The sequence below is a fragment of the Pseudomonas sp. 9.1(2019) genome, from assembly GCF_009910445.1.
In the GTDB taxonomy this organism is placed as follows: domain Bacteria; phylum Pseudomonadota; class Gammaproteobacteria; order Pseudomonadales; family Pseudomonadaceae; genus Aquipseudomonas; species Aquipseudomonas paraversuta.
The window spans coordinates 567,128-623,594 of the sequence record NZ_VBWF01000005.1; the positions used below are offsets into that span (position 1 = coordinate 567,128).

51 protein-coding genes, 3 tRNA genes and 1 pseudogene (2 of these 55 cut by a window edge) are annotated in these 56,467 nt (G+C 57.7%); 24 read left to right on the forward strand and 31 right to left on the reverse strand.

From position 1 onward, the window contains the following. Together FEZ21_RS08635 and FEZ21_RS08640 are read right to left on the reverse strand one after the other, a co-directional pair. Positions 1 to 1,172, reverse strand: the 5' portion of a protein-coding gene (locus FEZ21_RS08635) for an efflux RND transporter permease subunit (RefSeq protein ID WP_003443058.1). 1,984 nt of this gene lie to the left of the window's left edge; the window shows 1,172 of its 3,156 coding nt (coding positions 1-1,172); it begins with the start codon at positions 1,170 to 1,172; its stop codon lies beyond the left edge, outside the window. Between the two features lie 3 nt (positions 1,173 to 1,175). Next, the gene (locus FEZ21_RS08640; RefSeq protein WP_003443055.1) at positions 1,176 to 2,327 is read right to left on the reverse strand and encodes an efflux RND transporter periplasmic adaptor subunit; all 1,152 of its coding nucleotides are present in this window, start codon (positions 2,325 to 2,327) and stop codon (positions 1,176 to 1,178) included. Between the two features lie 265 nt (positions 2,328 to 2,592). On the opposite strand from FEZ21_RS08640, the gene FEZ21_RS08645 reads away from it, so the two are divergent. The 3 genes from FEZ21_RS08645 (at position 2,593) to FEZ21_RS08655 (ending at position 4,973) form a co-directional block, all read left to right on the forward strand. Further along, positions 2,593 to 3,264: a TetR family transcriptional regulator gene (locus FEZ21_RS08645; RefSeq protein ID WP_003443052.1), complete on the forward strand. Its 672-nt coding sequence runs from the start codon at positions 2,593 to 2,595 to the stop codon at positions 3,262 to 3,264. A gap of 378 nt (positions 3,265 to 3,642) precedes the next feature. Further along, positions 3,643 to 4,341, forward strand: a complete 699-nt coding sequence (locus tag FEZ21_RS08650) for a CoA transferase subunit A (RefSeq protein WP_003443050.1) — start codon at positions 3,643 to 3,645, stop codon at positions 4,339 to 4,341. Positions 4,342 to 4,343: 2 nt separating this feature from the next. Then, the gene (locus tag FEZ21_RS08655; RefSeq protein ID WP_160626872.1) at positions 4,344 to 4,973 is read left to right on the forward strand and encodes a CoA transferase subunit B; all 630 of its coding nucleotides are present in this window, start codon (positions 4,344 to 4,346) and stop codon (positions 4,971 to 4,973) included. A gap of 196 nt (positions 4,974 to 5,169) precedes the next feature. Here the strand turns inward: FEZ21_RS08655 and fdxA are convergent, their stop codons facing one another. Continuing rightward, positions 5,170 to 5,493 (reverse strand): ferredoxin FdxA, encoded by a 324-nt coding sequence (fdxA, locus tag FEZ21_RS08660; RefSeq protein WP_003443045.1) that lies wholly within the window; start codon positions 5,491 to 5,493, stop codon positions 5,170 to 5,172. A gap of 142 nt (positions 5,494 to 5,635) precedes the next feature. Further along, a complete protein-coding gene (gene mutS, locus FEZ21_RS08665) occupies positions 5,636 to 8,215 on the reverse strand; it encodes a DNA mismatch repair protein MutS (protein WP_010655682.1) in 2,580 nt (859 codons plus the stop codon). 169 nt (positions 8,216 to 8,384) lie between these two features. On the opposite strand from mutS, the gene FEZ21_RS08670 reads away from it, so the two are divergent. The 5 genes from FEZ21_RS08670 to recX all read left to right on the forward strand — a co-directional run bounded on the left by FEZ21_RS08670 (position 8,385) and on the right by recX (position 12,004). Beyond that, positions 8,385 to 9,122: an XRE family transcriptional regulator gene (locus FEZ21_RS08670; RefSeq protein WP_198285229.1), complete on the forward strand. Its 738-nt coding sequence runs from the start codon at positions 8,385 to 8,387 to the stop codon at positions 9,120 to 9,122. Between the two features lie 264 nt (positions 9,123 to 9,386). Then, a complete protein-coding gene (locus tag FEZ21_RS08675) occupies positions 9,387 to 9,728 on the forward strand; it encodes a phage holin family protein (RefSeq protein ID WP_003443035.1) in 342 nt (113 codons plus the stop codon). Positions 9,729 to 9,837: 109 nt separating this feature from the next. Beyond that, positions 9,838 to 10,338 carry a CinA family protein gene (locus FEZ21_RS08680; protein WP_003443032.1) on the forward strand — a complete coding sequence of 167 codons (501 nt, stop codon included), beginning with the start codon at positions 9,838 to 9,840 and terminating at the stop codon, positions 10,336 to 10,338. 83 nt (positions 10,339 to 10,421) lie between these two features. Continuing rightward, entirely contained in the window at positions 10,422 to 11,528 is a 1,107-nt protein-coding gene (gene recA, locus FEZ21_RS08685; RefSeq protein WP_160626874.1) for a recombinase RecA, read from the forward strand. Between the two features lie 8 nt (positions 11,529 to 11,536). Then, positions 11,537 to 12,004, forward strand: a complete 468-nt coding sequence (gene recX, locus FEZ21_RS08690; protein WP_003443026.1) for a recombination regulator RecX — start codon at positions 11,537 to 11,539, stop codon at positions 12,002 to 12,004. Positions 12,005 to 12,197: 193 nt separating this feature from the next. Here recX and FEZ21_RS08695 read toward each other — a convergent pair whose 3' ends face one another. After that, the gene (locus tag FEZ21_RS08695) at positions 12,198 to 13,310 is read right to left on the reverse strand and encodes a TIGR00730 family Rossman fold protein (protein ID WP_003443023.1); all 1,113 of its coding nucleotides are present in this window, start codon (positions 13,308 to 13,310) and stop codon (positions 12,198 to 12,200) included. Between the two features lie 222 nt (positions 13,311 to 13,532). Beyond that, a complete protein-coding gene (locus tag FEZ21_RS08700; RefSeq protein WP_003443021.1) occupies positions 13,533 to 13,943 on the reverse strand; it encodes a PA3611 family quorum-sensing-regulated virulence factor in 411 nt (136 codons plus the stop codon). A gap of 229 nt (positions 13,944 to 14,172) precedes the next feature. Between FEZ21_RS08700 and FEZ21_RS08705 the strand changes: the two genes are divergently transcribed. From FEZ21_RS08705 to FEZ21_RS08715, 3 genes are all read left to right on the forward strand, one after another. Beyond that, positions 14,173 to 14,925, forward strand: a complete 753-nt coding sequence (locus tag FEZ21_RS08705; RefSeq protein WP_160626970.1) for a tRNA-uridine aminocarboxypropyltransferase — start codon at positions 14,173 to 14,175, stop codon at positions 14,923 to 14,925. A 296-nt stretch (positions 14,926 to 15,221) separates the two neighbouring features. Next, a complete protein-coding gene (erdR, locus tag FEZ21_RS08710) occupies positions 15,222 to 15,872 on the forward strand; it encodes a response regulator transcription factor ErdR (protein WP_160626877.1) in 651 nt (216 codons plus the stop codon). A 76-nt stretch (positions 15,873 to 15,948) separates the two neighbouring features. Then, a complete protein-coding gene (locus tag FEZ21_RS08715) occupies positions 15,949 to 16,311 on the forward strand; it encodes a diacylglycerol kinase (RefSeq protein ID WP_003443016.1) in 363 nt (120 codons plus the stop codon). On the opposite strand, the gene FEZ21_RS08720 is transcribed toward FEZ21_RS08715, so the two are convergent. Continuing rightward, positions 16,308 to 17,234, reverse strand: coding sequence for a LysR family transcriptional regulator (locus FEZ21_RS08720; RefSeq protein ID WP_003443015.1), 927 nt, complete (start codon positions 17,232 to 17,234; stop codon positions 16,308 to 16,310). The genes FEZ21_RS08715 and FEZ21_RS08720 overlap by 4 nt on opposite strands. Before the next feature lie 117 nt (positions 17,235 to 17,351). Here FEZ21_RS08720 and fpr point away from each other — a divergent pair, with 117 nt between their 5' ends. Then, the gene (gene fpr, locus FEZ21_RS08725) at positions 17,352 to 18,131 is read left to right on the forward strand and encodes a ferredoxin-NADP reductase (protein WP_003443014.1); all 780 of its coding nucleotides are present in this window, start codon (positions 17,352 to 17,354) and stop codon (positions 18,129 to 18,131) included. 59 nt (positions 18,132 to 18,190) lie between these two features. On the opposite strand, the gene tsaA is transcribed toward fpr, so the two are convergent. The 5 genes from tsaA to rimO all read right to left on the reverse strand — a co-directional run bounded on the left by tsaA (position 18,191) and on the right by rimO (position 22,233). Then, positions 18,191 to 18,886 carry a tRNA (N6-threonylcarbamoyladenosine(37)-N6)-methyltransferase TrmO gene (tsaA, locus tag FEZ21_RS08730; RefSeq protein ID WP_003443013.1) on the reverse strand — a complete coding sequence of 232 codons (696 nt, stop codon included), beginning with the start codon at positions 18,884 to 18,886 and terminating at the stop codon, positions 18,191 to 18,193. A 126-nt stretch (positions 18,887 to 19,012) separates the two neighbouring features. Then, positions 19,013 to 19,474, reverse strand: a complete 462-nt coding sequence (locus FEZ21_RS08735) for a DUF1456 family protein (protein ID WP_003443012.1) — start codon at positions 19,472 to 19,474, stop codon at positions 19,013 to 19,015. Between the two features lie 76 nt (positions 19,475 to 19,550). Continuing rightward, a complete protein-coding gene (locus tag FEZ21_RS08740) occupies positions 19,551 to 20,261 on the reverse strand; it encodes an rRNA pseudouridine synthase (protein ID WP_003443011.1) in 711 nt (236 codons plus the stop codon). A gap of 71 nt (positions 20,262 to 20,332) precedes the next feature. Next, on the reverse strand, positions 20,333 to 20,797 hold the full coding sequence (locus FEZ21_RS08745) for a GNAT family N-acetyltransferase (protein ID WP_010655688.1): 465 nt from the start codon (positions 20,795 to 20,797) through the stop codon (positions 20,333 to 20,335). A 98-nt stretch (positions 20,798 to 20,895) separates the two neighbouring features. Beyond that, complete coding sequence (gene rimO, locus FEZ21_RS08750) at positions 20,896 to 22,233, reverse strand: 30S ribosomal protein S12 methylthiotransferase RimO (protein WP_003443009.1); 1,338 nt, start codon at positions 22,231 to 22,233, stop codon at positions 20,896 to 20,898. Positions 22,234 to 22,524: 291 nt separating this feature from the next. Between rimO and FEZ21_RS08755 the strand changes: the two genes are divergently transcribed. Continuing rightward, positions 22,525 to 24,426: a potassium transporter Kup gene (locus tag FEZ21_RS08755; RefSeq protein WP_003443008.1), complete on the forward strand. Its 1,902-nt coding sequence runs from the start codon at positions 22,525 to 22,527 to the stop codon at positions 24,424 to 24,426. An 82-nt stretch (positions 24,427 to 24,508) separates the two neighbouring features. Here FEZ21_RS08755 and FEZ21_RS08760 read toward each other — a convergent pair whose 3' ends face one another. From FEZ21_RS08760 to FEZ21_RS08780, 5 genes are all read right to left on the reverse strand, one after another. Next, complete coding sequence (locus FEZ21_RS08760) at positions 24,509 to 25,789, reverse strand: virulence factor family protein (RefSeq protein ID WP_160626879.1); 1,281 nt, start codon at positions 25,787 to 25,789, stop codon at positions 24,509 to 24,511. Beyond that, complete coding sequence (gene mprF, locus FEZ21_RS08765) at positions 25,789 to 28,431, reverse strand: bifunctional lysylphosphatidylglycerol flippase/synthetase MprF (RefSeq protein ID WP_127196143.1); 2,643 nt, start codon at positions 28,429 to 28,431, stop codon at positions 25,789 to 25,791. The genes FEZ21_RS08760 and mprF overlap by 1 nt, the downstream gene beginning before the upstream one ends. Positions 28,432 to 28,691: 260 nt before the next feature. Further along, positions 28,692 to 28,768: transfer RNA gene (locus tag FEZ21_RS08770), tRNA-Met, on the reverse strand. 160 nt (positions 28,769 to 28,928) lie between these two features. Next, positions 28,929 to 29,005, reverse strand: a tRNA-Met gene (locus FEZ21_RS08775). A 246-nt stretch (positions 29,006 to 29,251) separates the two neighbouring features. Then, positions 29,252 to 29,328, reverse strand: a tRNA-Met gene (locus FEZ21_RS08780). 288 nt (positions 29,329 to 29,616) lie between these two features. Between FEZ21_RS08780 and dinB the strand changes: the two genes are divergently transcribed. Further along, complete coding sequence (gene dinB, locus FEZ21_RS08785) at positions 29,617 to 30,678, forward strand: DNA polymerase IV (RefSeq protein WP_003443002.1); 1,062 nt, start codon at positions 29,617 to 29,619, stop codon at positions 30,676 to 30,678. Here dinB and FEZ21_RS08790 read toward each other — a convergent pair. From FEZ21_RS08790 to FEZ21_RS08805, 4 genes and pseudogenes are all read right to left on the reverse strand, one after another. Next, a complete protein-coding gene (locus FEZ21_RS08790; RefSeq protein ID WP_160626881.1) occupies positions 30,675 to 31,628 on the reverse strand; it encodes a hypothetical protein in 954 nt (317 codons plus the stop codon). The genes dinB and FEZ21_RS08790 overlap by 4 nt on opposite strands. Before the next feature lie 17 nt (positions 31,629 to 31,645). After that, positions 31,646 to 33,361, reverse strand: coding sequence for a proline--tRNA ligase (locus FEZ21_RS08795; RefSeq protein ID WP_003442995.1), 1,716 nt, complete (start codon positions 33,359 to 33,361; stop codon positions 31,646 to 31,648). A 102-nt stretch (positions 33,362 to 33,463) separates the two neighbouring features. Continuing rightward, entirely contained in the window at positions 33,464 to 35,008 is a 1,545-nt protein-coding gene (locus FEZ21_RS08800) for an AmpG family muropeptide MFS transporter (protein ID WP_160626883.1), read from the reverse strand. A 42-nt stretch (positions 35,009 to 35,050) separates the two neighbouring features. Further along, positions 35,051 to 35,405, reverse strand: a pseudogene (locus tag FEZ21_RS08805) (MGMT family protein). A gap of 166 nt (positions 35,406 to 35,571) precedes the next feature. Between FEZ21_RS08805 and FEZ21_RS08810 the strand changes: the two are divergent. Next, positions 35,572 to 36,585 (forward strand): DUF481 domain-containing protein, encoded by a 1,014-nt coding sequence (locus FEZ21_RS08810; protein WP_003442992.1) that lies wholly within the window; start codon positions 35,572 to 35,574, stop codon positions 36,583 to 36,585. Between the two features lie 111 nt (positions 36,586 to 36,696). Here FEZ21_RS08810 and FEZ21_RS08815 read toward each other — a convergent pair whose 3' ends face one another. Further along, positions 36,697 to 37,455: an SDR family oxidoreductase gene (locus FEZ21_RS08815; protein WP_160626885.1), complete on the reverse strand. Its 759-nt coding sequence runs from the start codon at positions 37,453 to 37,455 to the stop codon at positions 36,697 to 36,699. A 100-nt stretch (positions 37,456 to 37,555) separates the two neighbouring features. On the opposite strand from FEZ21_RS08815, the gene FEZ21_RS08820 reads away from it, so the two are divergent. The 4 genes from FEZ21_RS08820 (at position 37,556) to groL (ending at position 41,055) form a co-directional block, all read left to right on the forward strand. Further along, positions 37,556 to 38,281 (forward strand): HugZ family protein, encoded by a 726-nt coding sequence (locus FEZ21_RS08820; RefSeq protein ID WP_160626887.1) that lies wholly within the window; start codon positions 37,556 to 37,558, stop codon positions 38,279 to 38,281. Positions 38,282 to 38,352: 71 nt separating this feature from the next. Continuing rightward, complete coding sequence (locus FEZ21_RS08825) at positions 38,353 to 38,826, forward strand: FxsA family protein (protein WP_160626889.1); 474 nt, start codon at positions 38,353 to 38,355, stop codon at positions 38,824 to 38,826. Between the two features lie 242 nt (positions 38,827 to 39,068). After that, on the forward strand, positions 39,069 to 39,362 hold the full coding sequence (locus FEZ21_RS08830; RefSeq protein WP_003442977.1) for a co-chaperone GroES: 294 nt from the start codon (positions 39,069 to 39,071) through the stop codon (positions 39,360 to 39,362). A gap of 49 nt (positions 39,363 to 39,411) precedes the next feature. Further along, positions 39,412 to 41,055, forward strand: a complete 1,644-nt coding sequence (gene groL, locus FEZ21_RS08835) for a chaperonin GroEL (RefSeq protein WP_003442974.1) — start codon at positions 39,412 to 39,414, stop codon at positions 41,053 to 41,055. A 123-nt stretch (positions 41,056 to 41,178) separates the two neighbouring features. On the opposite strand, the gene FEZ21_RS08840 is transcribed toward groL, so the two are convergent. Next, positions 41,179 to 43,128 carry an LTA synthase family protein gene (locus tag FEZ21_RS08840; protein ID WP_003442971.1) on the reverse strand — a complete coding sequence of 650 codons (1,950 nt, stop codon included), beginning with the start codon at positions 43,126 to 43,128 and terminating at the stop codon, positions 41,179 to 41,181. 203 nt (positions 43,129 to 43,331) lie between these two features. Between FEZ21_RS08840 and colR the strand changes: the two genes are divergently transcribed. The 5 genes from colR to FEZ21_RS08865 all read left to right on the forward strand — a co-directional run bounded on the left by colR (position 43,332) and on the right by FEZ21_RS08865 (position 47,113). After that, on the forward strand, positions 43,332 to 44,015 hold the full coding sequence (colR, locus tag FEZ21_RS08845) for a two-component system response regulator ColR (RefSeq protein ID WP_003442961.1): 684 nt from the start codon (positions 43,332 to 43,334) through the stop codon (positions 44,013 to 44,015). Then, positions 44,005 to 45,285 (forward strand): HAMP domain-containing sensor histidine kinase, encoded by a 1,281-nt coding sequence (locus tag FEZ21_RS08850; protein ID WP_003442958.1) that lies wholly within the window; start codon positions 44,005 to 44,007, stop codon positions 45,283 to 45,285. The genes colR and FEZ21_RS08850 overlap by 11 nt, the downstream gene beginning before the upstream one ends. Positions 45,286 to 45,485: 200 nt before the next feature. Continuing rightward, on the forward strand, positions 45,486 to 46,166 hold the full coding sequence (locus tag FEZ21_RS08855; RefSeq protein ID WP_003442955.1) for a class I SAM-dependent methyltransferase: 681 nt from the start codon (positions 45,486 to 45,488) through the stop codon (positions 46,164 to 46,166). A gap of 3 nt (positions 46,167 to 46,169) precedes the next feature. Then, on the forward strand, positions 46,170 to 46,886 hold the full coding sequence (locus tag FEZ21_RS08860; RefSeq protein WP_003442953.1) for a lipopolysaccharide kinase InaA family protein: 717 nt from the start codon (positions 46,170 to 46,172) through the stop codon (positions 46,884 to 46,886). After that, a complete protein-coding gene (locus tag FEZ21_RS08865; RefSeq protein WP_003442952.1) occupies positions 46,886 to 47,113 on the forward strand; it encodes a hypothetical protein in 228 nt (75 codons plus the stop codon). Before FEZ21_RS08860 ends, FEZ21_RS08865 begins: the two co-directional genes overlap by 1 nt. Positions 47,114 to 47,165: 52 nt before the next feature. Here FEZ21_RS08865 and FEZ21_RS08870 read toward each other — a convergent pair whose 3' ends face one another. From FEZ21_RS08870 to FEZ21_RS08905, 8 genes are all read right to left on the reverse strand, one after another. Further along, a complete protein-coding gene (locus tag FEZ21_RS08870; RefSeq protein WP_003442951.1) occupies positions 47,166 to 48,263 on the reverse strand; it encodes a DUF1513 domain-containing protein in 1,098 nt (365 codons plus the stop codon). 14 nt (positions 48,264 to 48,277) lie between these two features. Then, complete coding sequence (locus tag FEZ21_RS08875; RefSeq protein ID WP_003442948.1) at positions 48,278 to 49,342, reverse strand: imelysin family protein; 1,065 nt, start codon at positions 49,340 to 49,342, stop codon at positions 48,278 to 48,280. A 26-nt stretch (positions 49,343 to 49,368) separates the two neighbouring features. Next, entirely contained in the window at positions 49,369 to 50,784 is a 1,416-nt protein-coding gene (locus tag FEZ21_RS08880; RefSeq protein ID WP_160626891.1) for a di-heme oxidoredictase family protein, read from the reverse strand. Positions 50,785 to 51,086: 302 nt separating this feature from the next. Continuing rightward, a complete protein-coding gene (locus tag FEZ21_RS08885; RefSeq protein ID WP_160626893.1) occupies positions 51,087 to 52,430 on the reverse strand; it encodes an imelysin family protein in 1,344 nt (447 codons plus the stop codon). A gap of 145 nt (positions 52,431 to 52,575) precedes the next feature. After that, complete coding sequence (locus tag FEZ21_RS08890) at positions 52,576 to 54,642, reverse strand: bifunctional diguanylate cyclase/phosphodiesterase (RefSeq protein ID WP_003442936.1); 2,067 nt, start codon at positions 54,640 to 54,642, stop codon at positions 52,576 to 52,578. A 232-nt stretch (positions 54,643 to 54,874) separates the two neighbouring features. Beyond that, entirely contained in the window at positions 54,875 to 55,471 is a 597-nt protein-coding gene (locus tag FEZ21_RS08895) for a superoxide dismutase (protein ID WP_003442934.1), read from the reverse strand. Between the two features lie 186 nt (positions 55,472 to 55,657). Further along, on the reverse strand, positions 55,658 to 56,260 hold the full coding sequence (locus FEZ21_RS08900) for a LysE/ArgO family amino acid transporter (RefSeq protein ID WP_003442932.1): 603 nt from the start codon (positions 56,258 to 56,260) through the stop codon (positions 55,658 to 55,660). 5 nt (positions 56,261 to 56,265) lie between these two features. Further along, positions 56,266 to 56,467 carry the 3' portion of an ACT domain-containing protein gene (locus tag FEZ21_RS08905; RefSeq protein ID WP_003442927.1) on the reverse strand. It continues 200 nt past the right edge of the window, so only the last 202 of its 402 coding nucleotides appear in the window; its start codon lies beyond the right edge, outside the window; the stop codon is at positions 56,266 to 56,268.

Sequence of the window (56,467 nt, forward strand, 5' to 3'; positions counted from 1 at the left end):
TTGATGCTGAAACCTGCAGCGGCCAGGATCCCGAAGGTACCCAGCAATACAACCGGTACTGTCATCGTGGTGATGATGGTGGCACGGAAGTTCTGCAGGAACAGGAACATCACCAGGAACACCAGGGCGACAGCTTCGACCAGGGTTTCGAGAACCCCTTCGATCGATGCCGAAACCACTGGCGTGGTGTCATACGGGTAAACGACTTTCATGCCTTCCGGGAAGAAGGGCTCCAGACCGTTGATGGTTTCACGCAATGCCTTTGCCGTGTCCAGGGCGTTCGAACCCGGGGCCAGCTTGATCGCGATACCCGATGCCGGTTTGCCGTTGAATTGCGCGCTGACGCTGTAGTTTTCACCACCCAGGGCAACATCGGCGACATCGCTCAGGCGTACCTGGGAACCGTCGGTGTTGACCTTGAGCAGGATCTTCTTGAACTCATCTGCAGTCTGCAGACGGGTTTTACCGATGATGGTCGCGTTCAGCTCCTGACCTTTTACCGCAGGCAGGCCGCCCAGTTGCCCGGAGGACACCTGTACGTTCTGTGCGCTGATGGCCGATTTAACGTCCACCGGAGTCAGGTTGTACTTGTTCAGCTTGAGCGGGTCGAGCCAGATACGCATGGCGTACTGGGCACCGAACACCTGGAAGTCGCCCACACCTTCGGTACGGGAGATCGGGTCCTGCATGTTGGAAACGATGTAGTTGGACAGGTCGTCCTTGTTCATGCTGCCGTCTTCAGACACCACACCGATAACCATCAGGAAGTTTTTCACTGCCTTGGTTACACGGATACCTTGCTGCTGAACCTCTTGAGGCAGCAGGGGCGTTGCCAGGTTGAGCTTGTTCTGCACCTGAACCTGAGCGGTGTCAGGGTCGGTACCTTGCTCGAACGTGGCGGTGATGCTCATGCTGCCGTCGGAGTTGCTTTCCGAGGACACATAACGCAAGTGGTCAATACCGTTAAGCTGTTGCTCGATTACCTGAACCACGGTGTCCTGCACAGTTTGCGCCGAAGCGCCCGGGTAGGTCACAGCGATCGAAATGGCAGGCGGTGCAATGCTCGGGTACTGGTTGATCGGTAGTTTGAGGATCGATAGAGCCCCGACCAGCATGATCACCAGGGCAATTACCCAAGCGAAAATCGGACGGTCGATAAAAAATTTCGACATGGTTTACTCCCCTTTACTGCCTGCAGCTTTTTCTGTTGCCGGGGCAGATGCCGGGGTTTCGCCTTGTGGTTTTTCCATGATTTTCACTTCAGCACCAGGCTTGATGAATTGCAGACCGTCGACGATCAGGCGATCACCAGCGTTCAGGCCTTTTTCTACCAGCCAGTTGCTGCCCACGGTGCGCGAAGCTTGCAGCACGCGCAGTTCTACCTTGTTGTCCGGCCCAACGATCAAAGCTGTCGGTTGGCCCTTGAGGTTGTGGGTCACGCCGATTTGAGGCGCGAGAATCGCATCGCTGTTGATGCCAGCTTCCAGTTGCGCGTGGACAAACATGCCCGGCAACAGAGTGTCATCAGGGTTCGGGAACACCGCGCGCAGGGTTACGGAACCGGTGGTTTCGTCAACCGATACTTCGGTGAACTCAAGGCGACCTTCTTGCTGGTACTCACTGCCGTCCGGAAGGGTCAGCTTGACCTTGGCGGCGTTATCTCCGGCCCTCTTCAAGCGGCCACTGGCCAGATCGCGGCGCAGCTCGAGCATTTCTACCGAGGATTGGGTCACGTCAACATAGATCGGGTCCAGTTGGGTGATCACTGCCAATGCATCTGCCTGGCCACTGGTCACCAGTGCGCCCTCAGTAAACAGCGAGCGTCCGATACGGCCGGACAGCGGTGCCAAAACCTTGGTGTAGCGCAGGTTGACCTGAGCAGTATTCAAAGTCGCTTCGGCTTCGAGGCGGGCGGACTCGGCGTTGTCGTATTCCTGACGGCTTACGGCTTGTTCTGCAACCAGCTGCTTGTAGCGCTCAGCCAGGGACTTGGCCGACTGCAAAGTGGCCTTGGCGCTCAGGACGTTGCTTTCGTAGATGGCTGGATCGATCTGATACAGCTGCTGGCCGACTTTGACGTCACTGCCTTCTTTGAACAGGCGCTTGAGAATAATCCCGTTCACCTGGGGACGAACTTCTGCCGAGCGATAGGACGTAGTCCGGCCTGGCAGGTCATTGGTCAGGGTAAAAGGTTGGGTTTTCAGCGTCACGACGCCGACCTGAGGGATTTGTGGGGCAGGTGCCGCCTCTTCCTTTTTACATCCGCTGAGCAGCGAAGCTAGGGCGATGGCAGCAACCAGAGCGGTAACAGCTGGCTTGAATTGCATGAAAATCCTCGGGTCAGGCACGCGAAAGCGCACAAGAATAGTGGAAGGGTAAAGAAAGCTGTTCCGGGTGGATAAGTAGCTTGCCAAGGAATATACTTACATTCACGGCTGTTTGTAAATAGCGGCGGCGTGCCGCAGCATGCGTCACAAGGCCCTTTTCTATGTTTGAAGTAGTCCGGGATAAGGCATAACAAACGCCACCCGATGTTGGTTTGGACGAGCGGCCGCAATTGTCCAGATCCTCCTGATTGAGGTTTGTATTGCCATGGTCCGTCGTACCAAAGAAGAAGCTCAGGAAACCCGGAGCAAAATCCTCGAAGCTGCCGAGCAGGCCTTTTATGAGCGGGGTGTTGCGCGTACCACGCTGGCTGATATTGCAGCACTGGCGGGTGTAACCCGTGGCGCGATTTACTGGCATTTCAGTAACAAGGCCGACCTGGTGCAGGCCATGCTGGACAGCTTGCATGAGCCACTGGATGAACTGGCCAAAGCCAGTGAAAGTCAGGACGAACTTGATCCGCTCGGGTGCATGCGCAAGCTGCTGGTTCATTTGTTTCGCCAGGTTGCCATCGATCCTCAAACCCGGCGTATCAATGAGATTTTGTTTCATAAGTGCGAATTCACTGACGAAATGTGTGACCTGCGCCGTCAACGCCAAGTGGCGAGTGTCGACTGTAACAGTCGAATCGAGCTTGCCCTGAATAATGCCATCCATCGCGAGCAACTCCCGAAGACCCTTGACGCCCGCCGCGCGGCTATCTGTCTGCACGCCTATATCGACGGTATTCTCGGCCAATGGCTGCTGGTCCCCGATAGTTTTGAGCTGCACAAGGAAGCTGAGACCTGGGTCGACACAGGGATAGAGATGCTGAGCCTGAGCCCAAGCTTGCGCAGCCGAGAGCAAATTGGTGAAGAGTCTAGTCCGATCGAACGATAAGGCGAGGGAAGATTCAACTCTAGTTTCGGTATGGCTTCGAGATGCCTTTATATACGTCTAGGGCGCGGCTTTAAAGGTAGCGAGCTATGTATTTTGTAATGCAATTGTTAAGCCCCCCGTCGATCCTGGGTCAAGTCGGCTCAGTCTGTACGTCAGTGCTGACAACCTGGGGGCTGCGGGTATTTATTTCTGCGCCTCTGTCACTCATCCCTAGAGTTCGCGCATCTGCTTCCCCTACACTCGAAGAGCGCTTGGGTCGGTGGCCGGAGCAGCCAAAATCGCAGAGCGGGCGACTGCCAGCATGTTTGTGCGCTCTGGACGAAAGCAAAGATGCTGCGACCGGGATGCAGGCGTCGTGGCCAATTCGAGGAATAACCAGTGAACAAGATCTACTCGAGTGCCGAATCCGCCTTGCAGGGGATCGTCGAAGACGGGATGACCCTGGCAGTGGGTGGTTTTGGGTTGTGCGGCATCCCGGAGGCCCTGATTGCAGCCTTGCGTGACACGGGCAAGCGTGAGTTGACGGTTATTAGTAACAATGCGGGCGTGGACGGGTTCGGACTTGGCCAACTGCTGACGACCCGTCAGATCCGCAAAATGATTTCTTCTTATGTAGGCGAGAACAAAGAGTTTGAGCGCCAATACCTGGCCGGCGAGCTTGAACTGGAGTTTACCCCCCAAGGTACTCTGGCCGAGAAGTTGCGTGCAGGCGGCGCGGGTATCCCGGCGTTTTACACCAAAACCGGTTACGGCACCCTGGTGGCAGAAGGCAAGGAAACGCGTGAGTTCGATGGCGAGTGGTTTGTCATGGAGCGTTCACTGCGTGCCGACGTAGCGCTGGTCAAAGCCTGGAAGGCCGATAAATCCGGCAATCTGTTATTCAACAAAACCGCGCGCAATTTCAACCCGCTGGCTGCAATGGCGGCCAAGGTCTGTGTGGTTGAAGTAGAAGAAATCGTCGAAACAGGTGAGATCGAACCTGATCAGGTGCATTTACCGGGGATTTACGTACAGCGTCTGGTACTGAATCCCACTCCGGAAAAACGCATCGAACAACGCACTGTGCGGAGCGCCTGAACATGGCCTGGACTCGTGAAGAAATGGCGCATCGCGCCGCCCAAGAATTGCAGGACGGTTTTTACGTCAACCTTGGTATCGGTTTGCCGACTTTGGTAGCCAACTATATACCCGAGGGCATGGATGTCTGGCTGCAAAGTGAAAACGGCCTGCTGGGCATTGGCCCGTTTCCTGGTGAAGACGAAGTGGACGCGGACCTGATCAACGCCGGCAAGCAAACCATCACCACGTTGCCTGGCAGCAGTTTTTTCAACAGCGCCGACTCGTTCGCGATGATTCGCGGCGGGCATATCAACCTGTCGATCCTGGGGGCGATGCAGGTCTCCGAAAAAGGCGATCTGGCGAACTGGATGATTCCGGGCAAGATGGTGAAAGGCATGGGCGGTGCCATGGACCTGGTCGCTGGAGTCAAACGTGTGGTGGTGCTTATGGAACATACCGCCAAGGGTGGCACGCACAAGCTGCTCAAGCAGTGCGATCTGCCGCTGACAGGGGTGGGGGTGGTTGACCGTATCATCACCGATCTGGCCGTGCTTGATGTGACCGATCAAGGGCTAAAGCTGGTTGAGCTGGCCTCAGGCGTGACGCTGGAAGAGCTCAAAGAGGCGACCGGCTGCGCCATTAATGGCTAACCGGATGACTGGCGGGCGGCGGTCGCATCGCCGGCAAGCCGGCTCCCGCACTGGAGCTGTGGCGGGCTGAGGGATTGATATCCCGCCCGCTGCTTGTGGGAGCCGGCTTGCCGGCGATACAGGCGGTGCGATAGCTGTGCCAAAAACGCAAAAAGCCCCGGCTCGCAGGAGACGGGGCTTTTTGCTGCAGCGTGAATCAGCGTTCCAGATCTTTGATCTTGCCTTTCACACCATCAAACTCTTCCGCGTCCGGCAGAGCGTCTTTCTTCTCAGTGATGTTTGGCCAGATTTCAGCCAGCTCAACATTCAACTGAATGAATTCTTGCATGTCAGCGGGCACTTCATCTTCAGAGAAGATGGCTTGCGCCGGGCATTCAGGCTCACAAAGCGCGCAGTCGATGCACTCATCCGGGTGAATCACCAGGAAGTTCGGGCCTTCGTAAAAGCAGTCCACCGGACAGACTTCTACGCAGTCGGTGTACTTGCACTTGATGCAGTTGTCGGTGACGACGAAGGTCATTTCTAATTTTCTCCTCAGGCGGCGGCAGCGAATCCCTTCCAGGACGGGTTCGCCGGGCTCGGGAGTGATATCTACAGACCAGGCTAAAAGGTCAGTAGCATCCCGAACCGCGCGCGATTCTATCAGCTTGAACGCATCAGCGTTAGATGCGTGTCTTTAATGTGTAGAGCAAATCAAGTGCTTTACGTGGCGTCATGTTGTCCAGATCGAGCTTGGACAGGTCGTCCAGCACCGGATGCGGCAGGCTGGCAAACATGTCGCTTTGCTGTGGCGGTGATTTTTTACCGGGCGTCGGACGGGGTGCTTCATGGGGCAGACTGGTGGTCTCCAGACGGCTCAAGTGCTCGCGGGCCCGGGTGATGACTTCGGGCGGCACGCCGGCCAGCTGGGCTACCGCCAGGCCATAGCTCTGGCTCGCCGGGCCCGGCAATACATGGTGCAGGAACACGATTCGCTCATTGTGCTCGGTTGCGCTCAAGTGCACGTTGGCCACCAGCGGCTCATTTTCGGGCAGTACGGTCAGCTCGAAATAGTGCGTGGCAAACAGGGTGTAGGCGCGCAATTGGGCGAGACGTTCTGCCGCAGCCCAGGCCAATGACAGGCCGTCGAAAGTACTGGTGCCGCGTCCAACTTCATCCATCAGCACCAGGCTGCGCTCGGTGGCGTTATGCAGGATGTTGGCGGTTTCACTCATTTCAACCATAAAGGTCGAACGCCCGCCCGCCAGGTCATCGCTGGAACCGATTCGGGTGAAGATCCGGTCCACCAGCGACAGCTCGCAACTGGCAGCAGGAACGAAGCTGCCTATGTGCGCCAGCAGTACGATCAATGCGGTCTGGCGCATGTAGGTCGATTTACCGCCCATGTTAGGACCGGTAATCACCAGCATGCGGGTGTTGTCATCCAGCGCCAGGTCGTTGGCCACGAACGGCGTAGTCAACACCTGCTCCACCACCGGATGGCGGCCCTGGTTGATGCGCATGCAGGGTTCGTCAACAAAGCGCGGGCAGTTCAAATCGAGGTTCAGCGCGCGTTCGGCCAGGTTGCTCAGGACATCCAGCTCAGCCAGGGCAGCGGCGGTGTCCTGCAGCGGCGGCAGCTCACCGATCAGGGTTTCGAGCAATGCTTCGTAGAGCATTTTCTCCCGGGCCAGTGCACGGCTTTTCGCCGACAGGGCTTTGTCTTCGAAAGCTTTGAGTTCCGGGGTGATAAAACGCTCGGCGCCTTTTAGCGTCTGGCGGCGGATGTAATCAGCCGGGGCTTGCTCGGCCTGCTTGCTTGGCAGCTCGATAAAGTAGCCGTGTACCCGGTTGTAACCGACCTTGAGGTTGGCCAGCCCGGTTCGGGCTTTTTCCCGGGCTTCCAGATCGATCAAAAACTGTCCGGCGTTTTCGCTCAGTGATTGCAGCTCATCCAGCTCGGCGTCATAACCGGTTTTCAATACCCCGCCATCGCGGATCACCGCCGGCGGGTTGTCGTTAATTGCTTTTTCCAGCAATGCCGCCAGCTCGGGATAGGTACCGGTGCTGGTGGCCAATTGCTGCAGGTGTGGTGCTTCGAGCCCGATCATCGCGTCTTGCAGTTCGGGCAGGGCACCCAAGGCATCGCGCAAGCGCGCCAGATCTCGCGGGCGCGCATTACGCAGGCCGATACGGGCCAGAATGCGCTCCAGATCGCCAATCTCTTTAAGTTGCGGCTGCAGTTTTTCGAAACGGTAGCCATCCAGCAAGCAGGTAATCGACGACTGGCGGGCCAGCAGCACAGGCAAATCGCGCAATGGGCGGTTCAGCCAGCGGGTCAGCAAACGGCTACCCATTGACGTCTGGCAGCGGTCCACCACGGACTGCAATGTATTGTCGCGGCCACCGGCCAGGTTGGTGTCCAGCTCCAGGTTGCGTCGACTGGCACCGTCGAGCACCACGGTATCGTCGAGGCGTTCATGACGCAGGCTGCGTAAATGGGGCAGGGCGGTACGCTGGGTTTCCTTGGCGTAACTGAGCAAGCAACCGGCAGCGCCAATGGCCAGGGTCAGGTTTTCGCAACCGAAGCCTTTAAGGTCCTGGGTTGAAAACTGTTGGCACAGACTTTTCAGCGCCGAGTCGCGCTCAAAGTCCCAGGGTGCGCGGCGTCGAACGCCACGGCGTTTTTCCGCAGGCAGGCCTTGGGGCCAATCGTCCGGGATCATCAATTCAACCGGGTTGATGCGCTCCAGCTCGGCCAGCAGGTTTTCCCAGCCTTTGATTTCCAGTACCGAGAAATTGCCACTGGTGATGTCCAGTACCGCCAGACCAAACAAGCGTTCGTCGCCCAGCACCGCTGCAATCAGGTTGTCACGACGCTCATCAAGCAGCGCCTCATCGCTGACCGTACCCGGGGTGATGATGCGCACCACCTGGCGGTCAACCGGGCCCTTGCTGGTCGCCGGATCGCCGACCTGTTCACAAATCACCACCGACTCGCCGAGTTTTACCAGCTTGGCCAAATACCCTTCGGCGGCATGGTAAGGAATCCCGCACATCGGAATCGCCTGTCCGGCCGACTGCCCGCGCGCCGTGAGGGTGATGTCCAGCAACTTGGCGGCCTTCTTCGCGTCTTCATAGAAGATCTCGTAGAAGTCGCCCATGCGATAGAACATCAACTGATCAGGGTGCTGGTTTTTCAGGCGCCAGTACTGCTGCATCATCGGTGTGTGGCTGGAGAGGTCGGAGCTGTTTTTACTCATGAGAGGCTTAGGCGGATTCGTTTTGAAAGTGGGGAAAGGCAGGCGCGCAGCCTGGGATTTTCATAATGGTCGCAAGGTTAACATGTCAGCTACCCGCATCTACAGGGGGACTCCGGGCTGCTATTAATAGAAGAAATTGCGTTTGCCATCTGCAAACAGCGCCAGCACTATTCCCGTCATGTCTAAACGAACTGTTTCAACTGTCCTCAACGAACTGCTGGTTCGTCACCGGATCAGCGCCATGGCGCTGCACCGCAGTACCGGTGTGCCGCAGTCCACGCTGTCGAGAATTTTGAGCGGCAAGATTGCCGATCCCTCTGATCGGCACATCTCCAGAATTGCCGAATACTTCCGCATCAGTACGGATCGGCTGCGGGGTCGGGACGATAGTCATCTGCTTGTCCCGAGCGAGCACCTGCACCCGGAGTTGCATGATATCTGTCTGTGGGATGACGACACCCCGGTGGCGGATGACGAAGTCTCTATTGCGTTCCTGCGTCAGGTGGAGCTGGCAGCCGGGACGGGGCGCTTTGCCATTGAAGAGAGCGAGCGTGCCCGGCTGCGTTTTGGCAAGCGCAGCCTGCGCCACAATGGCGTGGAGTTTGACCAGGCAAAGTGCGTGACAGTGCGCGGCGACAGCATGCTGCCGGTGTTGCGCGATGGGGCAACGGTTGGCGTCAATGCAGGCAAGCGCATGCTCGATGAGGTCGTCGACGGTGATCTGTATGCGATCAATCACAACGGTGAGCTGCGGGTAAAGCAGCTCTATCGTCTGGCAGACGGGATTCGTTTGCGCAGCTTCAACCGGGATGAATACCCGGATGAAGACTATGCCTACAACGATCTGGAGGATGAACAACTGGTGATCCTCGGGCATGTGTTCTGGTGGGGGATGTACGCTCGCTAGCGCAAATTTCAAAAAAAAGCCCACATGAACGTGGGCTTTTTTTTGTCTTTTTAAAGACCAATCCTACGGTCTGCGCCCTCTTTGTTGGCTTGTACAGGTGCGCTGAAAAATATATGCACTGATGCATTGACTGTATATCCATACATGCATAGTCTTTGCTTCATGGCAGTTTTCAAGTGCAGGGAGGCGACGTAACCGATAGCGCCCGCTTTCAGTCCAGGCCAGAAACTGGCGCTTATCAATTAAGGAATCAGGAGTGATGACATGCTGAATGAACCGCAACTACTGCTGGAGATGCCGGTTTTGCTGGTCATTCTTCTTGCCCTGGTGGGTGGCATTTTTGGTGAAATGTGGCGAGCCGACAAAGACGGCGCCAGCGGATGGTTGCTGGTGCGGCGCCTGGCCCTGCGTTCGGGGGCCTGCATGGTGTGCGGTGTCTCGACTTTCATGCTGCTGTACGCGGCAGGGATGTCTATCCTGGCGGCCGGTGCTTTTGGTTGCCTGACCGCTTTGGCCGGAGCGGATGCAGCCATCAGTCTGTACCAGCGCTGGGCGGCCAAGCGGCTTGGGGTCGATGGCTCTGCCGATTCTCGGATTGAACCGTAAGAGCGGTAGCTTTTTCCTGTGGGATGTCTGTCATGACAGTGGAGCCGTCTTGCAACACCCGGCTGCTCGTGTAGGTTATGGCGCTTACTGACCCCATCGGGAGAGAACCATGGACCCAATATCTCGACTCGCAGCTGAACTTGGGCACCAGTTACAAACTCTGAACGCTCAAGTAACGACCGCCGAGTCCTGCACCGGGGGGGGCATTGCAGAAGCCATCACCCGAATTGCCGGCAGTTCCGCCTGGTTTGAGGCGGGTTTTGTAACCTACTCCAATCAGCAAAAGACCCGGCAGCTGAATGTCCCGCAACCTTTGTTTACCCAGGTAGGCGCAGTCAGTCGCGAGGTCGTCGAGGCGATGGTGCGTGGCGCGCAGGTGCAAAGTGCTGCGCGGTTTGCCGTAGCGGTAAGTGGTGTTGCCGGGCCGGGCGGCGGTTCGCTGGACAAGCCGGTTGGTACTGTCTGGCTGGCGTGGGGGGTTGGCAATGAGGTTTCGGCCGAGCGCAGGCACTTTGCCGGGAATCGCGATGAAGTGCGTCGGCAAACGGTGATTGCCGCTCTGGAAGGGCTAATACGCCGAACGGTACGAGAAATAAAAAATCAGGGGTAGGCGATCGTTTATCGCTGTGGAATAATACTGGCTACTTATACAGTTATCGGCCGTCAGGCCTTATTGATTACGAGAGGACTTTAATGGACGACAACAAGAAGAAAGCCTTGGCTGCGGCCTTGGGTCAGATCGAACGTCAATTCGGCAAGGGCGCCGTGATGCTCATGGGCGATCAGGAACGCCAGGCAGTTCCGGCGATCTCTACCGGTTCGCTGGGTCTGGACATCGCACTGGGCATTGGCGGTCTGCCTAAAGGTCGTATTGTTGAAATCTACGGTCCTGAGTCTTCGGGTAAAACCACGCTCACCCTGTCGGTGATTGCCCAGGCGCAAAAAGCCGGTGCAACTTGCGCCTTCGTTGATGCCGAGCACGCTCTTGATCCTGAATACGCAGCCAAGCTGGGTGTGAACGTTGATGACCTGCTGGTCTCCCAGCCGGACACCGGTGAGCAGGCTCTGGAAATCACCGACATGCTGGTGCGTTCCAATGCAGTAGACGTGATCATTATCGACTCCGTTGCTGCACTGACGCCCAAAGCTGAAATTGAAGGCGACATGGGTGACATGCACGTCGGCCTGCAAGCCCGTCTGATGTCGCAAGCGCTGCGTAAAATCACCGGTAACATCAAGAACGCAAACTGCCTGGTGATCTTCATCAACCAGATCCGGATGAAAATCGGCGTGATGTTCGGTAGCCCGGAAACCACCACGGGTGGTAACGCGCTGAAGTTCTACGCTTCGGTTCGTCTGGATATCCGCCGCACCGGCGCGGTGAAAGAAGGCGACGTGGTTGTCGGTAGCGAAACCCGTGTCAAAGTGGTCAAGAATAAGGTTGCCCCGCCATTCCGTCAGGCTGAGTTCCAGATTCTTTACGGCAAGGGCATCTACCTCAATGGCGAGATGATCGACCTGGGCGTTTTGCACGGCTTCGTCGAGAAAGCGGGCGCCTGGTACAGCTATAACGGCAGCAAGATCGGCCAGGGCAAGGCCAACTCCGCCAAGTTCCTGGACGACAATCCTGATATCAAGGACACCCTTGAGAAGCAGTTGCGTGAAAAACTGCTGGGTCCAAAGACCGATAGTGAGCTTGCAGAAATAAAGAGCATGCCAAAGATGAGCAAGGCTGCCAAAGAAGCTGCAGCGCTGGCTGAAGCCGAAGAAATGGAAAACGCTAACGACAGCGATAACTGATAGACACCATGACGGCTGTTCTGGATAACCTCGTCGCGGTACGACGAACTGCAATGGACCTGCTCGCGCGACGTGAGCACGGTCGAGTCGAGCTGACGCGCAAGCTGCGTCAGCGAGGCGCTTGCCCCGACATGATCGATATCGCCCTCGACCGTTTAACGGAAGAGGGGCTGTTATCGGAGTCGCGCTACCTCGAAAGTTATATTTCCTACCGTGCCGGTTCTGGTTATGGCCCTTTGCGTATTCGCGAAGAGCTTAACCAGCGTGGCTTGCCCCGTGGGGATGTCGAGGAAGCGTTGCGCGAATGCGGCTTCAACTGGCAAGAAAAGCTGGAAGATACCTGGCGCCGCAAGTTTTCCGGGCAGATGCCGGACGATGCAAAAGAGCGTGCTCGCCAGGGGCGCTTCTTGAGTTACCGGGGTTATCCGCTTGAAATGATCGGCCGTCTGCTAAGTGGCCGAGAGTTCGATGACTGATAGCACTCAGTGTTGCTCTGTCATATTGCCTTCTGCTGCATTCCGGACACAAAGGTGCTACTTGTCGGCGCGAACTTGTTGCAGGAGCGAGTTTGCTCTGCGAGCTGATCCTGAGTTGAAACACTCGGATCAGCTCGCAGAGCAAACTCTGTTCCTGCAGGACGTTTGAAGTGTTTGACGAACGCTTACCTTTTTACCGAGTTACTGACTCACTCAGTACTGGCCCGGGTCCATTATCTACTTCAGCCCAGTTCTGCGGCAGGTTGATAAAGTCGATCAACTCTCGCAGTCGCCCTTGATTACGGCCACTAAATGCAAAGCTCAGGCAGGTGAGGTGGCTGAACTTGGGGTCTTCATGTTCAAAGCCTTCATAGCCCTGTTGCACGTAACTGCCGCTCAGGCAGATATCGGCAAATGTCTGCTGTATATGTTGCAGAGCCGAAATGCTCACGGGGCGCTTCATGCGTATCACAAAGTCTTTGGTCAACCAGCGGCTTGAATGGAAGTTGCTGTAGAACTGATTGATCTCGGCCACGGCCTCCTCGGCTGTATGGACCAGGCGCATCAACTTCAAATCATTGGGCAGAATGTACTGGTGGGCCTCCAGTTGATTGCGAATGAAGTCCAGGGCGCTTTGCCAGAATGTTCCACCGGGCATATCCAGTAACACCACGGGTACCAGGGGCGTTTTGCCGGTTTGCATCAATGTCAGTACTTCCAGCACTTCATCCAGGGTGCCAAAGCCGCCCGGGCACATGACCAGCGCATCTGCTTCTTTTATGAAAAACAGCTTGCGGGTAAAGAAGAAGTGAAATGCCAGCAGGTTGGCCGTGCCGTTGATGGTGGGGTTGGCCCGTTGCTCAAACGGCAGGGTGATATTGAAGCCCAGGCTGTGTTCCAGCCCTGCGCCTTCATGGGCCGCCGCCATGATGCCGGCGCCGCCTCCGGTAATCACCATGAAATCTGACTTTGCCAGGGTTGCGCCCACCTGGCGGGCCAGTGCATACAGCGGGTGCTCAACGGGTGTGCGAGCCGAGCCGAAGACTGTCACTTTACGCTGGCCCTTGAACTGCTCCAGCACGCGGAAGGTTTTTTCGAGTTCGCGAATGGCTTGCAGGGTTATCTTGGCATTCCAGCGATCAAAGTCGTCGTGGGCCATGCGCAATATGGTCAGGATCATCTCGCGATAAAGCGGGCGATTAGGGCTATTTGACGCAATCTGCTGCAATTGTTCATCGACCTGTCGCGCAAGGTCCAGGCCCTGGCTTTCGAGAAGCGCGAGTGGCTCATTGGGTTGATCAGGCATGTACTTCTCCTTGTGTACAACATCCAGGATGGCGCCGCAAACGGGGCTGGCGCGCAGACACTTAGTGTCCAGCTGATGGCTTGATCATGGTCTTGCCGCATCCTGACTGGCAATAGCTAATTGCCTGATGTGCATGAAGAATGGTCGCTGCAGTGCAAGGGGGAGGAGGCAGGGTTCACACGCCGTATGGAGTTACGGCGTGTTGACGCAATGAAGAGAAAATCAGTTTTTCCGCTGGCAATTGTCAGCGCCGATGTCCTGGACCAAGACCGACTTGCCGGTTTTATATTCCGTGATAGCGAAGCGCATTGTGGCGCCCTTGGCCATCAGTTTGCGGAAGTTCGGGTTGCTGCACACGCTGCGGCCCAGTTGTGGCACTGCGGCTTCCGGGGCGGAACGCATTTGTGCAGCCAGGGTCGGGCTGGCTTCCAGATTATTGATCAATACCGTGCCATCGACGGTAAAACCTTTATCCAGAAGGTCGGCATTGATTGCGCGCGGCTTTCCTTCATTACTTTTTTCAGCCACCTGCTGCAGGTTTTTATTCAGATTGAATTCTGCAAGAGAGGCCGCTTGTGCGCCCAATGGCAGTGCAAGCAATAGAGCTACGGCTGGAATAATGGTGCGCAACATGAATCTCTCCTGATTGACGTGACGCAGGGTTTGACCCGTCATAGATCTGTGCGTTCAGTGGCGCAGGAGTATAAGGCCAGCATGAGCTGACAGGAAATGCCAAAGGTCATGGGGGCGAGTGCCGGCGCTCTGCCTCTGTTAGACTTCGCGCCTTTCTATTGTTTATCTGCTTGTGCGCCACTCATGGCGAATAAGCGGTTGGCGCCTTAAGTAAAAAACCATGACCCAGATGACCTTTTCCCCTAATGCAGTGGCCCGTTTACGAGACGAGCGTGAAGAGGAGAGCACCAAACCCTATTTGTCGCGGGGGTCACGGGCACCGCGTTGCCATACCTGTCGCGTGATAGAAAGCCATTGCCTGTGCAGTTGGCGGCCCAAGGTTAACGCGCGCTCGGGTGTGTGCCTGATCATGACCAAAAAGGAAGTGTTCAAGCCCAGCAATACAGGCTGGCTGATCGCTGATGTGGTGAGTGACAACTTCGCCTTTATCTGGTCGCGAACCGAGACCGATGAGGCGTTGCTCGCTTTGTTGTCTGATCCGCAGTGGCAACCCTATCTGGTATTCCCCGGAGAATATGTCGAGCCAGGACGTGTGACCCACACGGTGGATATCGACAGCAGCAAGCGCCCGCTGTTTATCTTGCTCGACGCTACCTGGACTGAAGCGCGCAAGATATTTCGCAAGAGTCCGTACTTCGATGCCTTGCCTATTTTAAGCCTGCTGCCGGAAAAACTCTCACGCTACCGTTTGCGCAGATCCACCCGCAGTGAGCACCTGTGTACCGCCGAAGTGGCCAGTTTGTGCCTCGATCTTGCGGGCGATAGCGACGCATCCACGGCGCTGGACGCGTATTTCGATGTCTTCAGCCAGCATTATCTGGATGCCCGGAATCAACTGCCGATGAATGAGTCCAGCGCGGCGCATCTGGAACTGGGTACTTTTTGTAAAAGACCTTCCCAGGAATCGGTCTCAATAGACTAAAGAAGTAGCGCTACAATTTTCGCGCAAATGCAGTTGAGTGCCCGAGAGGGTGAGGATGATAGCGCCGTGATGGCTTCAGTTTGGATCGGGACCTCAAGTTTTCAACTTGACCACCCCAGTCGTGCTGGGCATGCTTGGCGCCGATTCGGCTGCAACTGCTGCTAAAGCGCCCATATTTTCCGACGTTTAGCGTAAATCGCGCCCTTTGATGCACAGTATTTGCGCTGTTGCTCGAATTGCCTTAGCGAGTACTGGAATACATCAGGGCTCGCCTGAAAAACAGGATCATTTAAAAAATGGCCACATACGAAATCCTGATAGCCGACGACCATCCACTGTTTCGCAGTGCCTTGCATCAAGCCGTGACTATGGGGCTGGGTTCTGATGTTCGTCTGGTTGAAGTCGCCAGTATTGCCGAGCTTGAAACACAGCTGGCAGTAAAGACCGATTGGGATCTGGTACTGCTCGACTTGAACATGCCCGGCGCCTATGGTTTTTCCGGGCTGGTATTGCTGCGTGGCCAGTACCCGCAAATTCCGGTGGTGATGGTTTCAGCCCAGGAGGAAGCCTCGATCATGGTGCGCTCCCGTGAGTTTGGAGCCAGTGGCTTTATCCCCAAGTCCAGCTCGCTGGAAGAGATTCAGAAGTCGGTACGGGCTGTGCTGGATGGCGATGTGTGCTGGCCGCCCCAGGCGTTTGAGGATGTACAGGTGTCAGCCGAGGCCAAGGCTGCCAGTGAGGGCCTTGCCAGTCTCACGCCCCAGCAGTTCCGGGTGCTGACCATGGTCTGCGAGGGTCTGCTGAACAAGCAGATCGCCTATGAGCTGAGTGTTTCCGAAGCGACCATCAAGGCGCACGTAACCGCCATTTTCCGTAAACTGGGGGTTCGTACCCGGACCCAGGCCGCGTTACTCTTGCAGCAACTTGAATCAATTTCGAGCCATTAAACTTGCCGCTCTTCACGTTTTTTTGACAAAGCGTGAACTAGCGTTCCCCTCTCATTTTTTACGCAGTTGCCTCTCTATGTCGCCTTTTAAAGGTAAAACCGGATTTAAACGGATTTTGAATGCTGGCGGCTATTCGCTGGACGGTTTGCGCGCGGCCTTTACCGGTGAAGCCGCTTTTCGCCAGTTGGTACTGCTCAATGTCGTGTTGATCCCGCTGAGCTTCTTTCTGAATGTCAGCCGGGTAGAGCGCGCCTTGTTGATCGCGGTATGCCTGCTGGCACTGATCGTTGAGTTGCTGAACTCGGCGATCGAAGCGGCCATCGACCGCATCTCGCTCGATCTGCACCCGCTGTCCAAAAACGCCAAGGACATGGGCAGCGCCGCCCAGTTTGTGGTGCTGACCATGATTGCCGTGGTGTGGGCAGTGATTCTGCTTTAAGCGATTGTCGGCAATACGATCTCGTCGCTGCGCTGCACCCCCGCGGTGAAAGCGCGGCACAGTTCCAGAAATTCGCGCATGGCCGAGGTCTGATACTTCTTCTTGTGCCAGATAAAGAAGAACTGCCGGGCCAGATCCAGGTCGGGGGTCTCTACAGCGACCAGACTGCCGCGTCGAAAGGCGTCACGCAACGCCAGGCGAGAGATGCAGCCTATCCCCAGGCCTGACTCCACGGCGCGTTTGATTGCTTCGGTATGTTCCAGTTCGAGACGGATATTGAGCGTGCTTTGGTGATGGCGCATCGCCTGATCAAATGTCAGACGGGTGCCGGAGCCTTGTTCGCGCAGAATCCAGGCTTCATGGGCCAGCTCTTGCAGGGAGGCATGGCCGCGCGCAGCCAGTGGATGTTGTGGGGCGCAAAACACCACCAGTTCATCTTCAACCCAACTCTGGACTTCGATGTCGGGGTGGCTGCAATCGCCTTCAATCAGACCCAGATCAATTTCATAATGCGCAACTTGCTGCACGATATGCGCAGTGTTTTGCACAATCAGTTTCACCTGGCTTTCCGGGTGAGCCTGCATGAAGCTGCCGATCAGCAAGGTGGCCAGGTAATTGCCAATGGTCAGGGTCGCGCCCACGGTCAATGAACCAAAGCCGGACTTGCCGTTGAGCAGGTCTTCGATTTCCTTGGCCTGATCCAGCAGGGCGACTGCCTGTGGCAGCAGTTGGCGGCCCAGCGCGTTTAGGCTTAAGCGTTTGCCTGCGCGATCGAACAACTGGCAGCTGGTCTGGCGCTCGAGTTCGGTGATTGAAGTACTGGCAGCAGATTGAGATAGGGCCAACAAGCCGGCAGCGCGAGACACGCTCTCCTGTTGGGCGACGGCAACGAATACCTGGAGTTGTCTGAGAGTAAATCGCATATCGATATAACCGATAACCCTTATCTTAATAATTCAGTTAACAGATATTGTCGTCGCCATTAGAATGTTATGCAATCGCGCCCATAGTCAGCGCTGGCGAATTTAGGAGCCCCGTACATGAGCAACATGAACCACGAACGTGTCCTCAGTGTTCATCACTGGAACGACACCCTGTTCAGCTTCAAGTGCACCCGCGACCCGGGCCTGCGCTTTGAGAACGGTCAGTTCGTGATGATCGGCCTGCAACAGCCCAATGGCCGTCCGCTTATGCGTGCCTATTCGATTGCCAGCCCGAACTGGGAAGAGCATCTGGAGTTTTTCAGCATCAAGGTGCCGGATGGCCCGCTGACTTCCCAGTTGCAGCACTTGAAGGAAGGCGACGAGATCATCATCAGCAAAAAACCGACAGGCACCCTGGTGCTTGACGATTTGAAGCCGGGCAAGCATTTGTATCTGCTGAGCACCGGTACGGGCCTGGCGCCATTCATGAGCGTCATCCAGGATCCGGAAACCTACGAGCGTTTCGAAAAAGTGATCCTGTGCCACGGTGTCCGTTACGTCAACGAAGTTGCTTATCGCGAGTTCATCACCGAGCACTTGCCACAGAACGAGTTCTTCGGCGAAGCGCTGCGTGACAAGTTGATCTACTACCCGACCGTGACCCGTGAGCCATTCGAAAACGAAGGCCGCCTGACCGATCTGATGCGCAGCGGCAAGCTGTTCAGCGATATTGGTTTGCCACCGATCAACCCGCAGGACGACCGCGCCATGTTGTGCGGCAGCCCGAGCATGCTTGATGAAACCAGCGAAGTGCTCAACAGCTTCGGGCTGAAAGTTTCGCCGCGTATGCGCGAGCCGGGTGACTACCTGATCGAGCGCGCCTTCGTCGAGAAGTAAGCGTCGCCGATTGAAAAATGTGGGAGCTGGCTTGCCAGACTCCCACATTTTGTTTGCGGCTACTGCTTCGGGATCACTTCCAGCACACGTATCACATCCGGCTGCGGGTAATGCCAGCGTACGTCCAGATCCCAAAAGCGGGCACCGTATTCGCGCTCTGGAGCAGGAATCTGGTAGGCCGGGCGTGGGTCCTGGGCCAGGCATTGTTCAATCAGTTCCACCAGCGGCTCTTGCAGGCGCAGGGCCTGGCTGTGTGCCTGTTGCAGGGCAGAGTCAGTCCAGTGCACGGGAATCAGCACCGGCGCGGCGCTGGCCATGCTGTTGCTGGCACTATCGATGATATCGGCGTAGGGCACGTACGGTTTGATGTCGAGAATAGGCGTCCCGTCCAGCAGGTCAATTCCCGAGATAAACAGCCGACCGGCTTCAACCCTGTCCAGCTTCACCACGGACTGGCCTATGCCATTGGGGCGATGGGTGGCGCGGGTGGCAAACACCCCCAGCGACTTGTTGCCCCCCAGGCGCGGCGGACGCACCTTGAGCCGGGGTTTGTCTTCCAGTGCCTGATGGAACACAAACAGCAGCCAGACATGGCTGACCTGCTCCAGGCCCTGCACGGCATCGCCTTGATCGAAGGGCGCGACCAGCTCCAGCACGCCACGGGCGGCCGGGGCCAGTTGCGGCTGGCGCGGAATGGCGAATTTCTCTTTGAAGCAAGAGCGCACAAAACCGATCGGGGAGACGCTGTAGGTCAAAAGTCATGCCTCTGTAGGAGCGAGCTTGCTCGCGATCGCATCACTGCGGTTATCCAGAACAATCGGGTTGTCTGCATCGCAGGCAAGCCAGTTCCTACAGGATTTATGGCGCCTGAAGGCCGAGTATCAGCCGCGAATGCGCAGGGTCAGACCCTTGAGGAAGTTGCGCAGCAACTGGTCGCCACAGGTGCGGTAGTTGGTGTGGCCGAATTTACGGAACAGGGCGCTCAGCTCGGGCTTGGAGACTGGAAACTCCGAAGCCTTGAGGATGGCGTGCATGTCGTCTTCCTTGAGTTCAAAAGCGACGCGCAGTTTTTTCAGGATCACGTTGTTGGTCACCGGCACTTCAATCTTGACCGCTGGACGGCTGTCATCCTTGCCGCGCTTGAAAATCACCAGACCATCAAGGAAGTGCGCCATCACTTCGTCAGGGCAGCGCACAAAACCTTCTTCTTCGTCTTTTTTCAGGTAGGTCAGGACGTCTTCTTTAGTGACGTCCAGGCCACCCAGTTTGATGATTTCCACGACCTTGTTGTCGCTGATGTCGAGCATGTAGCGCACGCTGCGCAGTACGTCGTTATGAATCATTTGGTCAATCCTGATATTCAGCAGTGAGCACCGCAGGCGTTGCTGCGGTGTCGAAATGTTCGGGGCGGTGCGCTATTTAGAACTTTTCTTTGGTCGTCATGTAGCGCCATTGGCCTGTAGGCAGCTTGCCCATCGAGACCCCGCCAATGCGAATCCGGCGCATGGAAATGACGGTAAGGCCTACAGCCTGACAGAACAGTGCAATAACGCCCGGTTGAGGGTTTTTCATTGCAAAGCGTAGGCGGTTTTCACTCTGCCAGCTGGCTTTAACCGCAGGCAGCTCGCGACCTTTGTAGGTCATGCCGTGATTGAGCCGGTTCAAACCGTGGGGAGCCATCTCGCCAGAGACTTCGACCACGTATTCCTGCTCGATTTTGTTGGCGTCGGCGGTCAGCTTGCGGACGATTTTCCAGTCCTGGGTAAACACCAGCAGGCCGCTGGCGTTGGCCTGGAGTTCGTTGCCAACGCTCAGGCGCAGAAAGTGGCCCTTGAGCGGACGTTTGCCGTAGCGGTGCTCTTCGCTCAGTGACTCGGGGCCGATCAGGGCCATGGCGCTGTCAGTATCCAGGCCTGGCGGAGCGTTCAGCAAAATGGTCACAGGCTCGGGGGCCGTGGCCTTGGCTTGCGGGTCCAGCTCGACTTTTTGGTTGTCGACCTTGAATTGCGGCTCGTCGATGACTTCGCCATCTACCGTGACCCAGCCACCTTCAATGAACAGTTCGGCCTCACGGCGGGAGCAGCCGACGAGTTCGATGAGGCGTTTGGAGAGACGTATCGGTTCAGACATGACAGGGGCCGTAAAGGAATTGGGCGGCTATTGTACCCGCCTGGCGCCGGTTAAGCCCGGCAACATTTGCCTTATGCGCGTGTTGGGCGCTTATACCGCAGGTGCAGTAGCGGATAAGGCTGGCCCATGCCGTCTTTTTCGCTGCGCCCGACCACCTCAAAGCCCTGCTTGAGGTAAAAGCCGATGGCTTGGGGGTTTTGCTGATTGACGTCCAGTGCCTGCGCATTCAGTTCGTCGATGGCGAATTTGAGCAGGCACTTGCCAATGCCCTGGCCCCGGAAGTGCGGGTGGATGAAGAGCATTTCAACCTTGCCCGCAGCTACTCCGGCAAAACCGCTGATGCGTTTGCTGACAGGATCCTTGCAGCAGATCAGCATCACGGCGTCCAGATACTGGTCTTTGACCAGTTGGCGCAGTTGTTGAATATAACTGTCGGGCAAAAAGTCATGGGTGGCGCGAACCGAGGCTTCCCACACGTCGGTCAATTCTTCGAAGTCCGTAAGGCGGGGTGTATGGATAGCCCATTTCTGTTGCATCGTGCATGTCTCCTGACGATGGAAGCGACAGGTTTACGATAGCCGTAAAAAAAGCCCTGACGCCAGGGCGGCAGGGCTTTTTGAGACGCGGTCGCTGTTTAGATGACTTCAGCCCACAAGTCATACTCGTCAGCATCGGTCACACGGCACATGATCTTGTCGCCGGGCTTGATGTCTTTTTCGGTGGCGATAAATACGTTGCCGTCGATTTCCGGAGCGTCGAAGAAGCAACGGCCAACAGCGCCTTGCTCGTCTACTTCGTCAATCAGGACTTCGATTTCCTTGCCGATTTTCATCTGCAGGCGGGCCGCGCTGATGGCCTGCTGGTGGGCCATGAAGCGGTCCCAGCGGTCCTGCTTGATGTCATCCGGCACGATGGCCGCGTCCAGCAAATTGGCCGGAGCACCTTCCACAGGGGAGTACTGGAAGCAGCCTACGCGATCCAGTTGTGCTTCTGTCAGCCAGTCGAGCAGGTACTGGAAGTCCTCTTCGGTCTCGCCCGGGAAGCCGACAATGAAGGTCGAGCGGATGATCAGGTCCGGGCAGATGACGCGCCAGTTCTTGATGCGGGCCAGGGTCTTGTCTTCAAATGCCGGGCGCTTCATGGCCTTGAGCACTTTCGGGCTGGCGTGCTGGAACGGGATGTCCAGGTACGGCAGGATCTTGCCGGCGGCCATCAGCGGAATCAGCTCGTCAACGTGCGGGTACGGGTAAACGTAGTGCAGGCGTACCCAGACACCCAGCGAGCTCAGTGCTTCGCAGAGTTCGGTCATGCGGGTCTTGACCGGCGCGCCGTTCCAGAAACCGGTACGGTATTTCACGTCTACGCCATAGGCGCTGGTGTCCTGGGAAATCACCAGCAGCTCTTTGACGCCGGCCTTGACCAGGCGCTGGGCTTCGTCGAGGACGTCGCCTACCGGGCGGCTGACCAGTTTGCCGCGCATCGACGGGATGATGCAGAAGCTGCAGCTGTGGTTGCAGCCTTCGGATATCTTCAGGTACGCGTAGTGACGCGGCGTCAGTTTGACACCTTGAGGCGGCACCAGATCGATCAGCGGGTTGTGGTTCAGGTTGGGCGGCACGGCGTCGTGCACGGCGTTGACCACTTGCTCGTACTGCTGCGGGCCGGTGACGGCCAGCACGCTCGGGTGAACATTGCGGATGGCGCTTTCTTCCACGCCCATGCAGCCGGTCACGATAACCTTGCCGTTTTCCTTGATGGCTTCACCAATCACTTCCAGTGATTCAGCCTTGGCGCTGTCGATGAAACCGCAGGTGTTGACCACCACGACATCGGCGTCCTGGTAGGTAGAGACGACATCGTAGCCTTCCATACGCAGCTGCGTGAGGATGCGTTCGGAGTCGACCAGGGCTTTGGGGCAACCCAGGGAGACGAAGCCGACCTTGGGGGCGGCTGGCGTGGTAACGGTGGACATGGCGAACCTCGGTATGTAGTGACGTTACATGCCCGTAAAGGCTGCACGACGAACGGGCGCTTGATGCGCCTCTGATCAAAAAAAGTGCGCAATTTTAGCTATGGTCAACGCAGTTGACCAGCGTTATACAGGGATTTACGACGAGTGCTGCGCTATGCTGCGCGCCGTTGCGAAAATAGGGTTTTTAAACAGCGCAATTTCGTCAATGTGAGTCGGAAAATCAGCGCATGCTGCTGATCAAAAGTGGCGCAAACCATTAAGAAGCACGGTCCGTGATCGTAGGAGTGGTTGATGGGGCAGGTAAGTAGTCAGGCTGCAGAAGACGGTCACGCAAAGGTAAAGCCCATCGGGATGCTGGTTGCTGCAGTTGGCGTGGTGTACGGCGATATCGGCACCAGTCCGCTGTACACCCTTAAAGAGGTGTTTTCGGGCGGCTACGGAGTACAGGTCAGCCACGATGGCGTGTTCGGCATTTTGGCGTTGATCCTGTGGTCGCTGATCTGGGTCGTGTCGATCAAGTACGTTCTGTTTATCCTGCGGGCCGACAACGAGGGCGAGGGCGGGATCATGGCCCTTACCGCGTTGGCGCGACGGGCTGCTGCGCCTTATCCCAGGCTGCGCTCGGTGCTGGTCATTCTGGGGTTGATCGGGGCTTCGCTGTTTTACGGCGACAGCATGATCACTCCGGCGATCTCGGTACTGTCTGCCGTCGAAGGGCTTGAGCTGGCGTTCACCGGGCTGGAGCGCTGGGTGGTGCCCCTGTCCCTGGTCATCCTGATTGCGCTGTTTTTGATCCAGCGCCGGGGTACCGCCATGCTGGGCAAGCTGTTTGGCCCGATCATGGTGCTTTGGTTTGTGGTGCTGGGCGGACTCGGGATACACGGCATCTTGCAGCATCCTGAAGTGCTGAACGCGCTGAACCCGGTGTGGGGTGTACGTTTCTTTGTCTCTCACCCGGGCATGGGCGTTGCCATTCTGGGCGCCGTGGTGCTGGCTTTGACGGGGGCCGAAGCGCTGTATGCCGACATGGGGCACTTCGGGCGCAAGCCGATTGCCCGGGCCTGGTTCATTCTGGTATTGCCGGCGCTGGTGCTGAACTACTTCGGCCAGGGGGCCTTGTTGCTGGAAAACCCGGAGGCGGCCCGCAACCCTTTCTATCTGTTGGCACCCAGCTGGGCACTGATCCCGCTGGTGGGCCTGGCTACGCTGGCGACCGTGATTGCGTCCCAGGCCGTGATTTCCGGTGCGTTCTCCTTGACCCATCAGGCCATTCAGCTGGGTTATGTACCGCGTATGCATATCCAGCACACCTCCAGTGCCGAGCAGGGGCAGATTTATATCGGAGCAGTGAACTGGTCCTTGATGGTCGGGGTTATTTTGCTGGTGCTGGGCTTTGAGTCCTCCGGCGCTCTGGCTTCGGCCTATGGTGTGGCCGTGACCGGGACCATGCTGATCACCAGTATTCTGGTATCGGCGGTGATGCTGCTGCTGTGGAAGTGGCCGCCAGTTCTGGCGGTCCCGGTGTTGATCGGCTTTCTCCTGGTGGACGGCCTGTTCTTTGCCGCCAACGTGCCGAAAATTGTCCAGGGCGGTGCATTCCCGGTACTGGCGGGGATTGTGCTGTTCATCCTGATGACCACCTGGCGGCGCGGTAAACAGCTATTGGTCGACCGTCTTGATGAAAGCGCGTTGCCGCTACCGCTGTTCATCAGCAGCATTCGGGTGCAGCCGCCGCATCGGGTACAGGGTACGGCCGTGTTTCTGACCGCCCGGCCAGATGCCGTGCCCCACGCGCTGCTGCACAACCTGTTGCACAACCAGGTGCTGCATGAGCAGGTGGTGTTGCTGACCGTGGTCAACGAAGATTCGCCGCGGGTACCTGCCCAGAGGCGTTTCGAGGTGGACTCCTATGGCGACGGCTTCTTCCGGGTGATCCTGCACTTCGGCTTTATGGATGAGCCGGATGTGCCTGAGGCGTTGAAACTGTGCCATCTCGACGAGCTGGATTTCAGTCCTATGCGCACCACCTACTTCCTGAGCCGGGAGACGGTGATTGCCTCCAAGATTGTGGGCATGGCGCGTTGGCGCGAGACGCTGTTTGCCTTCATGCTGAAGAACGCCAACGGCAACCTGCGATTCTTCAGGCTGCCCGTCAACCGGGTAATTGAGCTGGGAACCCAGGTCGAGATGTAGCCCTGTCGAGATGACCAAAAAAAGCCCCGGTTCGTGAGAACCGGGGCTTTTTTGTTGCTGACTGCTGCAGGGTTGCGGGGGATTACGGTGCGGTTGCCTGATGCTTCTTGATGACGTCTACCAGGCGCTGGGCCAGAGCCGGGTAGTTCTCGTCAAAGTGATGGCCCCCTGGCAGCTTCATGCTTTCACCGACGGCGGTCTTGGCAGTGCAGCCGCTTTCATCGACTTCTTCCGCGCCATAAATGCACACCACTTTGGCGGCAGGCAGCCTGGACATCTCTTCGCCGGTATCGGCTTCAGCGCCGGCTTTGCCAAGCCAGCCGTCGACGTGGATTTCAAAGCTGCCGCTACGGGCAAAAGCCAGCAGGATGATGGCATCAACGCGCTTTTGCTCGGCTTCAGGCAGGCGGTTGAAGGTGGCAGGCAACACGTCGGCACCAAATGAATAGCCGACCAGTACAAAGCGCTGGGTACCCCACTTTTGCCGGTAGTGCTGCATCAGCTCGGTCAGATCGGTAGCGCTTTGCTCCGGGGTCTTGTGCTGCCAGTAGTAGCGCAGCATGTCGATGCCGACCACCGGGTAGCCGATCTTCGCCATCTCGCCGGCCACGTCGCGGTCCAGGTCGCGCCAGCCGCCGTCACCGGACAGGAACAGGGTCACGGTGCTGTTTTGCTGGCCGGCCGGTACTTCGACCACAGGCATGTTCAGCCCGCCGTTTTCATCCCCCACCAGTATTTTGCGCAGCTCATTGCTGAGTACTTGGGGGTAGTGAATGTCGTAGTCGCTGATGCTGGTCTGAGCATTCGGCTGATCGCGTACGAAGGCGGCGCTCGGGTCGTCAGGGTTGTCGTTCCAGGCCACCAGCCAATTGCCGTGTGCCGCCGACTTGGGCAAGGGCAGGGTGCAGCCGGGTTGTTCGAGCATGAAACCGACTGACACGGCTTGTGCCTTGTCATCGGTTTGCCCGGCCAGCCAGCGCCAGGCCAGGGTTGCGCCAGGACCTATGCCACTGACCAGCGTGGCAGGGCCGTCAAGCTGTTGCAGTGCGTTCTGCAGGGCCTGTTGCTGCAGGGTGCAATCTTTCTTGGGCAGGATCACCTGCACCAGTTGTGCTTTGCCGCCACGGCTCAAGGCCATCAGCTGGGTGTCGCTCAGTGCTTCTTCGACCGGAGTGGCTATTACGATCCGGGCCCTGGCTTTCTGGCCGGGTATCACTTTGGTCAGGGTTGAGCCGTCGGTTTGGCTCAGGTGTTCTATCGTCGGTTCCGGGGCAGGACGATTCCAGAACCAGTAGCCGCCTGCTGCAAGCGCGACCAGAACTATCAAGGTAAGCAATAAAAACCGCCAGGAACGATGTTTCATTAACGTTTCACCAATCCAGTCAAGCCGCCTGCAATCAGGGCGGCGGTATCAGCCAGTGCCACCAGCGGATCAAGTCCTGCGGGCACGGCCATATAACGAGGTTCCCAGTCAGGCTGGAATTTGTCTTTAAAGCGACGCAAACCCTGGAAGTTGTACAGGTGCTCGCCGCGCTGGAACAACATCGACCCCAGACGCTGGGTCAAAGGCGCTCCGCGACGCGGTTGCAGACCGGACAGGGGTACCATTCCCAGGCTGAAACGTGCGTATCCATGCTTTTTATAATGTTGAATCAGGCCGACCATCATGAATTCCATGGTCAGTTTTGGGGCCTCCGGGTGGGCGCGCATCAGGTCGAGGCTCGACAGTTCATGACTGTGGGTCTCAAGCAGGTTGGCGAAAGCCACCGGTTTGCCTTCAAAGCGGATAATGGCCACGCGAAAGTGCTTGATGTACTCGGTGCTGAATCTTCCGAGGGAAAAGCCTTTTTCGCGCACGTTCTTGCCCGTCAGCCAGGCATCGGAAATCACCTTGAGCTCATCCATCGGCGCCTCTCCCGGCTCATGGATTTCCAGTGACAGGCCATCACGTGTGCCGCGATTCCAGGTGTAGCGCAGGTCTTTCATCTCTTTGCCTTTGGCTTCGAGATCAAAACGGTGCAAGTCGACCCGGGCTTCTTCGCCGAGTTTGATCGCGGTCAGGCCAATGTCCATATAGAACGGCAGGTTCTCGGCGCGCACTTGATAAAACACCGGCCGGGCGTGGTAGATATCGCACAGGTCACGGAACTGCCAGATCAGCTCGGCCCGGGGCTGGTTAGGCCCGATGGGGTCATACAGCGCTACCAGGCTGCGGCCTCGGCGGGCGTACATCAGGAAGGCGTTGTCGTCCGGATGGAACAGCAGGGCCTTGTCGCCGGTCAGGGCCAGGCCGCCATCGGGCTGGTCAGAGGCCAGGAGGATTTTCTCGGCCCTTTCCAGCTCCCCGGCGTCCGGCAAGTGGATTACCGGGCGCGCGGTGCGCAGCAGCCAGGTCAGCGAAACAATCACCAGCAGCACTGCCGCGCCCATCAGTGAGCGCAGGCCCCGCGGGGCGTCAGAATCAAGGGTGAACTGCCACCACAGCTGATGGCTATAAGGAACGTCTTGATAGGCGAACAGCAGCAGCCAGATCGAGGCACCCAGGACGCAAATGCTGGCCACCAGATACAGTGGCGAAAAGGGTAGTTCGGTCAGGCGGCTCGGGCGGTAGAACGAGCGGCGAAACAGTCCCAGCAGGCTGGCGGTGAGAACCAGAATGGAGGCTTCCTCCCAGTCAAAGCCTTTGAGCAGGGAAAGCACGGCGCCCACCAGCAGCAAAATGGTGGTCAGCATCCAGGCTGCCGACAAGCGCCGGCGCAGGCCCTGGGCCAGTAGCAGGCACAGAACCCCGATCAGGCTGGCGCCGAAGTGCGAGGCGTCAATCAGGCGATGGGGGATCAGGAAGCCGATGTGTTCCAGGCGGGTGTCGATCTCGGGAGTGGCGCCCGAGAACAGCAAAACCACCCCGGACATAAACACCAGCACAGCCAGGACCGGTGCCGCGAGGCCTGAGGCCACCCGCAGGCTTTGGCGGGTATGAATCAGTCGTTGGGCTTCGTTGATCAGCAGCATCAGGCATGCGACCAGCAGCGGCATGATCACATAGATCATGCGATACAGCAGCAGGGCCGCAGCCAGGGGGGCGGCACCCAGCTGGTTGGCAAAGGCGGCAAGCAAGATGGCTTCAAAGACTCCGACGCCGCCCGGCACATGGCTGAGTACGCCGGCAGCCAGCGCCAGCAGATAAACCAGCAGGAATGGACCAAAAGGCGGTGCTTCAGGCAGCAATAAATACAGGACTGTGGCCGCAGCGGCGACATCCAGTGCCGTAATGACCAGCTGCAACAGGGTCAGGCGCGGGCTTGGCAGACGCAGCGTGCGGCGTCCGGCCTTTACCAGCAGGTTGTCGGGGATCGGCTGCTCGGGCAGGCGACGTCGATAAATACCCAGCGCCAACAAACCGAATAACGCCAGAACCGCAAAAGCGATCGCCCCCAATAGATAGGCGGGAATATGCAAGGCGGCGGAGGCCGCGGGCAGGTTGCTCAGGGTTGCCAGCGCCGCCAGGGGCGGTAGTGCGCAGCCCAGGGACAGGCTGGCAAACAGCGTCATATGGGCGACTTCGGAGGCGCCAACACCATGTCGTGCATACAGGCGATAACGCACAGAGCCGCCGGACAACAGTGACAGGCCGATGGCGTTGCCAATGGCAAAGGCGGTAAAGCCCCCCAGAGCCAGGGTTTTGGGGGGTAGCTTGACCCCTGCATAACGACTGGCGGACCACTCGTAGCCGAGCAAAATCACGAATCCTGCGGCCGTCGCAGCCAGGGCGCCGAGGAGGGCGGGCTTGGGGACTTCCAGAATTGAGTCTTGCAGGGCATATAGATCAAGCTCGCTGAGCAGATGCCGGCACGCGATCAGCGCAATCGCAAACAACAGTAAAGTGAGTGCAAGGCCAATGGGTTGACGGTATTTGCTCAACAAATCCAGCCAGCGCAAACGGGTTGCGGCAATCGGGTGGGCTGCTGTAACGGCTTCTTTAAGTTCTGGCGAGTTATCGGGCATCAATCACCTCGTGGATCGTGCGCGACAGGATGGGGGCATAAACTCAAGTTACCAATCCTTTTGGCTAAAGTTTTTCAAAATATTGCCAGTTGTTTGTCTGAGGTTCAGGTTTGGCGTTTGAAAAAAAGGTAATTGCCGGCCCACAGCATAGTCGAACGGATTTTCAGAAATATGATGTTTATTTTTCGCTGGTCGTCTATTGCAGACTTTTCGAGCACGCACAAAAAAGGCCACTCTTTCGAGTAGCCTTTTTTGATGTTTGGTTGCGGGAGCCGGATTTGAACCGACGACCTTCGGGTTATGAGCCCGACGAGCTACCAGACTGCTCCATCCCGCGTCTGTGGGGTGGATTCTACAGCGAATCGCCGGGCTGTCAACCCCTGAATCTCGTAAGCGATTGAAATGTCCGGATTTAATCCTGCTCCTCCGGTCGGGGAGGGGGAGCAAAAACACCCGGGCACAAAAAAGGCCACTCTTTCGAGCAGCCTTTTTATGTTTGGTTGCGGGAGCCGGATTTGAACCGACGACCTTCGGGTTATGAGCCCGACGAGCTACCAGACTGCTCCATCCCGCGTCTGTGGAGCGCACTCTACAGTGATGCGGTGGGGAGTCAACCTTTAATGCGAAAATGCACTAAATAAGATCAATGCAGCTGGTTTTCAGGCGACGGCCTGATCCTGCAGGAGAGCTCCACGGTCTTCAAGATTGTTCCGCTGTGCAAGGGGAGAGGTTGTCGCGAGCAGATCGCTCTTTGTGCGGTGGGTCATAAAACAGGCGCGCACAAAAAAGGCCACTCTTTCGAGTAGCCTTTTTCGATGTTTGGTTGCGGGAGCCGGATTTGAACCGACGACCTTCGGGTTATGAGCCCGACGAGCTACCAGACTGCTCCATCCCGCGTCTGTGGGGTGGATTCTACAGCGATACGCCGGGCTGTCAAACCTTAATTTAGAAAAAAGTGTTCTGGTTCAATCGCTTAGATAAAAGTGCGGGTTATAAAAACGGCTACAGGGCAGGTAGCGTATGGGGTCCAGCTCTATTAGAGGGTGTAATTCGATTAGAAAAACAAATTCATGAGCGGTATTTCCCACGCCTGTCGGGGAGAATCCACACTACTGGTGCTATATACAGTTCCCGGTGACATACTGATCTTCTGTATTGCCTACCCTATAAAGAACACCGCCCTACATGACTCAGCGCAAAATCATCCATGTCGACTGTGACTGTTTCTACGCCGCTATTGAAATGCGTGATGATCCGAGTCTGGCGAACAAGCCCATGGCAGTCGGGGGCTCGGCTGACCATCGTGGGGTTATTTCTACCTGTAACTATGAAGCGCGGGCTTTTGGCGTGCGTTCGGCGATGGCATCCAGACATGCACTGAAATTGTGTCCGGATCTGGTCATCGTCAATGGCAGGATGGATGCCTATAAAGAAGCCTCCAGAGAGATACACGGCATCCTGCGTGATTACACCGAGCTGATTGAGCCGCTGTCGCTGGATGAGGCCTATCTGGATGTGTCTGACAGTCCGCATTTTGCCGGCAGCGCTACGCGTATCGCCCAGGATATCCGGCGCCGTGTGTCCAACCAGTTGCACATCACCGTGTCTGCCGGTGTGGCGCCCAATAAATTCCTGGCCAAGATCGCCAGTGACTGGAAGAAACCCAACGGACTATTCGTGATCACTCCGGATCAGGTCGAGGATTTTGTCTCGGCGTTGCCGGTCAATAAGCTGCATGGGGTGGGCAAAGTCACGGCCGACAAGCTTGGACGGCTGGGGATTGAAACCTGCCTGCAATTGCGGGACTGGAACAAGCTGGCGCTGGTGCGTGAATTCGGTAGTTTCGGTGAGCGATTGTGGGGTTTGGCACGCGGGATAGATGAGCGTCTGGTGCAGAGCGACAGCCGACGTCAGTCGGTCAGTGTTGAAAATACCTACGATACGGATTTGCCTGATCTGGCCAGCTGTCTAAGCAAACTCCCCGAGCTGCTCGCGACCCTTAATGGACGCATTGCCCGCATCGACAGCAGTTATCGTCCCGGCAAGCCGTTCGTTAAAGTGAAATTTCACGATTTCACCCAGACCACACTGGAGCAGTCCGGTGCGGGGCTTGATCTTGAGAGTTACCAGGATTTATTGAGTCAGGCATTTGCACGCGGTTCCAAGCCCGTTCGATTGCTCGGGCTTGGTGTGCGTTTGCAGGACTTGAACAACGGGTTTGAACAGCTGGAGCTGTTCAGGCGTTAGCTGATCCCGGGATCAGCCACCAGCCGACCGGCATTTTTGGTCAAGGATTGAAGGAATTCACGTTGTAACTCGGGATCGTTACGGGTGAGTTCGATCAGGCTTTGTTCCAGTTCGCTGGCTTCTTCTTCCAGACCCAGTTCCGACAGGCGCTTGACCCGATGCACCCATTGGTTGACGTCGTCACCCTCAAGGTCGTCGTAGATCAGGTTGTGCGCTTCCAGCAGCTTTCCGCGCAGGCCACTGCTGATCGACAGGGTCGAGTCCGAGTGGGTCTCGTCCTGGGCATCCTCAACCATGATGGTCAATTTGCCGATGTGATTCAGGTCCTGCTCGGCAAAAGGGCTGTCCAGCAGGTTGAGGCGCAACACGCCATTGCGGTCGGTGGTGAGTTCGTGGGTCTGTTTGCCGGCTTTTACCACCACCGGACGCTCAGCCCATGGCAGGCTCGAATATTCCAGGCGCTTGTCGCGCTGATTATCCTCGATCCCTGCCAGGTTCTGCTCGGCGCGACCGTGGGACTGTACGTTCATCGCCGGGTTCACGCCGGCGAAACCGTAGTTGATCCAGTCTTTGGTCACGCTGTCAGGCAGTTGCCCAAACATGAACACGTTCAGCACATTGGCGCCCACCCCGGCGACAATCGCCACCGCACCCAGTGGCACTTCATAGATCTCGCGCCAGGGCTGATAGGGCGTGTAGCGGTCGTAATGACGGGTGACATCGAACTCAGTGACTTCAAAAGTCTTTTGTTCGTTGATGCGCACACGGCGTTGCGGCAGCTCCAGCACCGAAGGTGAACCGACATCAATCTGCAGGCTGTGGGCCAGTAGTTTGCGCTCGATGCGCTCCTCGTGTTCGCTGCGTTGCGACATGTGATTGGCACAGCCGCTCAGCAGCAGGGCGCCGCACATGGCGGCGCCCCCGAGGGTCAGGGTGTTTCGATTGAACATGACGTCTCTATCTGGATTCAGCGGCTGATGCGCGCCTGAAGGAATGCAAGGACATCGGCAACGGGCAGGGCTTGCGCTTCTGCTTCGGTACGGCTCTTGTATTCCAGGTTGCCTTCGGCCAGGCCACGGTCACTGACGACGATCCGGTGCGGAATACCGATCAGTTCCATGTCGGCGAACTTGATGCCAGGGCTGGTTTTCTTGTCGCGGTCGTCCAGCAGAACTTCAAAACCGGCGGCCGTGAGTTGGGCGTAAAGGTTGTCAGTCGCTTCGCGAACGGCTTCGGTTTCATAGCGCAGTGGTACCAGTGCCACCTGGAAAGGTGCCAGGGCATCGCTCCAGATAATGCCGCGCTCGTCGTTGTTCTGCTCGATGGCAGCAGCGACCACACGGGAAACCCCAATGCCGTAGCAGCCCATTGCCAATGTCACGGGCTTGCCGTTCTCGCCCAGTACCTGGCACTTCATCGCTTCGCTGTACTTGGTGCCCAGCTGGAAGATGTGACCGACTTCGATACCGCGTTTGATTTCCAGCGTGCCTTTGCCGTCCGGGCTCGGGTCGCCAGCCACCACGTTGCGCAGGTCGGCAACGGTAGGTACAGGCAGATCGCGCTCCCAGTTCACGCCGAAGTAGTGCTTGTCATCGATGTTGGCACCGACGCCGAAGTCGCTCATCAGCTCGACCGAACGATCAATGATGCATGGCAGTGGCAGGTTCAACGGGCCCAGGGAGCCTGCGCCTGCGCCAATGGCGTCACGCAATTCTGCGTCCGAAGCCATGGTCAGCGGGCTGGCCACCAGCGGATGGTTACCGGCCTTGATTTCGTTCAGCTCGTGATCGCCGCGAATGACCAGTGCGATCAGTTTGCCTTCTTCGGCAGCGTGAACGATCAGGGTCTTGACGGTTTTCTCGATCGCCAGGTTGTAGCCTTCAACCAGTTGAGCAATGGTCTTGGCGTCAGGCGTGTCGACCAGGCGCAGTTCTTCGGTGGCTGCCGCGCGCGAGGTTTCAGTCGGGATGGCTTCGGCTTTTTCGATGTTGGCCGCGTAGTCCGAAGCATTGCTGAACACGATGTCATCTTCGCCAGACTCGGCCAGCACGTGGAATTCGTGGGAGCCGGCACCGCCGATGGAGCCGTTGTCAGCCTCGACCGGGCGGAAGTTCAGGCCCAGACGGGTGAATACATTGCAGTAGGCCTGGTGCATGCGGTCATAGGTGACCTGCAGCGAAGCGTTGTCGGCATGGAACGAGTAGGCGTCCTTCATGATGAATTCGCGGCCGCGCATCAAACCGAAGCGCGGACGGATTTCGTCACGGAACTTGGTCTGGATCTGGTACAGGTTGATCGGCAACTGTTTATAGCTGTTCAGCTCGTTGCGGCACAGATCGGTGATGACTTCTTCGTGGGTCGGGCCCACGCAGAATTCGCGGCCGTGGCGATCCTTGAGGCGCAGCAACTCGGGACCGTACTCTTCCCAGCGGCCTGATTCCTGCCACAACTCAGCCGGTTGAATGCTCGGCATCAGCACTTCGAGAGCGCCGGCTGCGTTCATTTCTTCGCGAACAATGGCTTCGGCCTTGCGCATGATCCGCAGGCCCATGGGCAGCCAGGTGTACAGGCCGGAAGCAAGTTTGCGAATCATGCCGGCGCGCAGCATCAGCTGATGGCTGATAACGACCGCGTCGGAAGGCGTTTCTTTCTGTGTGGCGAGCAAATATTGACTGGTGCGCATGGTTAGTCGTTGCCGTGCTGATGACTAGAAATGACTGGGCATTGTACGGCCGAGATGGGTTGGCGTACAGGGCGGACGGGGGAGCTGGAATCCCCCGGGCTGTTACGGGACTTTTTCGAGATTTACCGGGGGGTTGAGGCGTGCCCGGCGGCTTTCCTGATACCAGTGCAGACTGATCAGCAGCAGGGTGGGGACCCCCATGACGGCAGTGATGATGAAGAAGTTGTGATAACCGAACTTTTCCACCAGGACCCCTGAATAACCGCCCATCAGACGCGGTAGCAGCAGCATGATTGAGCTGAGCAGGGCGTATTGGGTGGCGGAAAACTTGAGGTTGGTCAGGCTCGACAGGTACGCCACGAACGCCGAAGTCGCCAGGCCGGAGCTGAAGTTGTCCAGTGAAATGGTGACAACCAGCATCTGCAGGTTGGGGCCCATGTCGGCCAGCAGCATAAACAGCAGGTTGGTGCCTGCTGAAGCCGCACCGCCAATCAGCAGGATCGGCAAGATGCCGAACCGCACGATCAGCAAGCCGCCCATGCCGGCGCCAACCAGGGTCATGATCAGGCCGAAAATCTTGCTCACGCCTGCGATCTGATCCTTGGTGAACCCTTGGTCGATGTAGAAAACGTTGGCCATGACCCCCATGACGGTGTCTGACATGCGATAGGTGGCGATCAGCCCAAGCAGCAGAAAGGCTTGCCAGCGATACCGCAGGATGAAGTCGTTGACCGGTGTCAGCACCGGCGCGAGTCCGCGACGGCCTATGGACGACAGGCAGAGCACAGTGAGCAGGGTGTAGAGGATGGCCCGCAGGAAAGCCCGGTCTTCGAGTACCAGGTTGATCGGGCTCACGCCTTCAAACAATACCCCGGCAAAGTCGGTGTTATAGAGCTGGGTGAACATCGCCGGAACCGAGACCAGGAGCACGATCAGGACAAAAACCGAGGCCAGCTGGTGACCAAAGCTATAACGTCCTGCCTGCAGCTGGGTGCGTAGTGGTACCGGTGGTTCGCGCATGAAAAAGGTGGTCAGCAGCGCCGGAACCATCAGCAGGCCGAAGAGCACATAGGTGCCGGTCCAGGCGGAGTGCTTATAGTTGAAGCCCGTTGAACCGAAACCTTCGGCAAAAAACAGGGCGCCAGCAGTGGCCAGCAAGGCCGCCACCCGGTAACCGGACATGTAGCTGGCTGCCAGCGCGGCCTGACGGCTGTCGTCGGCAATTTCCAGGCGATAGGCGTCCACGGCAATGTCTTGGGTGGCAGACGCGAACGACACGACAACAGCAATGGCAATCAGCCAGGAAAGATGTTTTTGCGGGTCGCAAAAGCCCATGCCGATCAGGCCGAGGATCACCAGGGTCTGGGACAACACCAGCCATGAGCGGCGTCGGCCAAGTTTTCCGAGGAGCGGCAGGCGCCATTGATCGAGCAGCGGCGACCACACCCATTTAAAGGCGTATGCCAGACCGATCAGGCTTGCATAGCCAATAGTTTCCCGAGCCACACCGGCTTCGCGCAACCAGACAGAAAGCGTTGAAAACACCAGCATGTACGGTAAACCGGCGGCAAAACCGAGCAGCAACAGTACAAGGGTTGAGGGGCTGGAATAGGCAGCTAGCGCTTCGCGCCAGGTTTTACGGGGCATGGACTCGAGTCTGCCTCTGATTGCGGAATCAAAGGGCGCACTCTAACCGTAGTGCTCTATCGGGCGCCAGCCATGGCGTTGTAAATCCACCCGACTATTCACAATCATCAGGCCTTCGCTGCGCAAACGCGCCCGCTGCTCATCACCTGAGGGGCTACCTGCTGGCAAACTGATGCGCCCCCCCTGCGGCCAGTACCCGGTGCCAGGGCAGGCGGGAACCTTCGGGCAGCTGGCTGAGCGTGCGCCCCACCCAGCGTGCCGCCCGGCCCAAGCCCGCCAGTTCGGCGAGCTGGCCATAGGTCACCACATAACCCGGGGGAACCTGCATGAGTGTCGAATATAGCGCCGTACGGCGGATTTCGGCGGGGGATGGCTGGTGGCTGGTGGCTGTACTCATAGGTGAACCGGATTCAGTGACAGGACCTTAAAAAATAAAGCAGATGCTTTGTTCATCGATCCCGGGAAATGAACTACAGGGGATACATCCGGTCTTTCTTTGCCTGGGGTGTGTCCATCAGGATAATGCCGGCACTTTTTCGCAAATCTGAGTTTCGCATCTGCTTATGTTGTCCAGAACCCTGTTATGCCTTGCTGTCTTGAATGTGTCTACGCCTTTGCTTGCCGATACAGTGTGGTTGAAAAATGGTGACCGCCTGAGCGGCAAGATCAAAGTGTTTGATGGTGGCAAGTTGCTCATTCAGACCGAATACGCAGGGACTATTCCCGTTGACTGGAAGCAAGTCAAAACCCTGGAAAGCGATCAGGAATTGCTGGTCAAGCAGGATGCTTATGTTGGCGAGAAGGCCAAGTCGCTAACGGCGGCAGGGGACGGCAAGGTCACCCTGGCCAACGGAGAAGCACCGAAAACGGTAGAACTGTCCAGCATCGAGCAGATCATCAAGCCCAAGCCAGTGATTGAAGATCTGGTCTGGAAGGGTAACGTCGATGTCGCGCTGGACTACAAGCGTGCCGAGAAAAAGACCGACGACTACGACATCGACTTCAAGACCACTGCCCGCCATGGGGCCTGGCGTCACCATGCCGAAGGTGAGTACAACCGCGAGTTCCAGAACGACGTGGTGACCACCGATAACTGGAGCGCCGAATATGCCCTTGACCATTTCATTGACGAAAAATGGTACTGGCAAGGCCGGCTGACCTACAAAAGAGACAAAGTGGAAGACATTTCCCGCCAGCGCACTGTGGGTACTGGCCCGGGCTACCAGTTCTGGGATGACGAGCTGGGGTCTTTCTCCCTGGGTTCACTGTTGAACCGCACTGACTATGAATACTCCGACGGCCAAAAGGACAACTTCTACTCATTGGCCATGAAGTGGGACTACAACCGCTTTCTGTTGGGCAAAACGGTTTCGCTCTTCACCAACGGAGAGCTGGGCAAGCCTCTGGAAGGCGCTTCGGATTACAGCCTGGATGCCGAAATCGGCCTGCGTTACAAAGTCACCGAGTGGGCTTCGTTAAACCTCAAGGCTGAAAAAGATCTGATCGGCAGCGGTGGGGGCAATGACAATACGCTCAACAAAACCCGCTACAGCGCGGGTTTTGGCGTGACCTGGTGATTGTCTGAGCGCTGGGCCAGGCAGTGGGCGCCGGCTTGCCGGCGATACGGATAACCCGCTTGCTCTAATGCCTGAGCGAGCAAGCGGGCCTCCTGCAGCAGGCGCAGCAGGTTAGATGCGCAGACCGCCATCGAGCTCCAGAATCCGCCCGCTGTAGTAGTCGTTCTCAAAGATGTAGGCCGCCGAATGGGCGATTTCTTCGACTTTGCCCATGCGCTTGAGGGGAATGCCGGCAGTCATTTTTTCCAGGGCTTCGGGTTTCATGCCCAGGGTCATTTCGGTTTCGATGAAGCCGGGGGCAATTCCGGCAACGCGAATGCCGTACCGCGCCAGTTCCTTGGCCCAGGTGACTGTCGCAGCCGCTACCCCGGCCTTGGCCGCAGAGTAGTTGGTTTGCCCGACGTTACCTGCGCGCGAGATCGACGAGATATTGATGATCGCGCCCTGCTGGTTCAGCTCGATCATTTTTGCCGCCACCTCACGGGTGCACAGGAAAACCCCGGTCAGGTTGACGTCGATTACCGCCTGCCATTGCGCCAGACTCATCTTGGTCATGACGCCGTCCTTGACCTTCAGCAACAGGCCGTCGCGCAAGATCCCGGCGTTATTGATCAGGCCGTTGATCGCACCAAAGTCTTCTGCAATCTGGGTAACGGTCCGGGTAACCTGCTCTTCGTCCGCGACATTGCACAGATAGGCCCGGGCCTCGACGCCCTGAGCCTGGCAAGCCGCTACGGCCAGTTCGAGTTTTTCCGGGTTCAGGTCAACCAGCGCCAGTCTGGCGCCCTTGGCCGCCAGATACTCGGCCATGGCACGACCAAGTCCTTGGCAACCGCCAGTGATAATGATTACTTTGTCTTTCAGTTGCATAACAGCCCTCGGCAGCAAATCAGAGTGAGTCCTCGCAGGCCTTTGAAATGCGCCCTGAACTCGTCCGTTTTCGGCGGATTTTTTATTAAGGAGTCACAAGTTGAGCGTTGAAGCTGCCAAGCATGCCCGAGAATTACTGCTCAAGGAATACCGTGGCGCCTTGTCCACCCTCTCCAAAGCCATGCCGGGATTTCCCTTCGGGTCAGTGGTGCCTTACTGCCTGGACGAACAGGGCCGGCCGCTGATCCTGATCAGCCGGATTGCCCAGCACACCCACAACTTGCGCAAGGATCCCAAGTGCTCGCTGATGGTGGGCGAGCGGGGCGCTGAAGACGTTCAGGCGGTTGGTCGACTGACCTATCTGGCCGAAGCCGAGCAATTGACCGGGGCCGAGGCCATTGAAGCCGCCGCCGAGCGTTACTACCGCTACTTCCCCGAGTCGCGCAGCTATGACACCGCTCACGCTTTCGACTTTTGGGTGTTGAACCCGGTACGCCACCGTTATATCGGCGGTTTTGGCGCCATTCACTGGCTCGACCAGGTGACTTTGCCCAACCCCTTTGCCGGAGCCGCCGAGCAACGGATGATTGAGCATATGAACAGTGACCATGCCAGTGCCATTGCGCATTACGTCGAACTGGCAGGGCTGCCCCGCACCGAACCGGCGCAGATGGTCGGTATCGACAGCGAAGGCATGCACTTGCGTATTGGTGACGGCCTTTACTGGCTGGGCTTTGCAGAAACCTGCAATACTCCGACACAAGTACGCGAAGCCTTGGTTTTTCTGGCCCGCGCGCAGGAGTGGCCGAAAAAACAGACGGCATAGCCTTGAATTCAGGAAGGCGCGCCGTCATCTAAGCTGGGTTGGAAGATATTCTTCCGGAGAGGAATCATTCGATGCGCGCTTTTCTATTGCTCTTTCTGTTGTTTCCAGTGCTAGAGCTGTACGTCTTTTTCAAGGTCAGCACCGCTATAGGGTTTTTCCCGGCGTTGCTGCTGATCATTGCCGGCTCCATGCTGGGTGTTCTGGTGGTACGCGTTGCAGGTTTGGCCACAGCCCTGAGGGCCCGTGAAAGCCTGAGTCGTGGCGAGTTGCCGGCCCAGCAAATGCTGGAAGGCCTGATGCTGGCTCTGGGTGGCGGCCTGATGGTGCTTCCGGGCTTCATCAGTGACATCGCGGGTCTGTTGCTGCTGTTCCCGCCGGTGCGTCGTTTTCTGGTTAACCGTCTGCGCAAGCGTGCAGAGGAACAGGCCATCCGTCAGCGTGCATTTGCCGATGAATTTGCAGCGCCGAGCCGACCCGGTACACACCAGCCCCTGGGCCGTGAGCCGAACGTGATTGAAGGCGAGTTCGAACATCGCGACAAGTAAGGTTTTGACGTTTTCCACACGGCACCCTGGGTGCCGTGTTTGTTTTCAGGGATTACACAGGGCTAAAAATTTCATTGGCGTGCCCTTGTAATCAGTTGATACGCCCTTATGTAACGGACACCGCAGGGTTTTGCTGGCAACAGCAGGCACCTTTGAGCGAATCGCACCCGGCATTTCCGGACTTGCAAACCCCGCCGGTTTTAACATCGGCCGATGAACACCACAATTAGGAGAGATCGACAATGAAGCTTCGTCCTCTGCATGACCGCGTCGTAATCCGTCGCAGCGAAGAAGAAAAGAAAACCGCTGGCGGTATCGTTCTGCCGGGTTCAGCTGCCGAAAAAGCCAACAGCGGTGAAATCATTGCCGTGGGTACTGGTCGCGTTCTGGACAACGGTGAAGTACGTGCGCTGGCTGTGAAAGTGGGTGACAAGGTTGTGTTCGGCCCTTACTCCGGCAGCAACACTGTAAAAGTCGACGGCGAAGACCTGCTGGTTATGGCTGAGAACGAGATTCTCGCTGTAATCGAAGGCTGATCTCCCGCTCCTTTTCCCGTTACTACAAAGTATTTAAGGAAGAACGAACATGGCTGCTAAAGAAGTTAAATTTGGTGATTCCGCCCGCAAAAAAATGCTCGCCGGTGTAAACGTCCTGGCTGACGCAGTAAAAGCGACCCTGGGTCCTAAAGGCCGTAACGTGATCATCGAGAAGAGCTTCGGCGCTCCGACCATCACCAAGGACGGCGTTTCTGTTGCCAAAGAAATCGAACTCAAAGACCGTTTCGAAAACATGGGCGCGCAGCTGGTTAAAGACGTTGCTTCCCGTGCTAACGATGACGCAGGCGACGGTACTACCACTGCAACCGTTCTGGCTCAGTCGATCGTCAACGAAGGCCTGAAAGCCGTCGCTGCCGGCATGAACCCGATGGACCTGAAACGCGGCATCGACAAGGCGACCATCGCCATTGTCAAAGAGCTGAAAACCCTGGCCAAGCCATGCGCTGACAGCAAGGCAATCGCTCAGGTAGGTACCATCTCTGCCAACTCCGACAGCTCCATCGGCGACATCATTGCCGAAGCCATGGAAAAAGTCGGTAAAGAAGGCGTGATCACTGTTGAAGAAGGCTCGGGCCTGGAAAACGAACTGTCTGTAGTTGAAGGCATGCAGTTTGACCGTGGCTACCTGTCCCCGTACTTCGTCAACAAACCAGAAACCATGACTGCCGAGCTCGACGGTCCGCTGATCCTTCTGGTCGACAAAAAAATCTCCAACATCCGTGAACTGCTGCCAGTTCTGGAAGCTGTTGCCAAAGCCGGCCGTCCGCTGCTGATCGTTTCCGAAGACGTTGAAGGCGAAGCCCTGGCGACTCTGGTTGTGAACAACATGCGCGGTATCGTTAAAGTCGTTGCTGTTAAAGCACCTGGCTTTGGTGACCGTCGCAAGGCAATGCTGCAGGACATCGCTGTTCTGACTGGCGGTACCGTTATCTCCGAAGAGATCGGTCTGAGCCTGGAAAGCGCTACCCTGGAACACCTGGGTAATGCCAAGCGCGTAACCGTAACCAAAGAAAACACCACCGTTATCGACGGTGCTGGCGTTGAAGCAGACATCCAGGCTCGCGTGACTCAGATCCGTGCCCAGGTAGCTGACACTTCGTCCGACTACGACCGTGAAAAACTGCAAGAGCGTCTGGCCAAGTTGTCCGGCGGCGTTGCAGTGATCAAGGTTGGCGCTGGTTCCGAAGTAGAAATGAAAGAGAAGAAAGCCCGCGTTGAAGACGCCCTGCACGCTACCCGTGCAGCCGTTGAAGAAGGCGTGGTACCTGGCGGTGGCGTGGCACTGGTTCGCGCTCTGCAAGCAATCGCTGACCTGAAAGGCGACAACGCTGATCAGAACGTAGGTATCGCTCTGCTGCGTCGTGCTGTTGAAGCACCTCTGCGCCAGATCGTTGCCAACTCCGGCGACGAGCCAAGCGTAGTTGTCGACAAAGTGAAGCAGGGTTCGGGTAACTACGGTTACAACGCAGCCACTGGCGAATACGGCGACATGATCGAAATGGGTATCCTTGACCCGGCCAAAGTGACTCGTTCGGCTCTGCAGGCAGCTTCTTCGATTGCCAGCCTGATGATCACCACCGAGGCGATGATCGCTGAGATCCAGGACGACAAGGCAGCTGGCGGCGGTATGCCAGACATGGGCGGCATGGGTGGTATGGGCGGCATGATGTAAGCCGGCTTTACCCCGAAACGCAAAAGCCCCGCCTGAGCAATCAGGCGGGGCTTTTTTGTGTCTGAAGAAACAGTTGAACCTTGCAGGAGCGAGCTTTAAAAGCTCGCTCCTGCAGGGAAATGGTTACTTCTGCGAGATCTGCAACGGTGCTGCGAACACCGGTTTCCAGCTCAGCAACTGCTGCTTGTAGCCGTAGCTGGCGACCTGGTAGTAGGTGATCGCACGCTCAATCAACGGATCGGTGGCCGGTACCCGGGATTCAATACTGGCAGTCAGTGCTTCGTCGTGACGGCGCAGGCCCTGGCGCGGGCTGAGAATCGCCAGGTCCTTGCCGTCGAACAAGCCCAGATGCTGGTAATTACCCACTACCACGCGGGGTGGCAGAGGGTTTTCCTGCAGCAGGTTGCGGCCAAAGAAGGTCGACTGATAGTCCATGTTCAGCAAGCCGAGCAAGGTCGGAGCCAGGTCGATCTGGCTGGCCAGTTGTGCGCTCTCGCGGGCTTCTATGAATTTTGGCCCATAGATGAACAGCGGGATCTGGTAGTTGGTAATGGGCAAGTCTTCCTTGCCGGCGCTGCCTGCCGTGTGGTCAGCCACGAAAATGAAGATCGTGTTGTCGAACCACGGCTTTTGGCGGGCATCCTTGAGGAACTGGCCGATGGCGTAATCGGTGTATTTCACCGCACCGTCGCGACCGTTACCCGACTTGATGTCGATACGGCCTTCTGGATAGGTATAAGGACGATGGTTGGAGGTGGTCATCAACTGCAGTAAAAACGGCTTTTGCCGGGCGTAATCGGCATCGGCCAGCTTCAGGGTTTCGCGGTACAGGTCTTCGTCAGCCATGCCCCACGCATTTTTGAAGTGGATATCGGCTTCATTGACGCTGCTTTGGTCAACCACGCGGTAACCGTTGCCGCTGAAAAATGCGTTCATGTTGTCGAAATACCCGCGGCCGCCATAGACGAACACGCTGTCATAGCCCACGGCATTGAGTTGCTGGCCAAGGCTGGCAAAGCCGCTTTCACGACCGATACGCTTGACGATCGAGCGGCCCGGGGTAGGAGGAATGGCCAGGGTAATGGCTTCCAGGCCCCGATCGGTACGGGTACCGGTGGCATAGAAGTTATTGAAGTACAGGCTCTCTTTGCGCAACTGATCCAGGTTCGGGGTCAGGTTGCGGCCGTCACCATTGCTGCCCAGGTACTTGGCGCTCAGGCTTTCGATGGTCACCAGCACAATGTTTGGCTGGCGCGCAGTCCCCGGGTTGTCGATGTTGCGCCGGATATCCAGCGGGTCCTTGCCGACAAATGTGGCATTGGGTTCCGTGAGCTCGGTGCGCAGCTGTCTGGCGACCACGTCGGCAGGCAGGCTGGCGTAGAACTGCTGGTAGTCCAGTTCGTTGTTACGGAATGCGGCGAAGAACTGGTACGGGCCGTTGCTCGCCAGTTCGTGCTGATAGGCGTTGCCGCCCTGGCCGCGCGGGCCGTCCTGATCAAGCAACTGCAGGCTCAAGCCTGCCACCAGCAGCAAACCGGCGAAGGTTGCCAGGCGAGCGCGAAAGGTGGGCAGCGGGGCATTCATGGCGGCATTGAACGGTTTGCGCAAGGCAACACTCAGAACAATGGCCGCGACGCCGATGGCACTGAGCAGCAGGCCGATCGGATACGACTCCAGCACGTTATTCAGCACTTCATCGGAGTAAACCAGGTAATCCACGGCGATAAAGTTAAAGCGCACACCGAACTCGTCCCAGAACAGGAATTCGGCCACTGCGGTGAACAGCATGGCGAACAGGCTCACGGTCAGCAGGCCTTGCAGGAACCAGCGATGACCACGACGGCGCCACAGGGCGGGCGGGCACAGCAGCAAATACAGACCCAGCGGCAAGGCGGCGTAGGTCAAAAATCCCAGATCGTAGAGCAGGCCAATGCCAAACACCGGCAACCAGCTATTACCAGCCTCGCCCAAATGGGTGAACAGCAAGACGCCTCGGGTGATTAAAAAGGTCGCCAGCCAACAGCCTGTCAACAGAAGCAGATAGCGCATTGGCGCGGTGGACAGCAGACGCATTAGTGTTTTTCCTTAAACCCGTGGGGGGCGTGAGTGTGCGGGCGCCACTGTATTGGCTTTGTGAACCGTGAGTAAAAAAAATGTCAGATTTGGGCGTTCTTCAACTAAATAGAGTGATGGTCTTGCAGCGCTGGCTCTCGGTCGTGCTAAGACTTAAGCTGCGCGGGCCAAGACGGTCGTAACTGCGTACGGAGAAAGTGCCCATGAGAGTTCTACTGGTTGAAGACAACCGCGATATCCTTGCCAATCTGGCGGACTACCTGGGGCTTAAGGGCTATACCGTTGACTGCGCGCAGGACGGTTTGTCAGGTCTGCATCTGGCGGCCACCGAGCATTACGACCTTATCGTGCTCGACATCATGTTGCCCGGGATCGACGGTTACACCTTGTGCAAGCGCTTGCGTGAAGATGCGCGACGCGATACTCCGGTGATCATGCTCACCGCCCGCGACCAGCTCGACGACCGCCTGCAGGGCTTCAAGTCCGGCGCCGATGACTACCTGCTCAAACCCTTTGCCTTGTCGGAACTGGCGGCACGCATTGAAGCAGTATTGCGCCGGGCTCAGGGTGGCGGGCGACGCGAGCTGCAAGTGGGCGATCTGAAATACGACCTCGATACCCTTGAAGTAACCCGCGAAGGGCGCCTGCTCAAGCTCAACCCGGTGGGGCTCAAGTTGCTGGCCGTATTAATGCAGAAAAGCCCCCACGTGTTGCGCCGTGAAGTGCTGGAGGAGGCCTTGTGGGGCGATGACTGCCCTGACAGCGACAGCCTGCGCAGCCACGTGCACCAGTTGCGTCAGGTGATCGACAAGCCGTTCGACAAGCCGTTATTGCAAACCGTACATGGTGTCGGCTACCGCCTCGCCGAGAGTCGTGATGGAGTTTAAGCAAAGCCTTGCCCAGCGGATCATCATTGCCTTCGCACTCATGAGTGCGCTGGTGGCGGGGACATTCGCCCTGGGCATTGTTGCCACCGTTCACCTGGTCGAAGAAAAACTCATTTCAGCGGGCCTGGGCGGCGACCTGCAACGCCTGTTGTTGATGGACAACATTGCCGACTGGAACCATCGACCGGAGCCTGACCAGCTGTTTTATTACAGTGGCGGGCGCGGCGATTTCGCTTTGCCCAAAGACCTGCGTCATCTTGATCCGGGTTTTCATGAAGTGTTCCGCGACCAGCTGTCGTACCACGCCATGGTCGAAGTGGTTGACGGTCGGCGCTATGTATTGCTGCAGGACCAAAGTGATTTCGAAGAACGTGAGCGCGTGTTGTTTGCCGTGGTCGTGGTCGGTTTTGTACTGGCATTGGCCCTGGCGGTCTTTTTAGGCTGGATTCTGGCCCGCAGGGTCATGGCCCCCGTGGTGCGCCTGGCGCGCCAGGTGCGTCATCGTGATCAGTTGCTGGGCCTGGCTCCGCCTTTGGCGCCGGACTATGCGGCCGATGAAGTGGGCGAGTTGGCGGTGGCGTTCGACGCTACCCTGGGGCGCCTGCGCGACACCCTGACCCGTGAGCGGCTGTTCACCAGCGATGTCAGCCATGAGTTGCGTACCCCGCTGATGGTACTGGCCAGTTCGTGCGAGCTTTTGCTGGAAAATCCGGCGCTGGACCCGCGCAGCCGCTCGCAAGTCGAGCGAATCTCGCGCGCCTGTGAAGAAATGCGCGAGCTGGTACAGACCTTCCTGATGCTGGCCAGGGCTCAGCACGAAGATGCCAGCATGTCGCCGAAAGTGACCCTCACTACCGTGGCCGAAGGCCTGATCAGTTTGTGGCGCGGCCCCATTGAAGCCAAGGGCCTGACCCTGATCTACGATCCGGGGCAGCCACTGGATACCCGTTATAACGCGACCTTCCTGCACGCCGTCATGGGCAACTTGCTACGAAATGCCCTGCATTACACCGACACCGGTTTCATCCGGTTGAGCCTCGAGCCCACCGGATTTGTGGTGGAAGACAGCGGTGTGGGGATTCCCGAAGAAAAACGCCAGGCCATGTTCCAGCCTTTTGTAAGGGGCAGCGAAAAACGCGGGGAAGGGCTGGGGTTGGGGCTGTCGCTGGTGCAACGGATCTGTGACAGCCAGGGCTGGCGGGTAACGCTGACCACCATGGAGCCCAACGGGTGCCGCTTTCACGTTGAATTGAACCCGGTTGATGTCTGATATGTCCTGCCATGGCCAGCGTCCTGCTGGCCATTCCCCTTTCAGGGTTTAGTTTTTGAAGTGGCCCAGAGCCATTATTGGTGGTCTGTAAAACCCTGTAACGTCTGATCGGGCCAAGGCACGAAATTTTCACCCGGTGATGACCTGATGCATACGTTCTCCTGATTAAGGTAGCGCTTACACGCTTCAGGAGAGCCGTCATGAGCTCCACAATCAAACTCAAGTTTTCTGAAAAGTACGATCAAAAGCACGCCGCCGAGTACCTGGAAAAACATCAGGACGGGCTCGCCCGACGCCTTTCGCACAAGCGTGATGAGCAGTTGGCGCGCAAGGCCCTGGCATTGGCCGGCGAGCCGGGCCTGGTACTGGATCTTCCTTGTGGCGCAGGGCGTTTCTGGCCGTTGCTGGCCGAAAAGACCAACCGCGAAATCATTGGTGCGGATTACTCTGCATCCATGCTGGAAGTGGCATCGAAGGCACAGCCTGCGCAAGTGGTCAAACGGGTACGGCGTTTGCAGACATCTGCATTTGATATCGATCTGCCAGATAACGCGGTCGACAGTATTTTCAGCATGCGCCTGCTGCACCACATTGGTGATGCAAGTCACCGGATGGCTCTGTTACGGGAGTTTCACCGTGTCAGCCGGGACAGTGTGATCATTTCGCTGTGGGTGGATGGCAATTTCAAAGCCTGGAAACGCAACCGCCTGCAACGTCAGCGTGAAGCCGATGGCGGGTCGGACGGGTATCAGAATCGTTTTGTGTTACCGGCGGTGACTGTTGAAGCCGAGTTTAAAAAAGCCGGGTTCGTTGTTCAGAATCATTTGGATTTTATCCCGCTGTATGCGATGTGGCGGGTTTACATATTACGCAAGAGGTAACCCATGGCCGTTGAATTTGTATCTCCACCCCAAGCTGCAACTGAAGACCGCTTCGAGTACTACTGGCAGCAGCAAGGCGAGTGGGTCGAGGAGCCGAATCAGCGTCGCGGCGGTGAGAGTGGTGTGCAGCGAATTCGCGATGCCGGTGGACGATTGCTTTATGCCAAACGCCAGGTCGGTCATACCTACCGTAGCTGGCGTTACCCGCTGGGCCGGCCGACGGTATTGCGTGAGCGTGATGCACTGCTGGCCATGCAGGGTTTGGCGGTGGGGGTACCCGAGTTGGTGTACTGCGGGGCAAAACAGGGTGCAGACCGTCAATGGCGCGCACTGCTGGTGACCGCAGCCCTTGACGGCTTTATCGAAATTGACAACTGGTACGCCGCCGGTGGGCGTGAACGCCATGGTGAAGCGATCCATGAGCGGGTGCTGGAAGCCATTGCCCATACCCTGGCGCGCATGCATCTGGGACGTTGGCAGCATGGTTGCCTGTACCCCAAGCACGTCTTCGTACGGGTCACCGCAGACGGTGAAAGTGCCGTGGTCGACATCGCCCTGCTGGACCTTGAAAAAAGCCGGCAACGCCTGACTCCGCACAAAGCTGCCTCCCACGATCTCAAGCAACTGCGTCGCCACTCGTCGTGGAATGCCGCCGACTGGAACAAATTGATCTACTTTTACGAGAAGGTGTTTGGCAGCGCCATCAAAGGTTTACGGTGATGAAGAGAGAAATAGCACGAGGTTTGTTTCTACTGGTCGCTCTGGCCATTGCTTCTGTGGCGCTGGCCGCCTGGGAGCAGCCCAAGCCCCAGGTATTCAGCGGTGCAGTCAGCGGGGCCAGTTGCCCGCTACCGCGAGTTGCGAAAGTGGCGAGCGTAGCGACGCCAGATCACGACCTGTTGCTGTTCATGTTTGGCATGGCCCAGGGCATGAAATCCCAGGGCTGAAGCCGCAGGCTGTGCCAGGGGCCCCGGGACCTTGAGTCATGGGGCTCTGGATTTACATCACATGCAAATGGTTGTCCCACAGCCCCGATGGCAAATCCAGCGGTTTGGCTGTCAGCTCACTCTGGCGGCAGTCATAGAAACGGCAACGACCCTGACCGGATGTAACCACAAAGCCATCCTCTACCGCAGCCACCCCGGCGCAATCGGGTAACGGCGCATCGAGGCGCAAGTCACCGCTGTCCAGATCCCAGACAAAGAACCGGTTGCCCCGCGGAGCGGTCAATGCAACCAGCCGCAACCCGCTGTGTACCGCCACACTGGCCGTGTAATGGCCCATGGCACGCAGTTGCTGCTCTGCCACCGGGAAGGGTTCGAAGGGCTGACCAGGACGCTTGATCGCCAGCAATTCGGACAATGTGTGGGCCTCGCCCATGAATTGCTGACACGCAACGATGGTGCCGTCAGTTGCAATTGCAAGATGGCGCACGCTGTTCATCTGCTGGCTCAAGGTCTCTTTGCTCAGCAACGTCCCGTCGCGCTGCATCAGGACCAGGCTGGGCTCCATCGCATTCAGATTCATCTCGATCCGGCTTTCGGCCTCGGTACGAATCCCGCCGTTGGCCACCACCAGCGTCTCGCCGTCGGGCATCCACGACACCTGATGCGGGCCAACGCCGTGGGTCGGGATTTCGCCACTGTGAACCAGGCGCCCGTCTGCAAAGCGATAAACCCCCAGCAAGCCACGTCCCGGGTCGGTGGTGTCATTTTCAGTGGTGTAGAGCCATTCACCGTCTTTATGGATCACCGCATGGCCGTAGAAATGTCGATCGGGCAGCGATGTCAGGGTTTGTAGCAACTGCCCGTCTGCAAGGTTGATCAGGTAGCTCTCGGTGCCGGGGCGCCGCGCGACAAACAGCGCAACGGGCAGCGAAGGGTGATTGATGATGTCATGGCAGCGCTGGCCGACCCGGGTGCTGAACACCTGGGTGCCGTCCAGCCGATAGCCGACGGCAAAGTGATTGCCGTCCACATCGTCACGGGCACTCAACAGCAGCGGGCTCTGGCCTTTTTGTTTAAACAGTGACCAGCCGCCCAACGTGACGGCGCTCAGTAGTAAACCACCGAGCTTGAGAGCTTGCCTGCGCATCATCGACCCCTCTTTCATCAGTCGCCGTCGTTGGCGTTAAAGCCCAGCTGAATGCCCAGGGCCTTGGCCAGTTCGCCTTCGTGCAGGCGGTGAACCACGTTCAGGCTGTCGTAGATGGCGTCCAGCTGGGCGCGACCTGCGTCGTCAGCCAGCAATTCATTGAGCGAACGCTGGTTGTCATTGAACAGCTTGAGCGAAGCGGCATAGGCAGCGTCGATCTTGTCAGCCAACGGCTTTTGATCAGCAGGCAACAAGCCACGCAAGCCTTGGTTGTCGACCCCGACCCAGACGGTCTGGGCGGCAGCGAGGCTGGCAGCCAGGCTTTGCAGCGATGACTGGCTGCGCCATGCGTCGGCCTGGAATGGCTGGGCGATGCCCTTGCTCTGGCGGCCCATCGGGGTGCCGAGCTTTTTCTTCAGGGTATCGAGTGCCGTGACCTGTACCCGCAACAGATCAGCAATGGCCTCGTGGGAGTCGGCATAGCGCTGGTTAGGGAACTTGGTCATTTGCGCGAGCATGCCGTCGGTGCTGTTCCAGCTGGCCAGAATCTCTTCGGCCAGTTGTTTCTGGCGTTCGCCAATGGCACTCAACAACGGGCAGTAACGGGCTTTTTGTGCAGCATCAGCCAGGTCGATATTGCTGTCGAACAGAATGTATTCGTAGGCTGACAGGCCTTGCACCACAACGCTGGACTTGGCCAGGGCATCGGCATCGATCTGGGGCTGGGCTACCACCAGTTGCTCAACCTGACGTCCGACCAGGTTTTTCTTGTCCGGCCAGAACTGGACCTGCCACGAGCGATTGCCTTCGGCCAGCGGACCGATCAGCAAGGGTTGCAGCTCGGCCCAGGCTTTTTGCGCGTGCAAGAAGTCAGCCCTGGCGGTTTCCAGTGTTTCTTTGCCCTGGCAGAAGGCCAGGGCACTGACGGCCAGTTGGCGGTCGGCATCGACCCAGCGGCTGTAGGTCGGCAAAATCACCTGTTTGGCAATCGCCGCCGAGGTGACGGCTTGCGGGTCTTGTGGCGAGCATGCGGCCAGAGCGATCGCGGCAAGGCTGGTGAACAAAAGCTTGGGTCGAAACATGTCGGGGTCCCCGATCTTGTAAGGCGTTAAAGAGAGTTCAGGAACGCCAGCAACGCTGCGCGCTGCCCGGCATCGAATTGCAGCACCTGCTGTCTGGCCGGTTCGGCCTCACCACCGTGCCAGAGCACGGCTTCGAGCAGGTTGCGAGCACGTCCATCGTGCAAAAACCGGGTGTGTCCACTGACTGTCCGGGTCAGACCTATACCCCACAGTGGCGCGGTGCGCCAGTCGCGCCCGGAGGCGGCGAACTCTGTGCGGTTGTCGGCCAGACCGTCGCCCATATCGTGGAGCAACAGGTCGCTGTAAGGGTGAATCACCTGGTTGGCCAGTTCGGGTTCAGCGGCGTTGGCCGAGGTGGTGAACGTCGGCGTATGGCACGACGCACAGCCTGCCTGGTAAAACAGGTTCTTGCCGGCCAGCACCTGGGGCGAGCCGACATCCCGTCGTGCAGGCACGGCGAGGTTGCGGGTATAGAACTCGACGAGCCGCAGAATGTTGTCACTGACCTCTGGCTCGCCATCCGGGCCATTGCCGTTGGGGGCTTGAAGACAGTCAGTTTGGGCCGGGGTGCAGTCATCAACGGGTCTCAGGGACGTGGTGAGCCCCATATCACCAGAAAAGGCGTGAACGTTTTGTTGATTGAGGTTCGGTTGACCGGCTTTCCAGCCAAAGCGCCCCAGAACAGTCTTTTGTTGCGCATCATCCCAGACCCGGTTCGGACGTCCGGAAACCCCGTCACCTGTGTTGGCATTGGCCAGAATCGCCTCTTCGGGGATGGCCTCAAGCAAACCCAGGCCAATCATCGGCGGTGCAACGCGTGCCGAGAAACGGGTGTCCGGGTGCATCGGGCCATAACCGAGCTGGGTGATTTGCAGTGTCGGTTTTTGCAGCTCGACTGCCGTGCCGTCCTTGAAATGTACCAGCACCGGCTGGTATTCGACCCGCACCTTGCCTTCGGGGGCAACGCCGGGCACGGCCATGTCCTGCAACTGAGCGCCATAAACGGGTTCCGGCACTACGCCGGTCTGCTCGATCAACCTGGCATAGGCGGGTTGATCGGGAATCGACAGGCGTACCAGCATGGACACCGAGTTGACGGCGTCCGGCGCAGGAGGGTGGCCGCGACCGTCCTTGATATGGCAATTCTGACAGGCATTGGTATTGAACAGCGGGCCCAGGCCGTCACGGGCGGTGGTGGTGGAGGGGGCTATGACCCAGGGGCTGCGAAAGAAACTGTTGCCGACACTGAAATCCAGACGCCGGCTTGGCGAAAGGTTGGCGGAGGGCATTGAGAACGCATTTCGATCGGCTTTACCCACTGTCGTATCCCCGCCGGAGCGGGCTTCACCGGGCTCGGGTTGGGTAAAACGCGGGGCATCATCACAGCCGCCAAGGCCCAGGGCCAATAGCAGCAGAGACAGGCGAAGAGGCAGCGAAGGCATCAAGCGTCCAGATCAGCGAGCAAAATCGAGGGCGCAAAGTTTATCAGGGAAGGTGAATTGAAATAAGAGGGATTAGCATTTGGTTTGATCAGGGGCAGGTTTTCGTTCCTGTGCACGGAGGGAATTGCTCCACCTTGCAAGCTGGTCCGACCCGGCACTGCAGGAGCGAACTTCCCGGGAATGTCGCGTTCACTCGCCCATCAACATGGGCTCGACAAAAAGCTCGCTTGTGCAGAGGTCGGTGGCGTCGAATAAAAAAGGCGGCCCGAAGGCCGCCTCATCATTCACTCAAACCCTGCGGATCAAAACTCGTGGTCGGCAGTGTCCGGGTTCAGATCGTTGATGCCCAACTTGCCGGCTGCCTGCTCGATGGCCGCGGTCTGTTTGACCAGGGCGGCGATGGCGTCACGCACAACCTGATTGCCCGCCTCATTACCCGCGGCGATCAGTTGGTCGTAGTGCTCGCCCTTGTTGGCAAGATCAACCATGACCTGGATCTTGGCTTCGGTGTCTGCCAGATCGGATTTCAGCGTGGCGTCTGTGGCCGGGTCAACCGCCACAACCAGCGACGACAGGCTCGGGCCGGTCATTTTAGTGCCGTCAGTACGCAGGTACTCACCCAGGTACACGTTACGAATGCCTTTGGCATCGTAGAAGTGCGAGTTGTGGGTGTTGTCGCTGAAGCAGTCTTGCTCGTCTTCCGGAGAGTTGGCTTCCAGCGACACTTTCATGCGTTCGCCTGCCAGTTCACCCAACGACAGGCTGCCCATGCCGAACAGCATTTTGCGCAGGCCGTTCTGCGGGGTATCAGCTTGCAGTGTGGCGCGGTAGTTGTCGGTTACATCCGGTGCCCAGTTACCGACCATTTCGTCCAGGTCGTTGACCAGCAGTTGGGTAACCGCTTTGAGGTACGCGCGACGACGGTCATTGTGGCCGCCGGTGGCGCCTTCGCCTTCAAGGTAGTCGGACGCCGGACGGTTGCCCGCGCCAGGGCCGGTACCGTTGAGGTCCTGGCCCCAGAGCAGGAATTCGATTGCATGGTAGCCGGTCGCCACGTTGGCTTCGGAGCCGCCCAGTTCGTTCAGGCTGGCGAGGGTCTCGGGGGTGATTTCGGTCACGTCGACCTTGTCTTCGCCGACCTGGATCTGGGTGTTGGCAATAATGTTGGCGTTGGCACCCGGGTTGCCCAGTGCACCAGCGTAGCTGGTGTCAACGTAGTCGATCAGGCCTTCGTCCAGTGGCCAGGCATTAACCTGACCTTCCCAGTCATCAATGATGGTGTTGCCGAAACGGAATACTTCGCTTTGCAGGTAAGGTACGCGCGCCTCAACCCAGGCCGCGCGGGCGGCTTTGAGGGTGTCATCGTTGGGCTTGGCGAGGAAGGCGTCGATAGCCGTTTGCAGTTTTTTCGCACCCGACTCGGCGTCGCTGAATACTGCGTGAACCATGTCGGCGTAATGCGCGACAACGGCTTTGGCGGCAGCTTCATCAATTTTCACCGCGCTGACATCGGTCGCTGGCGTTGCGGTGCTGGCTGCTGCCGGCGTAGGGGCCGCCGCAGTTTTTTCCTTGTCCTTGTCGCCACAACCGGCGAGTGAGATAGCAATGGCCAGCAGACTGGCGGTAGCCAGGGGCATACGAATCATGGCGAAAATCCTGCTTCGAGAGGTGGGACAAGCGTGCGGCTGCACGCAAAACTGCGACATGATGCGAAAGATATGCATTTTGTGTAAAGGGTTAGCGTTGTAAATATTTCTTATTTACCTTCAGGCAACCCCGATTCAGGGGCAATCACGAAACACCGGGTTGCAGCTTCAGTAGCCGATTACGCCGGGCCTGCTCCAGGTAAGCGCTCAACTCCCGTGCTCCCAGGGGTTTGCTGTACAGATAGCCCTGGCCTTCGTGACACCCTTCCTTGATCACATAGGCTTCCTGTTCGGCGGTTTCGACGCCTTCGGCTATTACCTGCATGCCCAGGCTTTTGCCGAGCTGAATAATGGCCCGCACGATGGTCGCATCGTCGTCATCGTCAATCAGGTCCTGCACAAAACTTTTATCGATCTTGATTTTGTCCAGCGGCAGTCGCTTGAGGTAGCTCAGGGATGAGTAGCCGGTGCCAAAGTCATCAATCGCGATCAAGGCGCCGGAGCGACGCAGGCTCAGCAGGTGCTGGGCGGCAGTGCCGATGTCTTCCATGAGGCTGGTTTCTGTGACCTCCAGCTCCAGGCTGCGGGGCGCCAGGTGGTAGTTGTGAAACAGCTCGTTGACCATCCGTGGCAGTTCGGCGTGATGCAGTTGCACGGTCGAAAGGTTGACTGCCATGCGCAGCTCGCTGAAGCCCTGATCATGCCATTCGCGCAGTTGGCGGCAGGACTGGTGCAGTACCCACTCACCGATGGCAATGATGCTGCCGTTTTTTTCGGCCAGCGGAATAAACAGATCCGCAGGGACCAGGCCGTGCTCGGGGTGCTGCCATCGCAGTAACGCTTCGACCCCGACCACCCGATGGTCGCTGTAACGGATCTGCGGCTGGTAGACCAGGTGCAACTGGTTATTGAGCAGTGCTTCGCGCAAGTCTTTTTCCAGCTGGCGCAGGCGCCGCATCTCGCGGTCGACGCTGGCGATATAAAACTGATAACGGCCGCGCGACCGGCTTTTGGCCAGGGTCATGGTCTGCTCGGCTTTTTGCAGCAGCTGCTCAGATGTGTCGCCATCTTCGGGAAACAAGGTGATGCCAATGGTGGCGCGTAATCGGATGTTGTGCTGGTCCAGACTGAAGGGGATTTCGAGATCATCAATGATCTTCTGGGCCAGCTCGGCGGCCTCGTAGGGCTGCTCGATATGGGCCTGGACCAGCGCGAACTGGTCGCCGCCCAGGCGTGCCAGAGTGCCCTGGCATGCGCTGTGGGCACGAATCCGGTCAGTCAGGGCTTGTAACAGCCGGTCACCGGTCTGATAGCCAAACTGTTCGTTGATGCCTTTGAAATCGTCCAGCCCCACACACAGCACCGCGACACGACGTTGCGAGCGTCCAGCCTCCACCAGGGTTTTGCCCAGTTGGGCCTGCAGTTGCTGTCGATTTGGCAAACCGGTCAAAAAGTCATACCGGGCCATGCGCAACAAGGAGTTTTCCGCTTCGCGGCGCAAATCGGTATTGCGCTCAATTGAGCTCAGCAGCTGATTGGCGGTGTTGACCCACATCCCCAGTTCATTGTTTTCATGCCCCTTGAGTGGCGGCATCCAGTGCTCGCCGGGGCGATCGGGGTTGATACTGGTCAAGTGGCGGAGAATTTTTGACAAGGGTTTGGTCAGTAGCCAGTGATACACCAGGTACAGCACCAGCCCCAACAGCAGCGCGCGCAGCACGCCGGAGATCAGAATGATCACGGCGTTGGTTAAGAAATCTTTGCCAAAAGGGGCGGTGTCGAGGGTTATGTTCAGGTCGCCGTAATACTCGCGGTCCGGTTCACGGCCCGTCAGCGCAATGCTGTCGGTGTGTTGCCGGCCCAAAATAAGGTCGGTCAGCCAACGGCTTGAGGACGTGTGCAAGGGCCGTGACTTTTGCGCAAGGCTGGCTTCATCGGGGTGACCAATGGACGCCTGACGCACGGCATCATCCTGAAACAGGCCTTCGATGACCTGCATCGCCATATCGCGGTCCAGGCTATATAGCGCCTGAGTCGAGGGGTCGCGAAACATGCCGAGGATACGCCCCGCATCATTGTTGACGGTCTGCCGTGTTTCGTAGGCGTAGAACACAATTTGCCCGCAACCAAGCACTGCTCCAACGCCCAGTGCCGACAGCAACACGATCTGCAGCAACTTGAACGACAAGCTGTTTTTGAGTTCCGGCTTCAAAGCGCTATTCCTTGTTTCTGCCACTAATGCTTTTGGCCAGGTGCCTGAGTACCGCTGCAGATATTCACGGCAGCTAATGTGTCGGTCTGCGGCTTCTTTAACTTGAGGGGCTGAATGAAAAATATAGGGTGTCTTGATACGGCTGGCCCGAAACCGGGCAGGGGCGGGGCAGACACTTTCAGGCAGACAAAAAAAACCCGGCATGCCGGGTTTTTTTTACCTGGAGTCAGGCTTAAGCAGTAAAGGTTTTGCCTTCGAACTGCTCAGCAACGAACTTCCAGTTAACGAGGTTCCAGAACGCTTCAACATACTTCGGACGCACGTTGCGGTAGTCGATGTAGTAAGCGTGTTCCCAAACGTCGCAGGTCAGCAGCGGGGTGTCGCCGCTGGTCAGCGGGTTGCCGGCGCCAATGGTGCTGGCCAGGGCCAGGGAACCGTCAGCTTTCTTCACCAGCCAGCCCCAGCCGGAGCCGAAGGTGCCGATGGAAGTCTTGCTGAACTCTTCCTTGAACTTGTCGAACGAACCGAAGGCTGCGTTGATGGCATCAGCCAGCGCGCCAGTAGGTGCGCCGCCGCCGTTTGGCGTCATGCAGTTCCAGTAAAAAGTGTGGTTCCAGACCTGAGCGGCGTTGTTGAAGATACCGCCCGAAGAGGTTTTAACGATCTCTTCCAGGGTTTTGCCTTCGAACTCGGTGCCTGGCACCAGGTTGTTCAGGTTCACGACGTAGGTGTTGTGGTGCTTGTCGTGGTGAAACTCCAGGGTTTCTTTGGAGATGTGCGGCTGCAGGGCATCGTGTGCGTAGGGCAGCGGCGGCAATTCGAAAGCCATGATGATTCTCCTAATCAGGTCAGTTGCGATGAGCGCAAGGCCGATCACGGGCGGCCAAACACGCGCCGATGAGTTTTTACTCTTCGCGGCGCAGGGGCTGGATCATAGCACCGGGGGTGCGGCAAAACCACGCAACAACTGTGTGGAATAGAGGTTCCAAAGATTTTGCAAACGCTCTGGCCCGCATCAGCCGGCACTTATTAATTGATACGCCACGCTGAACATCATCACCGCCACCAGCAGGTCCAGCCAGCGCCAGGTTGCCGGGCGTGCCAGCCACGGGGCCAACCAGGCGGCACCCAGGGCCAGGGCGGAAAACCACAGCAGCGAGGCACTGGCGGCACCTGCGACATATGCGCCGGGTTCAGTTTGCTGGGCGCCCAGGGAGCCGATCAGCAACACGGTGTCCAGATACACATGGGGGTTGAGCAGGGTCACCGCCAGGGCACTGAGCATCACCGCGCGTAATGAACGCACCTTATGGTTTTCACCTTGCCCAAGGCTTTGTTTCGAACAGGCCCGGCGCAGGGCCAGGGTGCCGTACCACAGCAGGAAGGCTGCGCCGCCCCAGCGGGCGATGGCCAGCAACAAAGGGTTTTGCGCCAGCACTGTGGCCAGGCCAAACACACCGGCAGCCACCAGCAGGGCATCACATACCACGCACAGGGCCGCCACCGGCAGGTGATGTTCCCGGCGCAGGCTTTGCGCCAGCACAAAGGCATTCTGGGTACCAATAGCCATGATCAAACCCAGGGCCACCAGCAAGCCGTTCACATAACTTTGCCACATGGTTCTTACTCCGCGCTGGCTGCCAATTGACTCAGTACTGTCATGGCGCGATCTGCATCGCTGCGGCCGACAAACAGATGGTCGTGGTAATAACCGGCAATCACGTTGCAACTGATTCCGGCCTGGCCCAGGGCAGTGGCGAAGGCTGCTGTCAGGCCGACTGCCTGCAGCGCCGAGTGCACATTGAGGGTGATCCAGGCGGCGATG

Excerpts from the sequence above, each read along its gene's own strand:
- FEZ21_RS08850 (WP_003442958.1), top strand. The coding sequence starts at position 44,005 with ATGGAGTTTAAGCAAAGCCTTGCCCAGCGGATCATCATTGCCTTCGCA.
- FEZ21_RS08880 (WP_160626891.1), bottom strand. The coding sequence starts at position 50,784 with ATGCCTTCGCTGCCTCTTCGCCTGTCTCTGCTGCTATTGGCCCTGGGC.
- FEZ21_RS08855 (WP_003442955.1), top strand. The coding sequence starts at position 45,486 with ATGAGCTCCACAATCAAACTCAAGTTTTCTGAAAAGTACGATCAAAAG.
- FEZ21_RS08870 (WP_003442951.1), bottom strand. The coding sequence starts at position 48,263 with ATGATGCGCAGGCAAGCTCTCAAGCTCGGTGGTTTACTACTGAGCGCC.
- FEZ21_RS08860 (WP_003442953.1), top strand. The coding sequence starts at position 46,170 with ATGGCCGTTGAATTTGTATCTCCACCCCAAGCTGCAACTGAAGACCGC.
- dinB (WP_003443002.1), top strand. The coding sequence starts at position 29,617 with ATGACTCAGCGCAAAATCATCCATGTCGACTGTGACTGTTTCTACGCC.
- colR (WP_003442961.1), top strand. The coding sequence starts at position 43,332 with ATGAGAGTTCTACTGGTTGAAGACAACCGCGATATCCTTGCCAATCTG.
- mprF (WP_127196143.1), bottom strand. The coding sequence starts at position 28,431 with ATGCCCGATAACTCGCCAGAACTTAAAGAAGCCGTTACAGCAGCCCAC.
- erdR (WP_160626877.1), top strand. The coding sequence starts at position 15,222 with ATGGCCACATACGAAATCCTGATAGCCGACGACCATCCACTGTTTCGC.
- FEZ21_RS08795 (WP_003442995.1), bottom strand. The coding sequence starts at position 33,361 with ATGCGCACCAGTCAATATTTGCTCGCCACACAGAAAGAAACGCCTTCC.
- FEZ21_RS08695 (WP_003443023.1), bottom strand. The coding sequence starts at position 13,310 with ATGCCTGATCAACCCAATGAGCCACTCGCGCTTCTCGAAAGCCAGGGC.
- FEZ21_RS08865 (WP_003442952.1), top strand. The coding sequence starts at position 46,886 with ATGAAGAGAGAAATAGCACGAGGTTTGTTTCTACTGGTCGCTCTGGCC.
- FEZ21_RS08655 (WP_160626872.1), top strand. The coding sequence starts at position 4,344 with ATGGCCTGGACTCGTGAAGAAATGGCGCATCGCGCCGCCCAAGAATTG.
- FEZ21_RS08815 (WP_160626885.1), bottom strand. The coding sequence starts at position 37,455 with ATGCAACTGAAAGACAAAGTAATCATTATCACTGGCGGTTGCCAAGGA.
- FEZ21_RS08900 (WP_003442932.1), bottom strand. The coding sequence starts at position 56,260 with ATGTGGCAAAGTTATGTGAACGGCTTGCTGGTGGCCCTGGGTTTGATC.
- FEZ21_RS08700 (WP_003443021.1), bottom strand. The coding sequence starts at position 13,943 with ATGTTGCGCACCATTATTCCAGCCGTAGCTCTATTGCTTGCACTGCCA.
- FEZ21_RS08790 (WP_160626881.1), bottom strand. The coding sequence starts at position 31,628 with ATGTTCAATCGAAACACCCTGACCCTCGGGGGCGCCGCCATGTGCGGC.
- FEZ21_RS08895 (WP_003442934.1), bottom strand. The coding sequence starts at position 55,471 with ATGGCTTTCGAATTGCCGCCGCTGCCCTACGCACACGATGCCCTGCAG.
- fpr (WP_003443014.1), top strand. The coding sequence starts at position 17,352 with ATGAGCAACATGAACCACGAACGTGTCCTCAGTGTTCATCACTGGAAC.
- FEZ21_RS08680 (WP_003443032.1), top strand. The coding sequence starts at position 9,838 with ATGGACCCAATATCTCGACTCGCAGCTGAACTTGGGCACCAGTTACAA.
- FEZ21_RS08755 (WP_003443008.1), top strand. The coding sequence starts at position 22,525 with ATGGGGCAGGTAAGTAGTCAGGCTGCAGAAGACGGTCACGCAAAGGTA.
- recA (WP_160626874.1), top strand. The coding sequence starts at position 10,422 with ATGGACGACAACAAGAAGAAAGCCTTGGCTGCGGCCTTGGGTCAGATC.
- mutS (WP_010655682.1), bottom strand. The coding sequence starts at position 8,215 with ATGAGTAAAAACAGCTCCGACCTCTCCAGCCACACACCGATGATGCAG.
- FEZ21_RS08715 (WP_003443016.1), top strand. The coding sequence starts at position 15,949 with ATGTCGCCTTTTAAAGGTAAAACCGGATTTAAACGGATTTTGAATGCT.
- recX (WP_003443026.1), top strand. The coding sequence starts at position 11,537 with ATGACGGCTGTTCTGGATAACCTCGTCGCGGTACGACGAACTGCAATG.
- fdxA (WP_003443045.1), bottom strand. The coding sequence starts at position 5,493 with ATGACCTTCGTCGTCACCGACAACTGCATCAAGTGCAAGTACACCGAC.
- FEZ21_RS08640 (WP_003443055.1), bottom strand. The coding sequence starts at position 2,327 with ATGCAATTCAAGCCAGCTGTTACCGCTCTGGTTGCTGCCATCGCCCTA.
- FEZ21_RS08810 (WP_003442992.1), top strand. The coding sequence starts at position 35,572 with ATGTTGTCCAGAACCCTGTTATGCCTTGCTGTCTTGAATGTGTCTACG.
- FEZ21_RS08760 (WP_160626879.1), bottom strand. The coding sequence starts at position 25,789 with ATGAAACATCGTTCCTGGCGGTTTTTATTGCTTACCTTGATAGTTCTG.
- FEZ21_RS08825 (WP_160626889.1), top strand. The coding sequence starts at position 38,353 with ATGCGCGCTTTTCTATTGCTCTTTCTGTTGTTTCCAGTGCTAGAGCTG.
- FEZ21_RS08675 (WP_003443035.1), top strand. The coding sequence starts at position 9,387 with ATGCTGAATGAACCGCAACTACTGCTGGAGATGCCGGTTTTGCTGGTC.
- FEZ21_RS08740 (WP_003443011.1), bottom strand. The coding sequence starts at position 20,261 with ATGTCTGAACCGATACGTCTCTCCAAACGCCTCATCGAACTCGTCGGC.
- rimO (WP_003443009.1), bottom strand. The coding sequence starts at position 22,233 with ATGTCCACCGTTACCACGCCAGCCGCCCCCAAGGTCGGCTTCGTCTCC.
- FEZ21_RS08705 (WP_160626970.1), top strand. The coding sequence starts at position 14,173 with ATGACCTTTTCCCCTAATGCAGTGGCCCGTTTACGAGACGAGCGTGAA.
- FEZ21_RS08800 (WP_160626883.1), bottom strand. The coding sequence starts at position 35,008 with ATGCCCCGTAAAACCTGGCGCGAAGCGCTAGCTGCCTATTCCAGCCCC.
- FEZ21_RS08720 (WP_003443015.1), bottom strand. The coding sequence starts at position 17,234 with ATGCGATTTACTCTCAGACAACTCCAGGTATTCGTTGCCGTCGCCCAA.
- groL (WP_003442974.1), top strand. The coding sequence starts at position 39,412 with ATGGCTGCTAAAGAAGTTAAATTTGGTGATTCCGCCCGCAAAAAAATG.
- FEZ21_RS08645 (WP_003443052.1), top strand. The coding sequence starts at position 2,593 with ATGGTCCGTCGTACCAAAGAAGAAGCTCAGGAAACCCGGAGCAAAATC.
- FEZ21_RS08745 (WP_010655688.1), bottom strand. The coding sequence starts at position 20,797 with ATGCAACAGAAATGGGCTATCCATACACCCCGCCTTACGGACTTCGAA.
- FEZ21_RS08875 (WP_003442948.1), bottom strand. The coding sequence starts at position 49,342 with ATGTTTCGACCCAAGCTTTTGTTCACCAGCCTTGCCGCGATCGCTCTG.
- FEZ21_RS08830 (WP_003442977.1), top strand. The coding sequence starts at position 39,069 with ATGAAGCTTCGTCCTCTGCATGACCGCGTCGTAATCCGTCGCAGCGAA.
- FEZ21_RS08885 (WP_160626893.1), bottom strand. The coding sequence starts at position 52,430 with ATGATTCGTATGCCCCTGGCTACCGCCAGTCTGCTGGCCATTGCTATC.
- FEZ21_RS08840 (WP_003442971.1), bottom strand. The coding sequence starts at position 43,128 with ATGCGTCTGCTGTCCACCGCGCCAATGCGCTATCTGCTTCTGTTGACA.
- FEZ21_RS08735 (WP_003443012.1), bottom strand. The coding sequence starts at position 19,474 with ATGATTCATAACGACGTACTGCGCAGCGTGCGCTACATGCTCGACATC.